Here is a 56,877-nt window from a genome sequence, read left to right as displayed (position 1 = left end):
CCATCATCCGACCATAAGCCGCCCATTGGGTGCCACGAGGCCTTGCGCTCAGACGCTCGAACGACTCTCGCGCCTCTGCGATCTCAAGCGCACCTCGACGCCGATGCATCCAGTCGGTCACCATGACCGACAGCGGCCGAATGGCTGGGTGGAATCATCGCTGATCTGTGGTTGGGGACCATTCGTCAGCGAAGGCCTCCAGCTGCTGTATGACCTTGTCAATAGCCTCCTTCTCCTCTTCCGGCGGATAGCCGTGCTTGGCGAGTAGCCGCTTGATGATGGAGCGGAGCTTGGCCTGAACATCGTCTCGAGCGGCCCAGTCCGTCGAGAGATTCTTCCTGACAGCCACGACGAGGTCGCGTGCGATCGCTGCGAGCTTCTGCTCCCCGATGGAGGCATCGCCGTCGCCCATGAGCGCCTTCACCGTGTCCTTGGCCGCTACCGCGTCGAAGAAGGCAAGTTCGTCGCTGTTCAGCGCCGGGTTGAACTGCTCACCCCTCCTGGCGTCGGCGGAGACTTCCTTGGCCATCTCGATCAACTTTGCGATGATCTCGGCGGCGCTCAGGTTCTGGTTGGTGTACTTGCGCATCAGGTCGATGAGGCGGTCCGAGAAGGACTGCTGTCGGACGATGTTGTGCTTGGTGACCTTGCGCATTTCCTGCTGGACCAGCCGGCGCAGGGCCTCGATGGCCAGCACGGGCTGGTGGGCCACCTGCATCCGCTTGAGGTACTCCTCATCCAGGTCGGACAAGTCTGGACGGGTCAGTCCGGCCTCGGCGAACAGGTCGGTGACCGCGTCGGCCTCGATTGCCCCGGCCGTGATTTGCTTGAGGAACAATTCTACTTCAGCGGGGATCGGGCGGCCCTCGGCGACCCGCTCGGCGGCGTCGAACTTGGCCATCACGGTCCGAACTTCCTTGAAGAAGACGATGTCGTCCTTTACGTCGTTGAGCAGCCCTGTATTGCCGCACAGGCCATAGAACCTGGAGAGCCGGGCGCTCTCAGCGGCGAACCGCTCCTTCAATGTGGGTTCTGGCTTCTCGGCCTCAAGGTCGACCTGGTTACCGGGGTGCTTGGGGTCGCGTAGGAAAGCCGCCGCACCTCGCACGGTGTCACGCCAGGCTTTCGGCGAGTTCGCCGCGAGACCCTCGCGCCAAGCGTAGCCATGCAGATGTGTGTTGCCGAGCACATCGAGGATGTCACGGACCTTGGCGATCGCGCCATGCTGTTCGTCCAGCAGGTCCTGGCCCATCGGCTTGCTCTTGGCATCGCTCTGATCGTCGGCGCTGTATTCGGCGAGTGCCTCAAGCAGGTTGTCGTGGAGGGGGGCGTACCCCACCATCAGTCCGTCCTGCTTGTTGAGGTATGTGCGGTTCACCCGGGCGAGGGTCTGCATGAGCTGCGCGCCGCGCATCGAACGGTCGAGGTAGAGGGTGTGCAGCGGAGGGGCGTCGAACCCGGTGAGCAGCATGTCCTTCACAATGATGATCTCGAGGTCGTCATCGGCGTTCTTCATCCGCCTCTGGATGGCCTTGTGCTCCGACGGACGGAGCCGGTGCGCGGTCAGCTCCGGCGGGTCAGAAGGGCTGCTGCTGTAGATGACCTTGATCTTGCCTTCGGTCACGCTATCTGAGTGCCACTCAGGCTTTATAGCGATAATTTGCCTGTACAGAGCGGTGCAGATCTCCCGAGTGCCGCACACGATCATCGCTTTGCCCTTGGCGTCGATGAACTGCTTCATCGACTCGGACCGGGCTTCCCAGTGGCCAACGATATCGGCGGCCAGCTTCTCCAGACGCGCTGGCGCTCCGTACACGCTGGTCATCACTGCCGTTGCCTGCTCGACTTGCTTGCGCTCGTTGTCGTCAAGCCCCTCGGTCGCCTGGTCGACCTTCTCGTCCAGTTCCTCAGCGGTGAGGCCATCGGGCAGGTGTACGGGGATCAGGCGGCTTTCATAGAAAACCGGGACGGTTGCGCCGTCCTCGACCGCACGGGTCAGATCGTAGGTGTCGATGAGCTCGCCGAACACCGCTGTGGTGTCCTTCTCTGCGGTACGGATCGGGGTTCCCGTGAAGGCGATCATCGTCGCGTACGGGAGCGCGTCCCGGAGGTGCCGCGCGTAGCCGTTGAGGTCGTCGTAGTGGCTGCGGTGTGCCTCATCGACGATCACGATGATGTTGCGCCGGTCCGACAGCAGCGGGTGCGCGGTGCCGGAGTCCCTCTCGGCTTTGGTCCGGCCGAACTTCTGCAGGGTCGTGAAGTAGATCCCGCCCGTGCGCCGATTGGTGAGCTCGGTCCGCAGATGGCTCCGGCTGGTCACCGGTACCGGCTTCTCTGGCAGCAGCTCGCTGGCGTTGAAGCCTTGGAAAAGCTGATCATCCAGGTCGGTCCGGTCGGTGATCACCACGATCGTCGGGTTGCCAAGCGACTTGTGCCGCAGCACCTGCCCGGAGTACAGCTCCATTTCCAGCGACTTACCGGATCCCTGGGTGTGCCACACCACGCCGGCTTTGCCGTTGCTGCGGACCGCCTCGATCGTCTTGCTGACTGCTCGCTTCACCGCGAAGTACTGGTGTGGCTTAGCAACCAGCTTCATCAGACCGTTGTCCGAGCGGAAAAAGCCCACGTAGCCGTCGAGCAGCTCGATGAACCGAGCGGGGTCGAAGAGGCCAAAGAGAGCGAGGACCAGCTCGGAGTTCTCCCAGCCGGAATTCACGTCCTCGACAAGCCGGCCGCTGTCATTGACTTTCCAGGGCGCATAGTGGTTCCACGGGGTGAAGGCAGTGCCGTAGCGCGCCTCGATCCCGTCAGATGCCAAGCAGACCACGTTGCTGCGGAACGCACGCCATGCATCCTTGGTATAGGAATCCAGCTGGTTCTTGGCGATCTCCGGCATGGCGTGCGGGTCACCGGGCTTCTTCAACTCGACCACGCCGACCGGCAGACCGTTGAGGTAGAGCACCACGTCGAACCGGGACTTGATGTCCTTGTTCGATGGGTTGACCACGGTGACCTGCCGCACCGCGAGGAAATCGTTTTTGTACGGGTCCGCTCGATTGATGAGGTGCACCGTTGGGTTCTGCTCGGCACCGTACTCGTCGGTATAGGCGATATCCCGGATCCCCTTGGTCAGGAACTCGTGCAACCGGAAGTTCTCGTTCCGGAGATCCTGCGACTCGGCCGTCAACACCAGCTGCACGACCTCGTTCACGGCCTTGGCTGGCAACCCCGGATTGATCCGCGCCACTGCTTCTCGCAGCCGCCCTGGAATGATCGCCTCATCCCAAGACTCCCGCTCACCTGATCCGGGAGCAATCTGCGGCCCGTTCTTCGGCTCCCATCCGAGCTCCCCGAGAATCTCGAGAACGTCGTACTCCAGATCCGCTTCGCTATACCCGCTCATACGGCCCCCTCCACCACCTTCTCCGCATCCCGAACCCTGATTTCACCCGACATCAACGGGGGCAACAACGCATCTCGAAGCTCTGCCAATACATGCGATTCTGCCAACACCGCGTCACTCTTGGCCTCAAGAGCGTCGAGTTGTGGACGAAGCGCGATCGCCACCTCGCGTGAAGGCACCCGGATCTTCAGTCCTCCGAGCTGCGCCCGGCTCAATTCGGTCTGGCCGGTGCTTCCTTCTCCGAGCGCCTCAATCTCCGCCTGGGCTGCCAGCATCGCGAAACCCCCGCACACCGGATCGATTCGCTCTGGATTGAAGCGAACAATCGTCACATGTGAATCGACCGTTGCCCTCTCCGCGAAGGTCCAGCGAGCAACGCGGCCGAGCGTGCCGACACCAGTAGAGTTCACCAGCACATCGTCGCGGTGCAGCAACTTTGGCTCACGAACCTTCTCCGCTAGGGTCTTGCGTGCGGGCTCTAGACTTACTCTTCCGCCACGCACACACTTCTGATTGATCACGATCAGTTCATCTGGATCGTCGGTGTACTTGGGTGCGACACCGCGCGTGAGGGCGACGCACATGTCAGACAGCCGAACGTCCACCGCATCCGACAGTTGAGCCGCCTCTACGAATTTTGTGGTTCCCAGGGCTCTGGCTGTAGCGGCAATACGGTCGTTTACTGCGATCTTTTCGTCAAGCGCCCCCAAAAGGTCCGCGATAGAAGCTTGATCTGCAGCCGGAGGGATCGTTACTGGAAGACTACTTAGAATCGTCGTGTTCAGATTCGGCATGGTAGCCCCAACGGCGTGACGCATGATCCATTCGCGCACTTCCGGGTGGCCAAGGTAGTACGAGATGAACTTCGCGTTCGCTGCTGCGCCGACACGAACTCGAAGGCATCCGGTTCCACAGAGCCAGCCTGACTGCTGAGGACTTACCAGCGCACGTCGAGTGACGTCCCCCCTGCGCGAATAGACGATGTCTTCGGGGCGAAGTAGGTAACGCGAAAGTCGCTTCGCGTCCTCAGGAGTGATTCGAGCAATTCCCTCTTCGACGATCTTGTTGTCTCCGATGTTCTGCGGCATCACGCTTGGGACTCCGACGGGGACGTAGTCCGCGGCATGTAGCTGGCTTCCGAATGGTCCCGTTTGAATGTCGCCTCCGCCGGTCGAGCAGATCTCGCCGAGTGACACGGTCGGCCATTGGATGGTTGATTTGACGATCGGCTCAGCCATCGAGGCGCTCCATCTGCTGGCGGATGACCTGTTCAAGACGGGTAGATTCGTCGAAGTGGGTGAGAAGTTCTTTGGTGATCCGGTCAATCTTCTCTGTGAGAGGTTCATCGTTAGTGGTGTCGGTTTCGGTGGCGCCGACGTAGCGGCCGGGGGTGAGGATGTCCTCGTGGGTGGCAAGTTCATCGCGGGTGGCGGAGTAGCAGAAGCCGGGCTCATCTGTGTATATGAGGTCGGCGTCGCGGGCGCTCATAGTTCCGCGCCAGGCGTGGTATGTCCCCGCAATCTTGTTGAGGTCGTCGTCGGTGAGGACTCGCTCGGTGCGGTCGAGCATGGTCCCCATGTTGCGGGCGTCGATGAACAGGACCTGCCCCTGCCTATCGGTGTGGCCGCCGCGTGAGGTCTTGTCTTTAGCGAAGAACCAGAGGCATGCAGGAATTCCTGTGGTGCGGAACAGCTGTGGAGGCAAGGCCACCATGCAGGCGACCAGATCCGCGTTGATGAGTTCGGTGCGGATTTCGCCTTCGCCGGACTGCTTGGAGGACATGGAGCCGTTGGCCATGACGACGCCTGCGGTGCCCTGGACGCTGAGCTTGGAGACGATGTGCTGCATCCAGGCGAAGTTGGCGTTACCGGCGGGCGGGGTGCCGAAGCGCCAGCGGGGGTCTTCGGTGTTGCGGTGCCAGTCCGACATGTTGAACGGCGGGTTGGCGAGGATGAAGTCGGCCTTCAGGTCGGGGTGCTTGTCCTCATAAAATGTGTCAGCCCAACTGTTGCCGAGGTCGGCAGATAGGCCATGGATCGCGGTGTTCATCTTGCCGAGCCGCCAGGTGCGTTGGTTGGACTCCTGGCCGTAGACGGCGATGTCGTCGCGGCGGCCGCGGTGGTTGAGGATGAACTTCTCGGCCTGGACGAACATGCCTCCGGAGCCGCAGCACGGGTCGTACACCCGGCCCTTATAGGGCTCGAGGATCTCGACCATGAGGCGAACGATGCTGGAGGGTGTATAGAACTCGCCACCTCGCTTGCCCTCGGCCCGGGCGAACTTCTCCAGGAAGTACTCATACACCTCGCCGAGCACGTCGGCGGCGGTCCTGCCTTCGTGGCCAGTGAACCGGGCGTCGCTGATCAGGTCGACGAGCTCACCAAGCCTCCGCTGGTCCACCTCCTTGCGGTTGAAGATCTTCGGGAGGACGCCGGTGAGCGCCGGGTTCTCCTTCATGACCGCGTCCATCGCGTTATCGATGCGCTCACCGATGGTGATCTCACCCGGGTTGGGCTTCGCGTTAGCCTTGAGCTCGACCCACTGTGCATCGGCTGGCACCCAGAAGACGCCCTCCCGTGCGTACTCATCCTTATCGTCCAGGAATGATTCAATCCGGGACTCTGGGACACCATCAGCGATGAGGTCGGCGTACAGAACGCGACGGCGTTCTTCCCAGGCGTCGAAGGTGTACTTGAGAAAGACGAGGCTGAGGACGAAGTCCTTGTATTCAGCGGCGTCCATGGAGCCGCGCAGCTTGTCGGCGGCCTTCCAGAGGAGTTCCTTCAGGTCCGCCATAGTGGTGGTGCCGGGCAGGGCTTCTTGGCCAGCAATGGACTTCTTGCGGGGCGGCATCTTGCTCCTCAATGTCAGGTGCTGTGGTCGGCAAGGGTTAGGGTTCCGTCGGTGAGTCCGGTCGCGGCGATCTGGCCGAGTTCGGCGAGGGCGTCGAGTTCGATACGGGCCAGCCGACGACGTTCGTCGAGCTCGACGAGCAGCCGGTCGAGCCGATGCAGGTCGGCTGGGGACAGCAGCGGCAGCCATAGTTCTTCCAGCCGCTGTACGGGCCGGATCGCGCCGGCGGTCCGGCTGGAGCGAGACAGTAGTGCAGCGAGGACCCGCGAAGTGAAATGCTCCCGGCCGAGTTCGCTGATCCGGAGCACCCGGGCGGGGAACTCGATCACGGAGTAGCCGTCATGGTCGACGATCACGCCTGGTTCGGGGACGGTGGTGATTACCACGTCGCCGGGGAGGCTGCGCCGCGCGTTGGGGTAATGCCGCTCGAACTCCAGCCGGTCCACAACTCGGGATCCGAGACGCGACCGGCCGCAGGCCTCCTGCGGGCCGATCAGCGAATAGGCGTCCGCGCGGCCCGGCTGCTGGCGGATCAGCGCGGCATCGACCCGGGTCCCTCTACGCATCGACAGAAGATTGCCCTTGTCCCGCGCGCCCTTGGTCAGCTGGCCGAGGGTTTCGGTGCGAGGCCGGGATCGGGTTCCGCTGACCTCGATGTGCAGGTTCATAGCCCGGCCGGGCCGTGCTTCCTGGAGCATTCGCTCAAGGTCGAGGGAGCGGGCGACCTGTTCGTACGGGTCGGCTGGGTCTTCGGTCAGGTTCAGGTAGCGCGGGGTGAGGGTCCTGGAGGACCGCACGACTGCCGCGATCGGTAGCTGCACCGCGTAGGACAGGCGGTGCGCATCGGGGTCGTAGCCCGGCTCGCGCCAGGTGAGGATGTCGATGGCGAGGGCATCGACTATGCCGTCGGTGAGCGGCTGATCAGAGATGTCGGCGACGAGCAGATTGCCCTTGAGATCATCCCCGTAGTAGGAATTCAGCACCCAAAGTGCGACCTCGTAGCCGGGCCGGAACGGGACGAGCCCGCCGGGCAGCCGGATGATCGCTTTAGTCGCGTCCTTAATGAGGTCGCTACGGAGCCGACCGGCCGGGCTGCTCGGGTCCAACGCGGCGGTGGTGTCGGCCGACGCCACGATGATGGCAGTCGCCCCCTGCCGCAGGTCCGCCGACAGGTCGCTCATCAGCGCGAAGGTGTCATTGACACTGCGCTCCTCACCGGCACGGTAGGGAAGCTGGGCGACGATGACATCGGCTTGTTGCAGGCTCAATCCCGGCGTCGTCCCTACTGAGAAGTCTCCTTCGTGCAGGTCGTGAACGGAGAGACGACGCCGAGTGAGCCGTGCCAGGTAGGGGTCGGTGCAGCAGGCGGTTAGGTGCATCGGCTGGTCATCGCGGAGCCGAGAGACTTCGAGTAACAGGTCACCGGTGCCCGCATACGGATCTGCGATCTTTGCGGTGCCATGCCGATCGGCGCGAGCCGCAGCAGCGGCGAGCTTGGCGATGAGGCGGACCAGGAGCGGGTCGAGACGGTCGGCGGCCAGGTCGGCCGCGCCGAGGCGCTCCCTGATGTCCATGACTTTCTCGTATGCCCCCGCCGTGCCGTAGGCGGCTTCGACCAGTTCGTCGACCACCCTCGGCAACCAAGCCGCGCGGATCGCCTCGATCTCCGACCGCAGCAGCTCATCGGCGGGGTCGTGCTCGGCGGCCTGCTCCTGGAGTCTGCCCAGAGCGCCCGGCTCACCGTCGTCGAGTTTGTCATCGGTGCAGTGTCTCAGCGCGATCAACGAGGTCAGGGCTGCCATGAGAGATCGTGGCGGTAGCTGGCCGGAGAGCTGGCCGAGGGTGTGCAGGCGAAGATCTCCATCGATGTCCCGACGCTTGGCTCGGCCGGTTTTCACCAGCCAGTTGGCGATCTCGGCAGCGTCGAAGAGCGGATGCGTGTGGTCGCCAGAGGCAGGTTTGGGGAATTCGGGGTATCTGCGACGCCAGGTGCTGACGACGGGGCGCTGGACCTTGGCCAGCTCCGCAATCTCGGGCATCGAGATCAGCGTTGCGCCCTTCCCGGGGCTTCGCATCGTCAGCGCCTCCTCTCAATTGTCTACGCGCAGCCTAGGCGAGCAGATCGCGATCGACCATCGGTTCGCTTGATAACCCCTGCTATCAGCTGTTTTGTCCAAGACTCTACTTCTTGGCGATCGGCCGGATTCCCAGCAGCTCGTGGCGGTCAAGGGCCGCGCGGTGGCGATCAGATCCTGAGCGCTTGACGGTCAGCCTCGACGACCTTCAGTTCCTTACGTCAGCCATCTCCCAGCCTCTGTCATTGACATCACCGAGCCTGCAGCACCCACTCGATCGCCCCTGCCTCTTCTTGCCCGGACTGTACTCCAAGATCGTCCTTATACTCCACATTCTCGCGATAACCCCCATTATCAGCACTACGACTGCTATTTTGCCATCGCTGGTCGTTATCGGATCGCATCGTTGTTCACAGCACTCCCTTGGTGCCGCGGCCCACCGTCCGGCACCTTCCGCGAGAAGGAGCACCTCCATGACCCACACCACCACCAAGCGCACCCTGTACCGCCTCAAGGGCGTAGCCCCCACCGCAGAGGCGATGTGCGACGCACTCGACATGGCCCAGCTGATTTCGATCAGTGCCGATCTCGAAATCCTGACCGACGAGCTCGGCGTGCCCGCGATCATGATCGACGGCGTGTTCGCCAAGGCCGAGGCGAGCTGGTACGCCGACCTCCGGCGCACCAGCCGCCGCCAGGTCTCCCGCCCCAGCATCAATCCCGCGTCGCTGCTCATGTTCGCCCTGGACGACGAGGTGTACGCCATCGGCTACGGACTCGGCCACCACCTCATCGCCGACCGCCTGAAGGACAAGCGTTTCGGGCTGCTCTTCGCCATCCGGCAGGTCAACCCCGCCGAGGTCAACGACCTGGTCCGGCAGACGCCCGGCAGCGGGAAGACCGACATCACCTTGGTTCCCGGCGGGGCGCCCGTGCGGACCTTCGGGATCGAGGAGCACGCGCAGATCGTCCGTACGATCGGCGGCCGTCTCGGCGGTGTGAAGCTCACCATCTCTTCGCGAAGTCGAGCGCGTGTTTCCAGCGCTCACGGTGGGGTTGGACTCCGGCTGCACCTCGGAGTCGAGGGCCCGGACCTTCTTTCTGACGTTCGGGAGATCTCCCGGGTCTGCCGCGAGGAACGCCCGCATCCGGACCTGGAGTTCGTCGAGTACATCATCGAGATCACCGATGTGAAGCTCATCGCCCGGCTGGAGGCGGTCCTCGACGACCTCCTGGGCCAGCCCAACGAGGGCCGGGTGGCGGGAGCCGTGCCGAAGGGCCATTGGGACCACTATCTGGCCGCTCGAGCCTTCCAGACCCGGATCAACAGCCGGCAGGGGAAGGTGAGCGACACCTTTGACCTCCCCTACCTTCTCGAGCGGGTACGCGTACAGCGCGCTGGCAGCAGGGTGGAGTCGCTGCGCGAGGGCAAGATCGTTCTCTACGAGGACAGCCGTGCCCGTAGCGACGAAGTGGTCTGGTGCTCCAGCGCCCTGCGGTGGGTGGAGGCTGATGTGGCGCTGGGTGACCGGCGGTTTTTCTTGCTGGATGAGGACTGGTACGAGATCGGTCCGGCTTACCTCGCCACGGTCCGCGACCAGGTGAAGAAGCTGATCATCTCCCCGGCCACGGACGACCTGCCCGCATGGGACCTCGCCCACGATGAGCACCGCTTCTGCGAGGACATCGAGAACTCGGGTCGCGGCTACCTCTGCATGGACAAGAAGCTCGTGAAGACCCGTCTGCATCGGGGCAACGGTGTGGAGATCTGCGACGTGCTCTACCCCGACGGAACGCTGATGATGGCCAAGCGCGCCCACCGGGCCGGCGCGCTCAGCCACCTGCTCAAGCAGGTGCTCGTAGCGGTCCAGGCTCTTCAGCATGACCCTGAGGCCGTGACCGGGTTCCGGGAGAAAGTGGCTCAGGCCCCGGGCGGCTGGAACCTGCCCGAAGGCTTTCAGCCCAAGAAGGTCGTGCTGGCGATCCTCCTGAAGGACGGCACTGAGCTCACCGCCGACACGCTTTTTCCCTTCGCGCAGGTAGCCCTCCTGCACACCGCTACTGTCCTCCGGGCTTGGGGGGTCACGATCGAAGTCGTCGGTGTCCGTGGCCGTCCATGCACCTGCGGCACGCAGAGCCTGTGAGGCCCGGCTCCCGTTCGCGCGACAATCTCCAAACGGCGTGCTGTGCTTTTGCCACGGACACCTCTCTAGCTTGGGTCGCGCCCCACCTGGCGCTACGTGTGTTCTTCCTCCACGGCTTGGGGAAGCAGCGGGAGGCGGAGCCAGCACCGTCCTGACCGCCGCGCGCATGCTCGTCGGGGCCAACTCCGTCGCCACGCGCGCCACCCCCGACGGCTTCTACGTCGCCGCCGAGGGCGCCTGCGGCGTGCCGCTCGCCTTCGCCCAGGGCTGACCCGCCCCTCTGGTCATGCCCATGGCCCGGTCAGTGACGGACGAATGCCGTATGTGGTCTCGATCGCCTAGCCTGGCTTCGTGGATGATGTCCTGGCGGGCCAGGGTTGCGCTTGGGTGTTCGAGGCGGATGCGCTGCGGATAAGGCCCGAAGGCGCCAAGGTCCCCAAGCTCGTTTCCGAGCTCGGCGAACGCGTCATCCCCCATGCGGCGATCGCCGAGGTGACGGTGGCGGCCGGTAAGAGGGGCACCGTGGTGCTGCGCGTGGTGCCGAGGCGGGGTGCCGATCCGGTCATGAGCGCGGCGGCCGGGCAGCTCAAGGAGGCGGCCGATCCCTACCGGCTCGTGCTGCCCGCCGGGCGGGAGACGCTCGCCGACTACTACGCGGATGAGTTGCGGGCGGCCATCGGGGAGTCCGGGCCGGTGACGCGGTTCATGGTGGAGGCGCCTTCGGTGCCCCGTTCGTTCAAGGGGTGGGACGGGGCGGCGACGTTCGACGGTGAGGCCATCACGTTCACGTGGTTCTGGTCGGGGGCGTCGACCGCCAAATACTCCGCGGGTGACCAGCGGTTCTCGGTCTCGGATCTGGAGAGCGTCGAGTGGCACGCGCCGGAGGGGGCGAGCGGCTGTCTTCGGTTGAGGGTTCGCGGGGGGCGGCCGGATCCCGATCCGAACAAGGATCCGGCCTCTGTCGTCTTCGGGCTCGGGTGGGGGGCGACGCACAAGTCCCTTCCCTTCGCGGCCGCCGTCCTCGCGTCGATCCCGGCCCCGGCGGTCCCGGAGGTGCGCCGGGCTCCGTCGGGTGCTGAGGTGGCCGAGCTGATCGCCAAGCTGGGCGACCTGCGGGACGCCGGGCTGCTCTCCGAGGAGGAGTTCCAGGCGAAGAAGGCTGAGCTGTTGTCCCGCATGTGAGTCCGAGTGCGGCCCGGCCCGCACGTGAGTCCGGGTGCGGCCCGGCCCCCATGTGAGCCCGGGTGGGGACGCGCGGGGGCGGGCGACGGGTCAGAGGGTGGTCAGGTGGATGGTTGAGCCGCCGTGGCCGAGCTTCAGCGACACCTGTCCCGCTGGGGCGTCGGAGTCGATCTCCGGGTAGTCGTCGCTGGACACCGTGACGCTGATGCTGTGCCCGGCCGCGACACGATAGTGCGTGGGCCAGGTGCGGATGTCCAGGTCGTACGTCTTGCCGGGGCGTACCGGGACCGCGCGCTCGTGGCCGGAGCGGTGGCTCGCCTTCAGCCAGCCCTGGGTCATGCGGGTGGACGTGCCGTCGGGGGCGACGTCCTGCACCACGACCGCGAGGTTGCCGCCGGCCGCCGTGAACGAGGCCCGTACCTTGGCCTGGACCTCCCCCGCGAGGACCAGGTCGCGCTGGAGCGGCCCGGTCGCGAACGACAGCCGCTGACCCGGCCCGCCCGCGACCGGCTCGGTGTTGACCTCGAAGGTGCGGGTGGCGGGCCTGCCGGGGTCGGAGGCGAGGGTTCCGTCGGCTCCGAGGCCGAGCCGCACCGGCCGCGTTCCCGCCGGCGGCCAGCTGTCGAACTGCCGCCAGCCCGTGCCGGGCACCTCGTACGAGGTCACCCTGGCGGCGGGCAGCGGGGTGCCGGGGCGGCGGGCCAGCCAGCGGTCCCACCAGGCGAGATAAGCGCCGTTGCCGATGTCGGCGGGCTGCCCGGCCGGCCAGCCGTGCACCCAGGGGCCGGACACCAGCCAGACGTTGCGCCCGCGCGCCTGGAGGTTCTCCACCATGCCCTGGCGGTAGCGGTCGTACCAGCCGGCGATCTCCAGGACGGGGACGTCGAGGTTCTTCCAGCGGGACTTGACGCTGCGTTCGCGCCAGAAGTCGTCGTAGAGGGGGTGCTGGGCGTACGTGACGAGGGTGTCGGGGGCTACGGAGCGCTGCCAGTCGCGGATCCTGGCCGAGTAGATGCCGCCCCGGTAGATGGTGTTCTCGTACCAGTCGCTGATGCCGTCCACGGGGATGATGGCGGCCAGGTGGGGTGGCTTGTTGACGGCGACGAGCAGGGACGAGTGCCCTCCGTAGCTGACGCCCGTCTGCCCGATCCGGCCCGTCGACCAGGGCTGGGCGGCCAGCCACTCGATGAGGTCGTAGTTGTCGCGCTGCTCCTGGCCGCTGAAGGGGTCGAGGTAACCGGGCGAGTCGCCTGAGCCCCGGACGTTGCACACGGCCGCGACGTAGCCCCGGGTGACGAAGTACGCGGCGGCCTGGCCCTGGGGGCCGAGCTGGTTGTAGGCGTTGTAGTCGTAGACGATGCCGGGGAAGCGGCCGGGGGCGGGGGTGCCGTCGGCGGTGGCGGGACGGTGCAGGTCGCAGGCCAGGTGGCTGCCGTCGCGCAGGGGTACGGTGACGCGTTCCCGGTGGACGCCGTACTCGGCGGGGCGGTCGTAGGCGAAGAACGGGTCGGGAGGGAGGGACGGGGCGGCGGCGGTCACGGGCTCCGGGGACGGTTCGGCTGCTGCAGGGAGGGTGGGGGCGCAGGTCAGGCCCAGGGCGGCGGCGGACATTGCGGCCATGATCTTGAGGGGTTTCATCTTCGGTCCTCTGAGGCGGCGGGCGAGAGGGCTGAGGCGGGGTCGGAGGCGGGGGTTGGGACAAGGGCCGGGGCAAGGGATGCGGGGCGGTGGAGGGGAGGCTGGGGGGAAGAGCGAGGGGTGGGTTAGAGGGGGTGGGAGGACGGAGGGGGGCCGAGGGGGGTGCCGCCGGGGCCGGTGGTGAAGGTGAGCCAGGGCTGTGGCGGCCGGAGGCGGCCCGTGGCCGGGTCCGTCTGGCCGACTCCGGGACGGGAGTAGTCGCACACGCCCGCAGGGAAGGCCGAGCGCAGCCGCGCCCACTGCTCCCCCGTGAACGCGACGCCGTCGTAGTCCCCCCGTCGCAGCGGCTTGAGGCGGCATTTCAGCAGGTCGCTGGTCGGCCCCTCGCCGGCCGCGACCCGGGTGTCGGCCTTGTGCGGGTACGCCTGGTCGCAGGCGGCCTGGTCGGTGACCTTGGCGCCGGAGATCCAGCAGGCGTCCACGGCCTCGGCGGGCCGGTGGCGTACGACCTTGGCGGGCAGCGGGATCGGCCGGCGGTCGGCCTCGACGGCGGCGAGCCAGCGGTCCATGACGTCCAGGGGCGAGCCGTCGCTGCCGTTCGTCCAGAGCACCTGGTTGCGGTGGTGGCCGTTGGCCCGGTCGAGCCGGTTGCGGAGCACGAGGCTGCGCCAGGGGTAGTGGTAGTCGTTGTTGTCGGTGCCGCGGACCACGAGGATCGGCACCTGGACCAGCCCCCGGCCGAAGACGACGCGTCCCGTGCTGTGCGCGATCTCGACGGCCGCGGCGTCGGCCTCGCTCCGCGACGGGGTCCAGGTCATGTCGATGTCGAACCCGCCGACCCGCTGGTTGAGGTCGACGAACTGCTCGGCGCTGATGCGGCCGTCGCGCAGCGCGGTCAGGCCGTACTGGACGCCGACGTTGTCCCACGGCCGCCGGGCGCACGGCACCCCGGCGCACCCCTGCGGACGGGTGCCGTAAATGGAGATCATGAAGTCCTGGAGGGTGCAGCGGACGCCGCCGGGGTTACGTGCCGGGTCGTAGCTCGCCTCGCCCGCGCAGGACGTGCCGTCGTCGGGCTTCATGTAGTCGGGGGCGCGGCCCGCGGAGGTGGCGCAGACTCCGGTACCGCCGTGCCCGAAGACGGCGGTCCTGTCGTCGGGGTCGCTCCACAGCGGCGAGGCGTCCATGGCGCGGACCAGCGCGGCGCAGTCGCCGAACTCGCGGTAGGCCCCGACGATCTGGTCCGGCCAGTCCTGGGTCGGCAGGAGGCCGTCCAGCAGGCCCGGGTAGGCGTCGGCGACGAGGTACTGCTGGAGCGCCCCGCCCGAGCCGCCGCGGCCGATGGTGTAGCGGATCTCGCCGTACGTCTCGACGACGTGCTCCTTGACCATCATGACGGTCTCGGCGGAGGTGACGTCGTTGCTGTGCAGGGAGTTGTCGGTCATCGTGGACGACGCCACCGCGAACCCCTTGGCGGCCGCCTCCTGCGCCTCTGGCATGCTCAGCCCGCGGGAGACGCCCTGCCGGTACTGCTGGCCCGTGCCCGCCCCGAACACCCACACCAGCTTGTGGTTCCAGTTCGCCGGCACGAGCACGTCGTAGATCCCGCGGTTGACGGTGCCGCGTTCGAGGGTGGCCTTGACGCCGTTGCCGAGGGTGATCTCGTTGCGGACCGGGGCGGCGTCGCACCGGTCGTTCAGCGCGGGGCCGAGGCCGTTCTCGACCGTCTGGCACTGCCACGGCCGCACCTGCGGGCCCGAGAACACCGGGCCGCCCGGCGGGTGGTCGGTGATGGTCAGCCGCTCGGCCCGTCCTCGCGGCGGCCGGACGGTCAGGACGTTCGCGCCGGGCGAGAGGCCGTCGACCAGCCCGGTCAGGGTGCCGTCCGGCCCGGGCGCGAAGCGGGAGGTGACGTCGGCGCCGTTGAGCTCGACCCGTACCCGTGCGGAGCCGGTGACCCTGATCAGCGCGTCACCTCCCGAGACCAGGTCGGCCCGGTTCGAGAGCACGTGGATGTCGAGATCCGGCTGGGGCGGGGACAGCGGCAGCGCCACCAGCGCCGGTATGAGGGCAAGCTCGCGCCAGGTCATGTCACTCTCCGGGGGTCAGAGGGAGAACGCGCCCGTGAGCAGCGCGACCACGGTCATCACGAGCGTGGTGGCGAAGGCCCACTTGAAGATGAAGCGCTGGTGCTCGCCCAGTTGCACGCCGCTCATCCCGACCAGGATGAACGTGGACGCGGTGAGCGGGCTCAGCGGGAACCCGGTGGTCATCTGGCCGAGGATGGCCGCCCTGGCCACCTCGGCCGGAGCGCCGCCGAAGCCGCTGACGGTCTCGGCGAGCACGGGCAGGACGCCGAAGTAGTAGGCGTCGGGGGTGAAGACCAGGCTGAGCGGCATGCCGGTGAGGGCCACCAGCACGGGCAGGTGCCCGCCGAGGGAGTCGGGGATGACGCTCACGAACGCCGACGCCATGCTGCTGATCATCTTGGTGCCGGTGAGGACGCCGGTGAACACGCCGGCCGCGAAGATCATCGTGGTGACCAGGACGACGCTCTTGCCGTGCTTCTCCAGGAGCTCCTGCTGGCGTTCCCAGGTCGGGTGGTTGACCAGCAGCGCGATCGCGAACCCGACCACGAACAGCACCGGCAGCGGCATCACCTGCAGCACGAGCCCGACCAGCAGGGCGACCGTGAGGACCAGGTTGAAGGCGGTCAGAGCCGGGTGGACGGGCGCCCGCTGGGTGCCGGGGCCCTCGCCGACCAGCCGCTCTTCAGGCATCTCGGGGGTGGAGATCGTGCCGAGGCGGCGGCGCTCCTTGAGCCCGATCAGGTACGACGCCACCAGCACCCACGCGATGCCCGCCGCCATCGCGGGCAGGACCGGCGTGAACACCTGGGAGCTGTCGAGCTTCAGCGCCGCCATCGCGCGGGCGGTGGGCCCGCCCCAGGGGATGAGGTTCATGACTCCGGCGCCCAGGCAGACGACGCCCGACAGGACGAGCGGGCTCATGCCGAGCCGCCGGTAGACCGGCAGCAGCGCCGAGACCGTGATGAGAAACGTCGAGGCGCCGTCTCCGTCGAGGGCCACGCACATGGTCAGTACGGCGGTGCCGACGGCGATGCGGAGCGGATCGCCCTTGGCCACGCGCAGGATGCCGCGGATGAGCGGATCGAAGAGACCGGCGTCGATCATCAGGCTGAAGTACAGGACCGCGAACGCGATCATGATGCCGGTCGGCGCGACCTTGGTCAGCCCGTCGAGGACCATCTTCCCCAGCTCGCCGCCGAAACCCCCGGCCAGCGCCGCCAGGACCGGGATCAGCACCAGCGCGATCAGGACCGACACGCGCTTGGTCATGGTGAGCAGCAGGAACAGAACGATCGTGGTGAATCCCAGGGCCGCTAGCATCGGTGTTCGCCTTCTTCCTCGCCCGGCTCGCGGGGGGTGACGTGCCGGAGTGTTACGGAAGAGTTTCCGAGCGAGGAAATCTCAGGTCCAGCATCAAAGCAACATTTATCCATGCGTTCTGCGCAAAAGTTCGGGTCTATGCTCGCGCCATGGAGGCGAACCTGCGGCTGCTGGCCGCGTACGCCGCCGTGGCCAGAGCGGCGAGCTTCACGGCGGCGGCGGCCGAGATGCACGTGTCGCAGTCGTCGCTCAGCCGCGCGGTGGCCGAGCTGGAACGGCTGCTCGGCGCGCAGTTGCTGGAGCGCGACACCCGCAACGTGCAGCTGACGGCGGCCGGGGTGGAGACGCTGCGGGTCGCCGAGCAGATCGTGTCCGCGCACCGGTCGGGCATGAAGGAGCTCGAGCGCTACCTGCTCGGCGAGTCGGGCGTGGTGGCCGTGGCCACGCTGCCGTCGGTCGCCGCGGTACTGCTGCCCCGGGTGATCTCCGAGTTCCGGCTGCGGCGGCCGATGGCCGGGTTGCGGATCATGGACGGCCTGGAGCAGGTGGTGCTCGGCCGGGTGCTCTCGGGGGACGCCGACTTCGCGATCTCCACCGTCGGCGCCGCCCCCGAGCAGCTCGAACACCGCCCGCTGATCAAGGACCGCTTCCACGCCGTGCTGCCCGAGGACCACCCGCTCACCGAGCTCCCGGAGATCACCTGGGAGGAGCTGGCCCGGGAGCCGTTCCTCGCGATCGGGCCGGAGTCGAGCGTGCGGCGGCTCACGGACGCGGCGTTCGCGCAGGCCGGGGCGGCCCCGACGCTGGCGGCCGAGGCGGGGAGCGTGGCGACGGTGGGCGGGCTGGTGACGGCCGGGCTGGGGGTCTCGGCGATGCCCGCGCTGGTGCTGCCGCTGATGGGGGCGGGGCGGCTGGTCTACCGTCCGCTCGCCGAACCCGTCGTGGACCGCCGGCTGGACGTCGTGGTCAGGGCCCGCCGCACGCTGCCGGTGGCGACGAGCGCGTTCCTGGACCTGCTGGACGGGTTCCGCCGCGAGCTGCGGGACCTGCCCGCGGGCGTCTCCTGGAACCGCGACTGAGGCCACCCCGGGATTCATGCCCAAAGCGCATTGAATGATGGGGTTCTTGTGCTGGACACGCATTTCACCGCCTCGGCAGGATGAAACGGATCGGGAGGCGAAGGAGCGCGGGTGACAGGCACGGGTCAGGAAACGGGCGGAAGCGGCCAGGGGCAGCTGCGCGGGCTGAAGGTGGTGGAGTTCGCGCACGTGGTGGCCGGGCCGATGGCCGGCTCCATGCTCGCCGACCAGGGTGCGGACGTGGTGCACGTGGAGGCCCCCGGCGCCGGCGACGCCGCCCGCGCGATGGGCCCGGTACGGGACGGCGTGCCCCTGTGGTTCAAGGTCGCCGGTCGCAACAAACGTTCGGTCACCCTCGACCTGCACCACGCCGCCGGACGCGAGATCGCCCACCGGCTGGTCGCCTGGGCGGACGTCGTGATCGTCACCCTGCGGGCCGGGCGGCTGCGCGACTGGGAGCTGGACTGGGAGGCCGTGCACCGGCTCAACCCGAAGGCGATCCTGCTCCAGATCTCCGGGTTCGGGGCGACCTCCTCGCGGGCGAACGAGCCGGGCTTCGGCAAGATGGGCGAGGCCAGGAGCGGGGTGGTGCACCTGACCGGGTTCCCCGAGGGGCCGCCCGTGCACACGGGGTTCTCGCACGGGGACGCGGTCACCGGGCTGATGGGCGCGTACGCCGTGCTCGCCGCCCTCCACCGCCGCGCGGGCGACCCCGGCTTCGACGGCGAGTGGATCGACCTGGCCCTCTTCGAGCCCCTCTACCGGCTGATCGAGTGGCAGATCATCGCCTACGACCAGCTCGGCGTCGTACCCGAACGGGCGGGCAACCAGCTCGCCGTCGCGCCCGCCGCGGTGATCAACACCTACCGCTCGGGCGACGGCGAGTGGATCACCGTGACGTCCGCGACCCTCCGCTCGGTACGCAACGTGGCCCGCCTGCTCGGCCTGCCCGACGAGGACTTCGCCACGTCCGCGCAGCAGCACGAGGGCCGGGAGACCCTGGACAAGGGCCTGCGGGAGTGGGTGGCCGCGCGGACCACGGACGAGTGCCTGGCGGAGTTCGCCCGGGCGGAGGTGGTGGCCTCGCGGGTGTTCACCGCCGCCGACATCGCCGCCGACCCGGTCTACGCCGAGCGCGGCGACATCATCACCGTCGACGACGCCGACCTCGGCCCCGTGCGCATGCAGGGCGTGATCCCCCACTTCCACCGGCGGCCAGGGAAGGTCTGGCGCACCGGCCCCGCGCTCGGGCAGGACAACCACCTCGTCTACCACGAGTGGCTGGGGCTCGCCGAGGAGGAGCTGGCGGAGCTGGAGCAGCACGGTGTCATCTGAGCGTCCCCTGCTCCGTTCCCTGCTCTTCGTCCCGGGCACCAGGACGGAGTGGCTGGCCAAGGCGGAGGCGGCCGGGGCCGACGCGGTCATCCTCGACCTCGAGGACGCGGTCCCCGCCGACGGCAAGTCGCAGGCCCGCCGCGCGGTGGCCGCGGCGGTGGCCGGCTACGCGGGGCACCTGGCCCTGTTCGTCCGCGTCAACCCGGTGGACGGCTGGGCGGGGGCCGAGGAGCTGCGGGCCGTCGCGCACGAGCGGCTCACCGGGGTCGTGCTGCCCAAGGTGAGCGGCCCGGAGGACGTGCGCCTCGCCGACCGGCTGCTCACCTGGTGCGAACGCGAGCGCGGCCTGCCTCGGGGGCACATCGCCCTGGTGCCGCTGCTGGAGACGGCCTCCGCGCTGCGGGCGGCGTACGACGTCGCCATGGCGGCCCCGTCCCGGATCGCCTACCTCGGCGCCGTCACCGCGCCGGGCGGGGACGTCGCCCGCGCCGTCGGCTACCGCTGGACCCCGGAGAGCACGCTCGGCCTGCGCTCCCGCGTGCTCCTCGACGTGCGCGCCGCCGGGATCCCCAACCCCGTCGCGGGCCTGTGGACGAGCATCGGCGACCTGGACGGGCTGCGCTCCTTCGCCGAGCAGAACCGCTCGCTCGGCTACGAGGGCATGATGGCCATCCACCCCTCCCACGTCCCCGTCATCAACGCGGCCTTCTCCCCCTCCCCCGACGAGCTGGCCCGCTACGCCCGGCTGATCGCGACGGTGGAGGCGGCCCAGGCCGGCGGGTCGGGCGCGGTGACGTTCGAGGGCGAGATGGTGGACGAGGCCATGGCCGCCACGGCACGGGCCGTCCTCGACCGGTACGGCCCATAAACCGGTTGCGGGCGCCGCGAGACTGAACGGCATGGAACGAACGCTGATCAGCTCCATCGCCCACCGTGACCATCCGATCGCCGCTCCCATCACGCCCGGCAACCTCGACCGCCTGCTGCTCCGGGCCGCGCTGCCGGAGGGGGCCCGCGTCCTCGACCTGGGATGCGGCGAGGGCGAATGGTCGCTCCGCGCGCTCGAACTCGTCCCCACGGCCACGGCCGACGGCGTGGACCTCTCCGCGGAGGCCGTGTCCTCGGCGAGCCGGGCGGCGGCCGCGCGTGGCCTGTCCGACCGGCTGAGGCTGCACGAGATGTCCGCGGCCGAGTTCTCCTCGGAGCAGCCGTACGACCTGGTGCTCTGCGTGGGCTCGACCCACGCGTTCCAGGGGTTGAAGGGCACGATGGACGCGGTCGCCAGGTTCGTCCGGCCGGGCGGGCTGGCGCTGATCGGGGAGGGCTTCTGGGAGCGGACCCCTGCTCCCGAGGTCGTGGAAGCCATCGGCGCGTACCCCGGCCTGGCGGGCACGGTGGCCGCCGCCGAGTCCGAGGGCTGGCTGGCCGTCTACGGCCACGTGAGCACCCTCGCCGAGTGGGACGAGTACGAATGGTCGTGGACCGGCACCCTGGCCCGATGGGCCGCCGCCAACCCGGGCCCCGACGGCGACCAGGCCCTCGCCGTCGCGCGGGAGCACCGCGAGCTGTGGCTCAACGGCTACCGGGAGGCGCTCGGCTTCGTCACCCTCCTGCTCCAGCGGGTATGAGAGAGCGGCCGGGCCCCTCGCCGAGAGGCCCGGCCATCAGGGACTAGCCGTTGATCAGGGCCACCGCCAGGTCGGGGTCGAACTGCCCGGCCGGCTTGGTGGAGGCGTTGCACACGCCGTCGGAGTCACCGGGCACCTTGACCCAGAAGATGTACTCGGCGCCGCTCAACTGCCTGACCGGCGAGGCGCCGAGCTTGCGCCCGGGCGGGTTGCACCAGTTGTCCTCGGGCGTGCTGTCCGAGTAGGGGCCGTTGCCGTTGCGGCTGGTGTCGATCACGTACTTCTTGGCGCCCACGGTGCCCGACAGCTGACCATTGACCCCGACGGCGTACGTCTCGGAGTCGGTGGTCCAGAAGTAGTTCGACACGTTCACGGAGAAGCCGCGGGTGTTGGCGATGCCCGACTTGACCAGCAGCGGCGCGATGACGTCGGGCGCGAGCCAGGTGGCGTTGGCCGCGTCCAGGTAGACCCACGCGTTGGGGGCCTGGGCCTTCAGCACCTGCGTGGCGTCCAGCAGCATCGCGTACTGGTCCTCGGGGTTCTTGCCGATCTTGGTCACGCACCCGGCGGCGGCGACCGCGTCGGGCTCCAGCACGACGATCGCGTGCCTGGTGCCGATGGCCTTGGCGAACTCGGTGATCCACGCGTGATAGCCGGCCGCGTCGCCCGCGCCGCCGCCCGACTGGTCGGCGCACGCGTCCCGGTTGGGGATGTTGTACGCGACCAGCATCGGCAGCTTGTCCTGGGCCTGCGCCGCGCCGACGTAGGTGTCCACGGCCTGGGTGATGTCGCTGAACCAGCCGCCGAACCACTCGAAGATCGGCTTGTTGGCGATGTTCGCGGAGATGGCCGCGGTCTGGCTCGCGTTCGGATTGGCCGTGACCCACTTGGCCGGGTTGGACTGGTTCCACACGAACAGGGAGGTCGGGCGCGTCGTCTGCGTCTCCATCAGCGACACGTTGTCGAACCGGATCACGGGCGTCCCGCCGGACCCGCCGAGCTGGAACGTCACCTCTGCCGCCGTGTCCGTGCCGGTCGCGGCCGTGAACGGGATGCTGTAGCGCTTGCTCGACGTGGTGAGCTGCACCCCCGTGGCCAGCGACTGGTTGGTGCTGGGCGTGGCCTTGTACTGCACCGTGGCGGTGGCCTTGAAGGCGACGGTGGAGTAGGCGTCGAAGGAGAGGGTGTAGCTCTTGCCCGGGTTCAGGGCGGCGGTGGTGGGGGCGGCCACCATGGCGTCCCAGGGGTTGGCGACGACGGCCTTCACGTCCACCCGCAGCCGCTGGGCGTCGAGCGCGACCGTCGTCTGGCCGATCGCGGCCCAGGGGGCGGTGGAGCTGTCGAAGGTGCCGTTCCCGATGAGCTGGGCGGCGGCTGAGGCGGGCTGGGGGACGACGAGAACTGCTGTCAGGACGGCGGCTAAAGCCGCGGTCTTGCCTGCGATGAATCGCACGTGTGCACCTTTCGGCGGGAGTCGCGGTTGATCATTACCGACCCCGTCTGACAAGGTCAAGAGGCGAAGTATGAACGTACGCACCGGCACCGGCGGTGACGGAGCGTACGTGCCACGGCTCCGCTATGATCGGCCGCATGGTTCCTGGCACCTTGTTTCTCTGATCCGCGTCCGTAAGCGGACATCGCAGCGCCTCGGGCGACCCGTCGGCACGGGTCCGGCCGAGCGCTCTGTTCCGCGTTCTTCGACGCGTTGACCGCCGGCTTCCGGCATCCACCGAGAAACGAGTGCATTTCCATGACTTCCCGTTCCCTGTCAGGGCACACGACTGTCCTCAACACCCTCGACCCGGCCGACCCCGTCCTCGACGACCTCGAGCCGCTGCGCGGCGTGGTCGGTGACGCCCAGGTCGTGGCCGTCGGCGAGGGCGCCCATTTCGTCCGCGAGTTCAACCTCGCCCGTGCGCGGCTGCTGCGCTTCCTCCTCGAACGCTGCGGGTTCACCGACGTGGCGTTCGAGCTCGGATCCGCGGACGCCGCCGCCGTCAACGCCTGGCTCGCCGGCGAGGGCGACGAGGCCGGCCTCCTCCGGCTTGCCGGGCCCCTGACCCGCGGTGTGTTCGGAGAGCTGCTGCTCTGGCTGCGCCACTACAACCGGAGCAGGTCCCAGCCTGTCCGGATCGTGGGGATCGACCTGCCCAACACCCTCACCCTGCGGCCGGACCTCGACCCGGTCGCCGAATACCTGCGGCTGGTCGACCCGGACCTCGACGACTTCGTGGCCGGCGTCCTGCGCGCGGCCGACGAGATCACCGGCGGCTCGGCCGCCGTGTCCGCGCCCGCGTGGGGCGCTCTCGACCCGGCGTTCCGGGACTCCCTCACGGCGAGCCTGTCCCGGCTGTCGCTGCGGCTGCGGGCGCTCGAACCGCTCTACGTCTCCCGCGCCGGCCGGCACCGTTACGACACGGCCCGCCGCCACCTGGATGCCGCCTGCCACACCGACTACATGCTCCGGGCGATGAACGACCTGTTCTCCGGCGCGGGCCTGCCGGGCGACACGTCGGCTCGCGACCACTACATGGCCGCGGCCGTACGGTGGCATCTGGACAGGGCCGGCAACGGCGCGCGAGTCGTGCTGGTGGCCCACAACAACCACATACAGAAGACCCCCGTCACCTTCGGCGGCCACCTGGCCGGCCTGCCGATGGGCCACTACCTGGCACGCGACCTCGGCCCGCGCTACCGCGCCGTGGCGCTGACCCACACCGCCGGCCAGGTGCCGGAGATGATCGTCCCCGCCGAGGGCTCCCCTGTCGGGTTCACGCTCGACGTCGTCAGCCTCGACGCCCCGGCTCCCGGGAGCGTGGAAGGGGCCCTCGTCGACGCCGGGCTCGGCGGGGCCGTCACCCTGACCGACCTGCGTACGGGGCCGCCGCTGGACCGCATCCGGTCGCAGAGCGCGACCGTGGACACGCCGCTGCGCCAGGCCTTCGACGCGGTCGTGTGCACTCCCACCGCGACGGCGGACTTGTTTGGAGCATCTTCATGAACATCACCAACGCCGTCGTCACCGGCGCCGCCGGCGGGATCGGCAGGGCGCTGGCCGCCCGGCTCCGCTCGGACGGGGCACGGGTCGTGCTCGCCGACGTCGACGAGACGGCGCTCGGCGAAGCCGCGGCCGAGCTGGGGGCCGAGGCCGTCCGGACCGACGTCTCCGACGTCGCGCAGATGGAGGCGCTGGCCGCCGCCGCCCCGGACGTCGATCTGGTCTGCCTGAACGCGGGCATCGTCGGCCGGGACCTGGGCGCGCCGTGGGAGGTGAGCCCGCAGGACTGGGACCGGGTGTTCGCGGTGAACGTGGGTGGCGTGGTCAACGGACTGCGCGCGTTCGTCCCGCGGCTGCTCGCGTCCGGCCGGCCGGCGCACATCCTGATCACGGCTTCGCTGGCGGGGCTCGTCACGTTCCCGGCCGGTGGCGCGTACGCGGCCTCCAAGCACGCCGTCGTCGCCCTCGCCGAACAGGCGGCGCTGTCGCTGGCCGGCACGCCGATCGGCGTGACGATGCTGTGCCCGGCCCTGGTGCGCACCGGCATGTCGCCCGACGGCGAGGACCCCGCGGACATCGCCGACCAGGCCCTTGCGGCGGTGCGGGCGGGCGCCTTCACCGTGGTGCCGGACGGCTGGCCGGCCGCGATCACGCGGCGCGCCCACTGGCTGGCGACCGGAGCACCTCCGGAGATGCCGACCGCCGGGTGATTTTGACCTCCGAGTCCAGAAACTGTTAGCGTCGTAGCCATGGGGAGGCCGAAGCAGTTCGATCCGGACGCGGCCGTCGGGCACGCCATGGACGTGTTCTGGCGCAAGGGCTACGCGGCCACCACGCCGCAGGACCTGGTGGACGCGCTCGGCATCGGCAAGGGCAGCCTCTACAACACGTTCGGCAGCAAGCACGCGCTGTTCGAGGCGGCGTTGAGCCGCTACCGCGACAGCCAGGCGGCGGCGCTGATCGAGATGCTGAAGGAGCCGGGCCCCGTCAAGGACAGGTTGCGCAGGACACTGCGCCTCCTGTCCGAGATGGACCTGGCCGACCCCGACCGGCGCGGCTGCATGGCCGTGAACACCGCGGCCGAGCTCGGCCAGTCGGACGAGAGCGCGGCGCAGCTCGTGCGGCGGATGTTCGACCGCACCGAGGACGCCTTCCGCGCGCTGGTCGAGGAGGGCCGCCGCACGGGCGAGATCGCCGCCGACCGGGACGCCCGGGCGGTCGGGAGCCTGCTGCTGAACACCGTCGTCGGCATGCGCCTGCTGGCGCGCGTCGCCGACGGCCCGGACCGCCTCGCCAGAGTGGTCAACGCGGTCGTCGACTCCCTCTGACCCCACCCCCTGCCGGGATTTGTCGCACCTTCATTCTGTACCTTGAGTTCAAGAAAATCGGAGAGATCATGAAGCTCGGACTCGACTCCAAGACCGCCGTCGTCACCGGCGCCAGCCGGGGCATCGGCCTGGCCACCGTGCGGACCCTGATCGACGAGGGGGTACGCGTGGTCGGCGCCGCCCGCACCATCACGCCCGAACTGGAGAAGTCGGGCGCCCTGGCGGTGCCGGCCGACCTGAGCACCCCCGGTGGGGTCTCCACCCTCGTCGACACCGCCCTCGCCGAACTCGGCGGCATCGACCTGCTGGTCAACAACGTGGGCGGCGGGGACGCCGTGGAGCCGGTCGGCTTCCTCGACACCGGCGACGCGGAGTGGGCCGCCATCTTCGACGTCAACCTGCTCAGCGCCGTCCGCGTCACCAGGGCCGCCCTGCCCAGCCTGATCGAGCGGCGCGGCGCAGTGGTGAACGTCTCGTCCATCAACTCCCGGCTCCCAGCCGCCGGCCCCGTCGCCTACAGCGCCGCCAAGGCCGCCCTGACCGCGCTCGGCAAGTCCCTCGCCGAGGAGTTCGGGCCGCGGGGCGTCCGGGTCAACACCGTCTCGCCCGGCGTCGTCCGTACCGCACTCTGGGACGACCCGGACGGCTTCGGCGGCAAGATGGCCGCCCTGGCGGGCGCGGACCATGCCGCGTTCCTGGAGGGGATCCCGGCGGCGTTCGGCATCACCACGGGCCGCATCACCGAGCCGCGGGAGGTGGCGGCGCTGATCGCGTTCCTGCTGTCGGACGTGGCGGGCAACATCACGGGCGCGGACCACGTCATCGACGGCGGCACCGTGAAGACCCTCTGACGCCCAGGGCCTCCTTGGGCGTCACAGTGTTGACCCGGCACTCACCCGGCGGGCTCCCGTTGCCGTAGGCCCGAACCGATGTGGGCCGTGGGTGGACCCGCGTCCCACGCGAGCCGTTGTCGTCTTGGGGCGCACCGCGTGCTGGACTGGCCTGCGATCGGCCCCACAAATAAGATGCCTCCTCCTGGGGACGGTCAGCCCGCTCTCAATATTGATGAGGTCGCCCAAGGAGACGGGCCGACGCCCACTGGGATCAGGGTGCCCGGTCACCGTAGCTCACCCTCCAAAAGGCCCATCAGGACCATGTCATGCCACGCGCCGTCCCGGCGGAAGGCTTCTCGTTCACGGCCCTCCACGACGAAGCCGACCTTTTCATAGACGCGGAGGGCGGCGGCGTTCTCCGCGACCACCGAGAGCCGAATTCTGTGGAGTCGCATCTCCGCGAAGCCGTATCGGCAGATCACTCTCACGGTGTCGGTGGCATAGCCGCGACCCCAATACTCCTTGTCCCCGATCCGAAGGTCGAGTTCGGCGGCGCCGGTCTCGGGTTCGGCATCGCGGAGCCGTACTGAGCCGATCAACCGCTTTTCGTTGAGCGACTCGACGGCGAAGAAGGCGCTGGCATAGGAGTTGCGGGGCAGTTCCTCGAAGCGCCTGGTGATCTGTGCGAGCGACTCGGGATAGCTGCCGAACATCCAGCGCCCGACCTCGGGGTCATTGTTCCAACGCCACATCGGCTCGGCGTCGGAGGGTTCAAGGGAGCGTAGCCGTATGAGATCGCCGGTCAGCAAGAGCCTCTCCATTCACAATGGATCATCTGGTCAACCGATCGACCCTTCCTCGATCTTCGACAGGAGCGGATCGATCGACTTGCGGCATGGCGCTCGCTCAGCGGAGTAGAGCGGACCGGGACACGCCTGCAAGATCGAGAGAGTACATGGCCATCGAGCAGGATTTCCGATGACCGACCGCCTGGACTCTTATGTCCGCGTACGTGGAACCTGGTGACGACCAACCCGGAGATCCTGATGGCCCCCACCCAGGCATACAGCCCTGCAGCCTCGGGCGGAGGAGCTCCGATTGGGGAATGCAAGGGAATCCGCCAATCGGGGCGTGGAGTGGTTGCCCCTGAGCCACGCCCTCTTCTCTAGAAGCGGTCTGTGGCAGCGGCGCCCAGGGAAGCGGAGGCCCGTATTTCTCCTGCGCGGACTTCAGGCAGGAGATGCCTCCGATGGATCTGTGATGTCTCAGCCAACTGACCTTGGCATAGTGACGCCACTGACGAACAAGCACGACAGTTCGTGATCACGAGGCCCGTCACGGGCTTCGAGGGCTGCTGATGACCCTTCCGAACAGCCGACGACGGGCCCCGCTTCCGGCTATCGCCCGGGGCGGGGCCTCGGCATACGCCACGCCTAGGTGTGCCAGAGCGAGGAGTGACATTCGCCTACCGGCGAAGACCGGAACCGCACTACTCCCTTGCCCACTCCGCACCGTAGCCATACGATCACGACACGGTACTCGTCTAGACGTATGAGGCCATCATGGGAAAGCACAAGGGCGAGGAGCCCAGCCTGAAGCCGTTCACTCCCCCAAAGGAGAAGAAGAAGAGCCAGGGCGACGGAGACGGCAGCGCGGGTAAACGCGGCAGCGGTGACGGGGACAAGAAGGACGGCAAGTGACCCTCGACTTGGGCGCCCGCATTGACGGCCTGATCGACGCCATCAGCGAGCGCCGCCGGGTCAGCGGCGCCATCGACAAGGCGCTGCGGGCCGTGCCCCGGCATCGGTTCGTGCCCCCCACCGGGGTCGTTCTCACCGGAGGCGGCCCCCGCCTCATCGACCGGCACGCCGACCCGGACACCTGGTGGGCCATGGTGTACGGACCGGACGCCATCGTGACTCAGCTCGATGCCGGCGCAACCGACATCCGCGAGGTGGACGGGCGCTACACCTCCTCCAACTCCGCCCCGGGGACCGTCGTCGATCTGCTCACCCTGCTCGATCCGGAGCCGGGCGATCGGGTGCTGGAGATCGGCACGGGGACGGGCTGGACCGCCGCGCTGCTGTCGCACCTGGTCGGGGAGCACGGCATCGTGACCTCCATCGAGGTCGACCAGGCCGTCGCCGAGCAAGCGGGAAAGACGCTGGCCGCGGCCGGCGTGCACCCGCGCCTGATCGTCGGTGACGGGGCGGACGGGTGGGCCGAGGGAGCGCCGTACGACCGGGTCCACGTCACCTGCGCCGTCCACACGGTGCCGTATGCATGGGTCGAGCAGACTCGGCCGGGCGGCGTGATCGTGGCGCCGTTCTCGCCAGGCTTCGACGTCGACCTCTCCGTGCGGCTCGTGGTCATGCCGGACGGGGTCGCCGCCGGCCGGTTCCCCGGCTGCACGTCGTACATGCTGATGCGCTCGCAGGACGGATCCCCTGTCTCCGACGACGACGGCAGCGGCCGACGGTCCACGACCCAGGTAGACCCGCGCACGATCGCGCACGCGCCGGCGGGGGCGGGGCTGGCCATGTCGGCTCTCACCGGCCTGCATATCCGCGAGGTCGATGAGGGGGACCGTTTCGTGCTGTACGTGGTCGACCCGGCCGACCCTTCCCACTGGGCGGCGGCGGTTCACGACCCGGACGGCGATCACCTCTCATACCAGCTCGGCGATCGGTCCCTGTGGGATGAGATCACCGACGCTTACGCACGGTGGGTGTCCTGGGGTGAGCCGGACCGGGAGCGGTTCGGCATGACCATCACGCGGGAGGGCCAACGGATCTGGCTGGACGCTCCGGAGCGTACGCTGGGCGGCGCCGGGGCCTGAGCAGGCGGAGAGCGGCCACCTCTGGCCAGGTGTCAGGACCTCAACCAGGGAGATCGTGCCCCGGGCGCACGCGCCGTTGTCGCGGAACCGCCGACGACCGCCAACCGGGTTCCGCAGGGCTTTCAACCGCGATCGCCCAACGAGGCTTGCCCGATCCAGTTGGCAGGCTGGGCAGAAGTCGGCCCACCGTCTCGTCGGTCAAGGGGTGGGCCACCAGTCGCCGAAGGCGCCCAGACAAGAACGTCTGAGCGCCTTCGGCACGAAGCGCCCCATTGCGAAGGCCTCGGGGCGGGTCCAGCAGGTTGAACCCGGACGGGCCGCGGTCCGCCTACACCGGGGTGTGCATGTGGCGGGTCAGGGCGTGTTCCACCAGGGTGATCAAGGTGGATTTCACCGACTCCCGCTGCCTGGCGTCCAGGCGCACGATCGGGATGTGGCCGCCGATCGACAGGGCCTCGCGGAGTTCGTCCTCCGCGTGCGCGAACTGCCCGTCCCAGCCGTTGATGCCGATCACGAACGGCAGCTTCGCCTCTTCGAAATAGTCGATCGCGGGGAAGCTGTCCGCCAGGCGGCGCGTGTCCACGAGGACGACCGCGCCGATCGCGCCGCGCACCAGGTCGTCCCACATGAACCAGAAGCGGTGCTGTCCGGGCGTGCCGAACAGGTAAAGGATCAAGTCGCGATCGAGCGAGACCCGGCCGAAGTCCATGGCCACGGTCGTGGTGGTCTTGTTCGGTGTGAGGGAGACGTCGTCCACGTGCGCGGAGGCGTCCGTCATGACCGCTTCGGTGGTGAGCGGCAGGATCTCCGATACCGCACCCACGAACGTCGTCTTCCCCACGCCGAAGCCCCCGGCCACGACGATCTTCGTCGAGGTTAGGCCGGGGCTAGAGCCTGCGAAGTCCACTGAGCACCCTTTCGAGCAAGTTGAGGTCCGGCTTTCCGGCGTCCAGCGCAGGCTGGTGCACGCGGATCAGGCCCTCGGACGCCATGTCGGCGATCAGCACCCGGACCACGCCAAGGGGCTGGCGTAAAAGGGCGGAGATCTCGGCAACCGACCGGACGTTCCGGGTCAGTTGAATAATCGCCTGATACTCCGGACTAAGTAGGGAAATGTCTTGGTATTCCGACGTCACGGAGGACACCAATGCCTCCATGGCGAACTTCATCCGCGGAGCGGTGCGCCCCCCGGTCACGGCATAGGGCCGTACCAGGGAGCTCTGCTTCTGCGGACGGGGAGCCGCCGGATGCGGCGGAGTGCTATCACCAGCCCAACCCTGACCTGACACCATGATCTCCTGTCACCGCCCCACTAGCGGGGGCGGGCCGCTTGCAGCTCGGCGCGTACGGCCGGCGTCAGCACCTGGCCCGCTCGCTCGACCAGCAGGGTCATCTGGTAAGCCACCAGGCCCATGTCACAGTCGGGAGCAGCCAGGACCGCCAAACAGGACCCATCACTGATGGACATGATCATCAAGAGCCCACGCTGCATCTCGATAACGGTCTGGGTCACCATACCGCCCTCGAAGACCCGCGCGGCGCCCTGGGTCAGGCTGATCACGCCGGACGCCACAGCGGCGAGCTGGTCGGCCCGATCCTTGGGAAAACCCTCGGAGAAGGCCAGCGGCAAACCGTCGGACGACACCACGACCGTGTGGGCGACGCCCGGCACGTTGTTCACGAAGTCCGTGATCAACCAACTGATGCCGCGCGCTCCCTGGCTCATTTCTCTCATTTGTCCTCCTCATTCTCTTCGCCCCGGGTGAACGCTCGGCCCTGGCGGACGCCCTGCTGGAAGCTGGAGAGCCGGCTGCGCAGCCGCTCGGGTGAGATCTGCGGTGCCGGTGACGAAGCCTGGGGTTCGGCGAGGCTGGCCGTACCGGGCACCAGGTTGGCCTTGGGCACGCGACGAGGCAGGCCCGAGGACGTCGTGCCGCCCTGCGCGGGCTGCGCGGCGGCCTGCGCGGCCTGGAAGCCGGAGTCCGCGGGCGAGGACCACGTCGCGCCCGCCCCGGACGCGCCGGGCGTGCGCCGCGGCAGCCCCGACGGGGACTGCGCGGGAGCGACCGGGGCCGGGTCGGCGGGCACGGCCGGATGCACGGCCGTGGTCTCCGGCTCGGGCTCGTAGGAAGCGGCCTCGTAGGAAGCGGGCTCGTAGGGAGCGGGCTCGCTGTGCGGCTGCAGCACCTCGGGCTCCGGCCGCCGGAACCAGTCGGACCCGACCGACGAGAAGATCGGCAGGAACTCGTCGCCCTGCTCCTCCATGGGCGAGTTGCGCACCACGGGGAGCGGGCCGGTCATGTCCTGCGAGGAGTAGTCGCCGGGCCCGAACCTGTCGTAGTTGGACTGCCCGTTCTGCTGGAACTGGTCGGCGGGCTTGAGGTCATCGGCGAACGGCGAGCGGTACGACTCCCCGAACTGCGGCTGCGGACGATCCTCGGACTCGAACAGCGACCTGCGCGGCACCGGGTCGGCGAACGACGACCACCGCGGCTCCTCCTGCGGCTGCTTGGGCGGCTCGGTGGCGAAGGACGGCCAGCGCGGCTCCTCCTCCTGCAGGGGCGGCGGCTGCTCCGCGAAGGACGGCCACCGGTTCTCCGCGAACGAGTTGGGCTGCGGCGCGGGAGGCGGCGTCTCCTCGGCGAACGACGGCCAGCGCTGCTCCCCGAACGGCTGCTCACCGAACGGCTGCTGCGCGGACGCAGGGGGCTCCTCGGCGAAGGACGGCCAGCGCGGCTGGTCGCCGTTCTGCGAGCTCTGCGGCTGCTCGGCGTAGGGCGACTGCCGCTCCCCAAAAGGCTGCTCACCAAAAGGCTGCTCACCGAACGGCTGCTCGCCGAAAGGCTGCGGCTCACTGAACGGCTGGTCCCCGAAGGGCTGCTCGCCGAACGGGCGATCCGCGGCGGGCCGGTCGTTGAACGCGGCGGGCTGCTCGTTGAACGGCGCCTGCTGGTCGCCGCCGAAAGGAGCCCAGTTGCCGCTCCCCGGCACCGGCAGCGACCCCGGCCACTGCGTGTCCACCACGTGCTCGGAACCGTCGCCGGAGGGCGCCGCGCCGTAGGAGGCGGACCCGTTCCGCGACGGCTCCGCGAACATGCTCGGGTCGAAGTCCGTGAACGCCTCGTACTGCCCGCCCTGCTGCGGCCCGCCCAGGCCGTTGCTGATCAGCATGTCCGGCATGAAGACCAGCGCGCTCAGGCCGCCCGTCTCCCGGGGGCTGAGCTGCACGCGGACGCCGTGGCGCAGGGCCAGGCGGCCGACCACGAACAGGCCCATGCGCCGCGACACCGACACGTCCACGACGGGCGGGTTCGCCAGGCGCCAGTTGGCCTCGGAGAGCTCCTCCTGGTTCATCCCGATGCCCAGGTCGTTGATCGACACGAGCACGCCGCCCTCGGCGGGGGTGCTGGTGACCTGGACCTTGCTCTCGCGAGGGGAGAACGAGATCGCGTTCTCGATGAGCTCGGCGAGCAGGTGGACGGCGTCGGTGACGGCCGGGCCGACGATCAGCGTGCCGGACGGGATCTGGATCTGGACCCGCTCGTAGTTCTCGACCTCGGACAGCGAGGCGCGGGCGATGTCGACCAGCGGCACCGGCTCGCTCCACTTGCGCGCGGCCTCCTGGCCGGCGAGGACCAGGAGGTTCTCGCTGTTGCGGCGCATGCGGGTGGCCAGGTGGTCGAGGCGGAACAGGTTCGCGAGTCGCTGCTCGTCCTCCTCACCTTGCTCCAGACCCTCGATGAGCTGCAGCTGCCGCTCGACCAGCGTCTGGCTGCGGCGGGAGAGGTTGACGAACATGGCGTTGACGTTCGCCCGCAGTTTGGCCTCGTCACCGGCCAGCCGGATCGCCTCGCGGTGGACCTCGTCGAAGGCCTGCGCGACCTCACCGATCTCGTCACGGGTGTTGATGCCGACCGAGGGCGTCTCGGGCACCTGCGCGCCCTCGCCGGACTCGCGCAGCACGCGGACGGTCTCGGGCAGCCGGGTCGTGGCGACCTGGAGCGCCTCGGCACGCAGCCGGCGCAGCGGGCGGACCAGCGAACCGGCCACGCGGGTGGTGAAGACCAGGACGAGGAGCAGCAGGACCAGGATCACCGCACCGGAGATGATCGCGTTGCGCTGCTCGGTGTCGCTCAGCTCCCGGGTCCTGGCCACGATCCTGGTGGCCAGGCCGTCCTCGACCTTGCGCATGGCGTTGCCGGACAGCGTGGTCGACTCGTACCAGTTGCCGAGGTCGCGGCGGGTGGTGACGTCGAGATCCCGGATCTCGTTGTACTCGCGCATCTGGGCGAGCGCGCGCTGGCGCATGGCGTCGGCGAGGTCGATCTGCAGGCCCTTGACGCCCTTCTGGTACGCGTCCAGGTCCTTGGAGTCGGCCTCCTGCTCGAAGGCGGCCAGCTCGGCCTGCTGCTTGTTCCAGGAGCCCAGGAAGTCCGACAGGTCGTCGTTGTCCAGCTTCCGCTGGACGAGCGCCACGATCAGGATGATCTGCTGGCGCGAGATCTCCTCCTTGACCCGCTGCAGCGAGCCGAGCGCGGCCACGTCACCCTGGAGGGTGTCGTCGTTGACGCCGGAGCCCAGGTCGCCCTCGATCGCGGAGAAGACGCCGATCATGGTGGTGTACGTGCTGATGGCGGCACGCGGCGGCACGTTCGAGACCATGGACTCGCGGAGGCTGTCGAGACCGGCGAGCCACCGGCGCATGTTGTCGACGCCCTCGATGACCCGGGCGGAGTGCGCGGCGTCGATGGCGTTGGCCGCGCTCAGCACCTGCTTCTTGGCCGTGTCCGTCGCCTGCCGCTGCGTCTTGAGCTGGACGAGGCGCTGGCCTCTGCTGCGGTCCGAGACGTACCACGCGGTGAGCGTTCGCTCCTTGCCGAGCTCGTGGTTGAGCGCACCGATGCGCTGCACCAGCTCGGCGACCTGGGTGAGCCGGCGGTACTCGGCGTTGGTGCCGATGGCGTTGGCCAGCTGCACGCCGGCGAGCAGCACGCCCACCACCGTGGGGATGAGGATCAGCGCGACCAGCCTGGAGCGCACACGCCAGTTCCCCAGCCGGAAACGTCCGCCTGTGTACTCCCCTGACCTCGTGTGCCTGGGGTCTTTCGTCCTCACTGACTCTCGCAACCTCTCGCCGGTACGTGCTCGAAAGAAATCAGACACGCGTGTGGCGCATGGGATTCGTTCCGGCTGGGTAATTGGAACACAACCCGTACCAGATCGGCCAACCGAACATATCCCATCACACGTGCCCAAAGGGTCACTTTGGGCAACATATCGCCGTACACGTCTTCAGGCGGGCCGGAACGAATCCCGCTCGACCGGCGCCGCGTGCTTCACCATCAGATGCCGCGTCACCGAATACTCCTGCACCGCCTCCTGGCTCATGTCCTTGCCGAACCCGCTGCCCTTCACCCCGCCGTGCGGCGCCTCGCTGGCGATGGGCAGGTGGTCGTTCACCCAGGTCACGCCCACATCGAGCCGGTGTGAGACGCGCATGGCCCTGGAGACGTCGCGCGACCACACCGACGAGGCCAGACCGTACCGCGTGTCGTTGGCCAGTCTGACCGCCTCGTCCTCGCCGTCGAACGGTAGCGCCACGAGCACGGGTCCGAAAAGTTCACCTTGGACGATCTCGCTGTCCTGGGCGACGTCGGTCACGAGCGTGGGCGGGTAGAAGAATCCGGGGCCTTCGATCGGGGCGCCTCCGTGGAGCACGCGCCCGCCGGCCCTGGAGACGAACCCGTGCACCCGGTCCCGGTGCGCGGCCGAGATCAGCGGGCCGATGTCCGTGGCCGGGTCCCAGGGGTCGCCGACGGTTATTTTGGCAAGAGTTGCCCGCAGTGCCTCGATCGCGTCCGCGTACACCTCGCGGGCGACGTAGACGCGGGTGGCGGCCGTGCAGTCCTGCCCCGTGTTGTACGTCGCCCCCATCGCCACCCCGCGGGCCATCTCCGCGAGGTCGGCGTCCTCGAAGACCAGCGCGGGCGCCTTGCCGCCGAGCTCGAGGTGCACCCGCTTGAGCGTGGCCGCGGCCCCGGTCATGACCGCCCGGCCCGTCTCCGTGGAGCCGGTGACGCTGACCATGTCCACGCCCGGGTGGGTGACCAGCGCCTGGCCGGCCTCGGCGTCCCCGGTGATCGCCTGGACGAGCCCGTCGGGCGCGCCCGCCTTGGCGAACAGTTCGGCCAGCCGCAACGTCGTACGCGGCGTCTGAGGGGCCGGCTTGATCACCACGGCGTTGCCCGCGGCCACCGCCGGCCCGACCTTCCAGACGGCCATGACGAACGGGAAGTTCCACGGCGCGATCGACCCCACCACCCCGACGGGGCGGCGCAGCAGGACCGAGGTGTAGCCGGGGCTGAAGACACCGGCGCCCGAGCCTTCGAGGGAACGGGCGGCCCCGGCGAAGAAGCGCAGGTTGTCGGCGGCGAACGGCAGCTCGCCGTCCCGGAACACCGACGCGGGCTTGCCCGTCTCCTCCACCTCGAGCCTGGTCAGCTCCTCTGCGTCGGCCTCCACCAGGTCGGCCACCCGCAGCAGCAGCCGCGCCCGGTCGGCCGGGGTGGTCTGCGACCACTCCTCGAAGGCCGCGCGGGCCCGGTCGACGGCGGCCGCGACGCCCTCCACCGGCGTGTCGGGAATCTCGGCGCACGGCAGCCCGGTGGCGGGGTTGATCAGTTCACGCATGGAAATTCATGTCCTCACTGGCCGAGCTGCTCGATCAGGTCGGCGGCCTTGCGCAGGCCGTCCCGACCCCTGATCTCCTCGCCCGCGGCGGCGAGCCGGGCACGCAGCTCGGTGTCCCCGAGCAGCCGCTCGACCGCGCCCTTCAGTTCTTCGTCGGTGAAGGTGTAGGTGGAGAGCCTGACACCATAGCCCAGCTCGTCGGCCCGCTGGGCGTTGTCGTACTGGTCCCAGAAGAGCGGCAGCAGGATCATCGGCTTGCCGAAGTGCAGCGCCTCCGTGGTCGTGTTGTTGCCGCCGTGCGTGATGACCAGGTCACACAGTGGGATGATCTTGGTCTGCGGGAGGAACTCCGCGCCCCACATGTTGTCGGCGAGCTTGATCTCCTCGTGCAGCGGGCCCTTGGAGACGATGTACTGGTGCGGCGTGGTGGCCAGCACGTCGATGACGCGCTGCATCAGCTCCACGTCGGAGGAGCCCAGCGAGCCGAGCGAGAAGTAGACCAGCGAGCCCTCATTGCGGCGCTCGAAGGGCAGCGTGAACGCCTCGTCCGTCTCACGCACCGAGGAGTCGAGGCGGTGCCAGGAGTCGCCGAGCGGGCGGGCGTCGGCGTAGTCGAGGATCTCGGGGTAGACGTAGAGGTTCAGGTCGCCCTCGTGGATGAAGTCGAGGTCGGGCAGCGGCTCGGTGCCCTGCTCGACGCACCACTCGTTGAAGGCGGTCCACAGCTCGCGGTGGGTGCGGTCGTACTCGGCGCGGAAGGCCTCCCACTCCGAGCGGTCGTCGGCCGGCAGGCCGGAGAAGACCGGCGCGATGTTCTCGCCGCGCACCTCCAGCGGGTTGCAGGAGACGATGCGGACGAACTTCTTGCCCGCGGTGAGCAGCGCCGGGAACGTGATCACGTTGTCCTCGACGATCACGTCGGGGTTGACGCGCTCGATGATCGCCTTGAGCTGCGGCTCGCAGTACTTCACGCCGTCGATCAGCGAGTCCCAGATCGGCTTGGTGACGGTGTCGAGCTGCTCCAGAGTGCTCTTGCGGTACTCGGGGGCGGTCTCGCGGATGAAGTCCTTCCAGAACTGCCCCGGGTCCTGCTCCTCCGCGGCGTCCTCGGGCGGCGGGGCGAGGTCGACGAGGTCCTCCTCGAAGCCGAGCGCTTCGAGCTTGCCCTTCCACGACGCCTCCGCGGCGAAGACGACGCGGTGGCCGCGGCGGCGGAGGATGTCGCCGATGCCGATCGAGTTGTTGGTCGGCCCGTAGGCGCTTTCAGGCATGAACAGGATGGTGAGAGACATCGAGGCTCCGGGGAAACTCATCAATTTGAAGAGGAATTCAAGAACTGATCTAGCGTGAAGGTCAAGTAACGGGCACTATGGTCACGGCTAACTGAACAGCAGCCAAACGAGTGAAGGCGGTGGGGGTGGCTCAGCGTAAGAGCCGTAGTGACCGGCGCATCGACTTGATCGAGGCCGCGCGCAGGGCCATCATCCGTCACGGCATCGACGGCGTACAGCTCTCGCACGTCGCCGAGGAGGCCGGTCTGACCTCCGGCGCGGTGCTCTACCACTATCCCGACCTCAGCGAGCTGCTGGTCGAGGCGCAGCACGCGGGCATGGAACGTTTCTACGAGCAGCGCGTGCGGCAGCTCAACACCCTCACCGACCCGGTCGAGAAACTGGTGCTCACGATCAAGTCCGGGCTGCCGACCGGGTCGCTCGACCCCGATGTCCGCCTGCTCAACGAGCTGGGCGGGGCCGCGGGCCGCAACCGGGTCTACGGCGTGCTGCTCACCTCCCTCTACGACCGCCAGGTCTCGATGTACCAGGCGGTCCTGGACACCGGCGCCGCGCTGGGGGTGTTCAGGCTGAGCGCCGACTCGCTGACGATCGCCCGCAACCTGGTGGCGCTGGAGGACGCGTACGGCTACCGCATCACGGCCAGGCACCCGGTGATCGGCCCGGCCGAGGCGGCCGAGCTGATCCTCTCGTACGCCCGCGCTGCCACGGGCAACGACCTGGCCCGCTGAGCTCACCGGTCGACCGCCATGATGACCGCGTCCTCGGCCTTCCAGCGCACCTTGACCTTCGCGCCCGCCTTCACCGTGCTCGCGCCCTGCACGGCGACCAGCACCGGCTTGACGTGGCCCGGCACGTCCACGGAGATGTGCGACACGCCTCCGTAGAAGCTGACGTCCAGGACGCTGCCCTTGAGGCCGCGGGTGGCGCTCTCGCCGGCCAGCTCGACCTTCTCCGGCCGGATCGCCAGCAGCGCCTTGGCGCCCGCCTCGAGCTCTTCGAGCGGGGCGCCGGCCAGCATGCCGAAGTCCTCGGTCTTGATGCCGTCGAGGCCGCTGGCCGTGCCGTGGAAGAGGTTGTTGGCGCCGACGAAGTCGGCCACGAACGCCGTGCGGGGCCGCTCGTAGAGCGCGATCGGCTCGTCCACCTGCCGCACCTTGCCGCTGTCGAAGACCGCGATGCGGTCGGCCAGCGACATGGCCTCCTCCTGGTCGTGCGTGACCACCACGAAGGTGATGCCCACCTCGTGCTGCAGCCGCTTGAGCTCCAGCTGCATGTCGGCGCGGACCTTCTTGTCCAGGGCCGACAGCGGCTCGTCGAGCAGCAGCAGGCGGGGCCGCTTGACGATGGAACGCGCCAGAGCGACCCGCTGCCGCTGGCCGCCGGAGAGCTGGGCGGGCTTGCGGTCCGCGTGCGCCGACAGCCCGACGGTCTCCAGCACCTCGCCGACGCGCTGCTTCACCTCCTGGCGGGGCAGCCGCTCGCGCTCCAGGCCGTAGGCCACGTTCTTGGCCACGGTCATGTGGGGGAACAGCGCGTACGACTGGAACATGAGGCTGATCGGCCGCCGGTTCGGCTGCTTGGACAGCAGGTCCTCGCCGTCCAGCGTCACCGTGCCCCGGTCGGGCGTCTCGAACCCGGCGATGATGCGCAGCAGCGTGGTCTTGCCGCAGCCCGAAGGGCCGAGCAGAGCGAAGAACTCGCCCTGGCCGATCTCCAGCGACACCTCGTCGAGCGCCGTGACCTCCCCGAACCTGCGGGTGATCCCGTCAATCCTGAGCACGTCTCTCCCCGATCTTCGTCATGCGCTGCCCGGCGATCACCGCCGTGAAGCTCACGAGGAGCAGGATCGCGGCCAGCGCGTTGATCTTCGGGGTGACCCCGAAACGGATCATCGAATAGATCACGATCGGCAGCGTCTGGTCGCTGTTGCCGATCGTGAAGAAAGCGATCACGAACTCGTCCAGCGACAGCGTGAACGCCAGCAGCGCGCCGGCGACGATGCCCGGCGTCAGCTGCGGAAGCGTGATCTTCAAGAACGTCGTGACCGGCCCCGCGCCCAGATCCCGCGAGGCCTCCTCCAGCGAGGTGTCGGAGTTGGTCAGCCTGGTGCGCACCACCGCGGCCACGAACGCCATCGCGAACAGGCCGTGGGCGAGGATCACCGAGTACAGGCCGAGCGTGAGCTGGATCAGGCCGTAGAACAGCAGCAGGCCGATCGCGATCACCAGGTCGGGCAGGACCGCCGGCATGAGCGCGATGGCGTCCAGCGTCTTGGACCTGGTGTGCCGGGCCAGCCCGACGGCCAGCAGCGTGCCGAGCACGGTGGCGATCACCGTGGAGCCGGTGGCCACGATCAGCGTGTTGACCAGGCCGTCCCTGACCAGCTTGTCGTTGACCAGCTCGCCGTACCACTTGAGGCTGAAGCCCTCGTACGTGTACGCCGACTTGCCGGAATTGAACGACATGACGACGAGCACGACGATCGGCAGGTACAGGAAGACGTACGTGGCCCAGAACGGGACGTACAGGAGCTTTGACCTACGCACGGCGCGCCACCCTGGCCTGCACGATGAGCAGCACAATCAGCACCGCGATGAGCGCCAGCGCGAGCGTCGAGCCGAACGGCCAGTCGCGGGCCTTCAGGAACTGGTCGCGGATCAGATTGCCCACCATGATCGACTTGCTGCCGCCGAGGATCTCGGGGATGACGAAGTTGCCGAAGCTCGGCACGAACACGAACAGGCACCCGGTCATCACGCCCGGGACCGTCATCGGCAGCGTGACCTTCCTGAAGGTGGTGAACGCCGAGGCGCCCAGGTTGGCCGAGGCCTCCCTGAGCTGCGGGTCGAGCCGCTCGATGGCGGAGTACAGCGGCAGCACCATCAGCGGCAGGTACGAGTAGAGCAGCCCGGTGACGATCGTGCCCTGCTTGTAGAGCAGCTCCAGGTCCGTGCCCAGCAGCGAGTTGACCACGCCGGGGCCGCTCAGCAGGATGATCCAGGCGTACACGCGGATGATGAAGTTCGTCCAGAACGGCAGGACGATGGCGACCAGCGCCACCGTCTTCCACTTCGGCGGCAGCTGGGCGATCAGGTAGGCCGTCGGATAGCCGATCAGCAGCGCGATCAGCGTCGTCAGGGTCGCGATCTTCAGCGAGGTGCCCACCACGCCGAGGTAGAGCGGATCGACCAGGCGCTCGAAGTTCTCGGTGGTGAACTCGTAGACGACGCCGCCGAAGCGGCCGCGCTGGAACACCGTGTTGCTGAGCACCAGCGCGAGCGGCACCAGCAGCAGCACGATCAGATAGGTGACGCCGGGTGACAGGAAAACGAACGCGCCCAGCCGGCGTCCCTTGGACGCCGGCCGGGCCTTGACCTCAGACTTCACCGCTTTACTGCTGCGCCGTGATTTCGGTCGACAGGCGCGTGAACTTGGTCGACGCCTGGCCCAGGTCGATGATCGACTCACCGTTGAGCAGCTCGGCGGGCTTGATGTCCAGCAGCGAGCCCTTGGCGACCTGCACCCGCTCCATGGCGGCCTTGTTCGGGACCTTGTAGTTGATGTTCTCGGCGGCCCAGCTGTGGATCTCGGGGTCGAGGATGTAGTTGATCAAGGCGTGCGCGGCCTCCTTGTTCTTGGAGGACTTCATGATCACCATGGTGTCCACCCAGAGGTCGCTGCCCTCCTTCGGCACCTTGAACTTGATGTTGCCCTTCGGGTCCGTGGTCGGGCACCAGCCGTCCCACGCCTCGACCATGAGGGCCTCGCCGGACTTCAGCTTGTCGCCGAACGTGGTGTCGTCGTAGGTGAGCAGGTGGGGCTTCTGCGCGACGAGGAGGTCCTTGGCCTTGGCGATCTCGTCGTCCTTGTCGGTGTTGACCGAGTAGCCGAGCGCCTTGAGCGCGGGCAGCGCGAGCCAGCGCTCGGTGGTCATCATGGTGACCTTCTTGTCGGCCCAAGCCGGGGGCTTGAGCAGATCGTTCCAACTCGTCGGCTCGGACTTCACCAGGTCGGAGCGGTAGCAGATGCCGGTCGTACCCCAGGTGTAGGGCACCGAGTACTTGTTGCCCTTGTCGTAGGAGAGCTGGGTGGCCTCCGGGTAGAGGTTGGCCAGGTTGGGGATCAGCTCGGGGTGGATCGGCTCCAGCAGGCCCGCCGCGTTGAGCGCCTGGGCGTACTGGCCGGACACGAACGCCACGTCGATGCCGCTGTCACCGGGGGCGGTGAGCTTGGTCATCGCGATCTCGTTGGTGTCGTGCAGAGCGACCTTGATGTCCTTGACCTTGAGCTTCGCCTTGACCTTCGCCGGCAGCTCCTCGGGCGTGTAACCCGGCCAGACGGTGATCTGGAGCGACTGCTGCGACAGGTCCGCGTTGGGCTTGAGCTGGTCCGCCGCCGCCGGCGTCGTGCCTTCTGAGCTGGTCGACGACTCACCGCCGCACGCCGCGACGGCGAGCGCGAGGCCGGCCGCTGTGACAGCGACCGGGAGACGACGGGTGAACCGGATACGGGACACGGCCGCTACTCCTTCTGGATTTTGTGCAGTTTTGAGGGGTCGCGCGACCTTACCGGACACAGCAGACCAGAGCAGGAGTGTTGCAGGGGAAATCAACATGAGCAAGACTTTTGCTGACATTGCTACCTGGAAGTTTGGTCTACGAGTTGAATTGGGATTCAATAGCAGATCGGCTGCTCTCTCTCGGTGAGAGGCCCCTCACGGCCCGAGACCGGGGTGTCAGCGCCACACTTCTCCCGCTGCTGGAGGGCGAGGTGCCGCCGCCGTTCGCCGTGCGGCGCTTCCTCCCGCTGCCCACCCTCTCGTACAGCCTTGGAGATCTCCACACTGGGGCCCCAGGTGAGCGGGAGTTCGGCGCGCACGTGGACCAGACGAACTACTCGGTGATCGTCGACGAGAAGGTCGTCGTCAAGTGGATCACCCCACCGGTCCCCCTGCCCCACCCCACCCCAGAGGTCTTCGCTCACCTCGTTGAGGCGGGGTTCAACGACACAGCACCCCCTTACGCGGCCCTGACCCGCGATGTGGACGGGAACGAGCAGCTCCTGGCCCTGGTCACGGGCTACCTTCCGGAGGCCCGCGACGGCTGGGAGTGGTGCGTCGACGAGGCCGAGGCCGGCGCCACGGACTTCGCCCCCGTCCTCGGCCGCCTCGCCGCCGACCTGCACCTCGCCCTTGCCACGCTCCCCACCCCCGCGCAGGAGCCCGGCGCCGCGGGTACGGCGGCCAGGGCGGAGGCCGCGCTCGCGGAGGCGCTCGCGCTCACGGACGGCGAGGACGGCGTGTGGCTGGCCACGCGGACCCCGGCGATCCGGCGCGAGCTGGCCGCCCTCCAGGAGCCGATCACCGGCCCCCGCATCAGGATCCACGGCGACCTGCACGTGGGCCAGATCCTCAAATGGCGGGACGGCTACGCGGTGATCGACTTCGACGGCAACCCCACCGTCACCGACGCCGTCCCGCGCCAGCCGGCCGCCAGGGACGTGGCCCAGCTCACCACGAGCATCGAGCACGTGGCCCAGGTGGCGATCAAGCGGAGGGGCACCGACCCCGGCGCGGCGGCGGCCTGGGCAGCCGAGGCCCGCGCCGGGCTGCTGGCCGCGTACAGGGCCCGCCTGGCCGAGAAGGACCGGCCGGACCTGCTCGACGAGAGACTGGTCCGGCCGTTCGAGGTGGAGCAGGAGTGCCGCGAGCTCATCTACGCCGCCCGCCACCTGCCCCGCTGGCGCTACGCCCCCATGGGCGTCCTGCGCACCTGGTACCAAGAGGAGAACATCACGTGAATTCCGAGCTCTACCTGTCCGACCTGGAGGCCAAGCCGGCGGCGCTCAGGAGCCTGGCCGCCGCCCTGAGGGAGGAGAACCCGTTCGCGGCGCTCCCCTCGGGCCTGACCCGGGTGCTCTTCCTGGGCATGGGCAGCTCCCGGTACGCCGCGGGCGTGGCCGCGCTGCGCCTGCGCCGGGCGGGCGTGGACGCGTACGCCGACTACGCCTCCGCGGAGGCCACCTACCCGGCCGCCGCGGACACCCTGGTCGTCCCGATCTCGGCCAGCGGTTCGAGCAGGGAGACCCTCGACGCCGTGGAACGGTACACGGGCGGCCCGTCCTACCTGGCGGCGCTGACCAACATCCAGGGCTCCCCTCTCGCCGAGCGGGCCGACCTGGTGGTCGACATGCGCGCGGGCGAGGAGCGCGGCGGCGTCGCCTGCCGTACGTTCCAGCACACCCTGGCCCTCCTCCTGGCTTTGGAGGCCCACCTCACCGGGACGGGCCGCGACCTGCCGAAGCTGCTGGAGCGGGCCGCCGAGGCCACGACGGATCTCCTGGACAGGAGGGACGAGTGGCTCCCCATGACCATGGAGCTGCTGGACGGCGACCGCGGCGTCTACACCGTCGCCCCCGCCGAGCGGCTGTCGTCGGCCGAGCAGTCGGCGCTGATGTTCCGCGAGGGCCCGCGCCGTCCCGCCGACGCGTGCGAGACGGGCGACTGGGCACACGTGGACGTCTACCTCACCAAGACGCTCGACTACCGCGCGCTGCTCTACCCCGGCTCCCGCTACACCGAGCAGGCCATGGACTGGGTGCGCGAGCGCGGCTCCACGGTGGTCACGGTGGGCGGCGAGGTGAAGGACGCCAGAGCCGCCGTCAGGTACGCGCACGACGACGACCCGGACGTCGCTCTGCTCACCGAGACGCTGGTGGCCGAGCTGGTCGCCGGGAATTGGTGGGCGGCCCCGTAATCAGTCGCGGTAGTCAGTGGGCCCGCGCGGCGAGCGCGTGCTCGACGAGCGCGATGAGGGTGTTCCTGACCGCAGGCCGCGCCCGCGCGTCGGTGCGGATGACCGGTATGTGCGGGGAGAGCGTGAGCGCCTCCCGCACCTCGCTCTCGCTGTGCGGGAACACCCCGTCCCAGCCGTTCACCCCGATGACGAACGGGATGCCGGACTCCTCGAAGTAGTCGATGGCCGGGAAGCTGTCGGCCAGCCGCCGCGAGTCCACCAGCACCACGGCCCCGATGGCGCCGCGTACGAGGTCGTCCCACATGAACCAGAACCGGTGCTGCCCCGGCGTGCCGAACAGATAGAGGATCAGGTCCTGGTCCAGCGAGAGCCGCCCGAAGTCCATGGCCACGGTGGTGGTGGTCTTGCCCGGCGTGAGCCCGATGTCGTCGATGCCCTCGGACGCGTCCGTCATCACCGCCTCCGTGGTCAGCGGCATGATCTCGGACACGGAGCCCACGAACGTGGTCTTCCCCACACCGAACCCGCCCGCCACGACGATCTTCGTGGAGGTGAGCCGGCTAGAGCCTGCGAAGTCCACTCAATACCCTTTCGAGCAGGCCCCTGTCGGGAAGGCCCGCGTCCAGCTGGGGCTGGTACACCCTCACCAGCCCATCCGCCTCCATATCGGCCACCAGCACCCTCGCCACCCCGAGAGGAACGCCCAGCAGCGCGGAGATCTCCGCCACGGAGCGCACCTGCCGGCACAGCTCGCTGATCGCGCGATATTCACGGGTGTACGTCATGCCGAGTCGTACCGAGGTGGCCGACGATACCAGGGCCTCCATGGCGAGCTCCGTACGAGGAGTCGTCCTGCCACCGGTGACGGCGTACATCCGGACGAGCGAGCTGCGCTCCGGCTCCGGTTCATCGTTGTGCCACGATGCCAACGTCTACTCCCATCACCCTGTCTGTCCGGCCGCAGCGGGATCCCATTACGGACGCGCCGCCGACAGTTCCGCCCGCACGGCAGGCGTGAGCACCTGCCCGGCGCGCTCGACCAGGATCGTCATCTGATAGGCCACCAGGCCCATGTCGCAGTCGGGCGCGGCCAGCACCGCCAGGCAGGATCCGTCGCTGATCGACATGACCAGCAGCAGGCCGCGGTCCATCTCGACGAGCGTCTGGGTGACCCCGCCGCCTTCGAACACGCGCGCCGACCCCTGCGTGAGGCTGACGAGCCCGGCCGCGATCGCGGCCAGCTGGTCGGCGCGGTCTTTGGGGAAGCCCCTGGAGTACGCCATCGGCAGCCCGTCGGCGGACACCACCACCGCGTGCGCCACGCCGGGGACCTCGTCGACGAAGCTGCTGACCAGCCAGTTCATGTCCCTGGCCGCCTGGCTGAGCTCCTTCATGAGTCCTCCTCGAGCTCGGCGCGACCCTTGCGCACACCCTGCTGGTAGCTGGCCAGCCTGTTGCGCAACCGGTCAGGCGACACCGGAGGAGCGGAAGCGGTCGGGGGTTTCGGACTCGCGGTGCCCGGTACCAGATTCGCTTTCGGGGTCCGCTTGGGCAAGCCGGAGTTGGTCATGCCGTTCTGCGCCGGTTCGGCGGCCGCGCCGGCCGCCTGCCAGCCCTCATCGGCGGGTGAGGACCAGGCCGGGTCGCGATGGTCGGCCGTGGGCGTCGTCTTGGTGAACCAGCCGCTCCCCTCGACGGCGGAGTAGATGGGCAGGAACTCCTCGTCCTTGGACGGCGCCGGCGGGGTGGCGAACGACGGGTAGGATTCCGCCGGCCCGCCCAGGTCCGGCGGTAGCTGCTCGACCGAGTGCGCCTGCGACGAGCTGAACCAGGACGACGGCTCGGGCGCCGCGGGCACGATGTCCATCGACGGATGCCCGTACGGGGGCCCGGGGAAAGGGTCGGCGGGCGGCAGGGTCCCGAAGGACGGATGTCCCGGGAAGGGCGCGGCCGGTGTCGGCGGGTGGGCCTGCCTGGGCACCGGGATGCGCGCCGGCACGGGCACCGCACCCGGCATCGTGCCCGACACCGCCGTGAGCAGCGCGGGCGGGATCAGCACCATGGCGGTCAGCCCGCCGATGTCCTGCATGCGCAACTGCACGCGGATGCTGTGCCGCAGCGCCAGCCGGCCGACCACGAACAGCCCCATGCGCCGCGACACCGACACGTCCACGACGGGCGGGTTCGCCAGCCGCCAGTTGGCCTCGGCCAGCTCCTCGGCGCTCATGCCGATCCCGTGGTCGGTGACCGACAGCATCAGCGAGCCGGTGTCGATGCGGCTGCTGGAGATGATGACCTTGGTGTCCCGCGAGGAGAACGAGACCGCGTTCTCGACCAGCTCGGCCAGCAGGTGCACCACGTCGGTGACGGCCTGGCCGGCGATGGCGACGTCCGACTGGACCTGGATGCTGACCCGGTCGTAGCTCTCGACCTCGCCGAGCGCGGCCCGGACGATGTCCATCAGCTCGACCGGCTCGCTCCACTTGCGGGCCGCCTCCTGGCCGGCCAGGACCAGGAGGTTCTCGCTGTTGCGGCGCATGCGGGTGGCCAGGTGGTCGAGCTTGAACAGGTCGCCGAGCCGGGTGTCGTCGCGCTCGCCGCGCTCCAGCCGCTCGATCAGCGTGAGCTGCCGCTCGACCAGCGTCTGGCTGCGCCTGGACAGGTTGACGAACATGGCGTTGACGTTCGCCCGTAGCTTGGCCTCGTCGCCCGCCAGCCGTACGGCCTCGCGGTGCACCTCGTCGAACGCGCGGGCGACCTCGCCGACCTCGTCCCTGGAGAAGATCCCGATGGGCGGGACCTCGGCCTGGACGGCGCCGTCGCGGGACTCGCGCAGGTGCTGGACGAAGTCCGGCAGCCGCCTGCCCGCGATCTCCAGCGCCTCGCCGCGCAGGCGGCGCAGCGGCCGCACGAGCGACCTGGCCACCCCGGTGGTGATGAGCAGGACCGCCACGAGCAGCGCGAGCACGGCGCCCGCGGTCACAAACGCCTGCTGCCGCTCGTCCGCGCTGAGCGCCTCGCTGCGTGCCACGATGCCCTGGGCCTGGCGCTCCTCGACCTCGCGCATGGAGTCGACGACCACGTTGGCCGCGTCGAACCACTCCTTGGCGTCGTCGCGCTTGCTCAGGTCGAGGCCGCGCAGCGGCAGCCCCTTCGTGCTCCTGATCAGCACCAGCTCGCGCAGGAACAACATGCGGTCGGCGGACCTGCCGTTGACGGTCTCGTCGAAGAAGCGGCGCTCGTCGGCGGTGGCCTCGGTCGAGTACGCCTTGCGCTCGTTCAGCTCCTTGGACTGCTCGCCGAGGAAGCGCTTGAGCTGGTCCTGGTCGAACGCGCCCTCGACGAGCACCGCGGTGACCAGCGCCTGCTGGTAGGAGACGCTCTCCTTCGCCCTGGCCAGGGCGTTCAGCATGCGGGTCTGGCGGAACAGCTCGTCGTCCACGCTGTCCTTGATCAGCTCGTTGTGGACGGAGAGCAGGTCGCCGATCACGGTCGTGTAGAGCTCGACGGCGGGGCCCGGCAGCAGGTTGGCCTCCAGCGCCTGCTTGCGCAGGGCGGTCAGGTCGTCCAGGCGGCTGAGCAGGTTCTCGAGCTGGTCGGCGCTACGGCCGCTGACCTCGGTCAGCAGTTGCCCGGCGGTGCCGCGTACCTGCCTGACGGCCAGGTCGGCCTGGTCCATCTGGGCCTGCACCGTGGAGAGCATGCCCGCCGGCCGGTTGCGCGCGATGTACCAGGCGGTCGTGGCCCGCTCGGCCGCGACCTGATGGGTGAGCGCGCCCAGCTCGGCGGAGAGCTGGGCGAACTGGTTGGTACGCGCGTAGTCACCGGCGGCGGACGTCCTGGCGAGCACCTGGATGCCGCCGAGCAGGACGGCGGCGGCCGTCGGGATCAGGATGAGGGCGACAAGGCGCGCGCGGACGCGCCAATTGCTCAGCCGCCAGTTGCCCTTACTGGCCTGCCTCTCACCCAACGCTGTAGTCACCGAACGCACCTCGCCCGAATCGGCGTATTTGAGGGGGCTGTGTCCCATGGGAAATCAGCTAAGTGCCGGCCAATTAGAACACATCCCACAGCAGTGTGGCCCACCCGAACATAACGCTACAAAAAGCGACTCGTGTGACTCAAGTGCCAAAACCTGGAGCTCCATGATTCATGATCGGAAAGCGGGAAATAACCCTTTAAAGAGTTGAATGTCCCTATGTGGGGCTTTAGTACGTTCCAATCCCATAACACCACAGGAGCATGGAGGTCTCTGGAGTGTCACGGCGTTGAGATTTCCGTTAATCGCGCCATATGTTGTGGCGGTCAAAGAAGGAGGCGAGGGTGGGGGATTCTCCCGACAGCGCGGCCATCACTGTTGAGGGCCTTTGGAAGATCTTCGGATCCAGGGCGCAGAAAGTCCTGGACAGCGAGGACAGGCATCTCGACCAGGCCGCACTGAGAGAGAAGACCGGCTGCACCGCCGCCGTCAGGGACGTGAGCTTCGAGGTGCGACCGGGCGAGGTCTTCGTGGTCATGGGCCTGTCCGGCAGCGGCAAGTCCACCCTCGTACGCTGCCTCACCCGGCTGATCGAGCCCAGCGCGGGCGAGATCAGGATCGGCGGCGAGGACATCGGCCGCGCCTCCCCCGCCCGGCTCCGCGAGATCCGCCGCCACCAGGTCAGCATGGTCTTCCAGCATTTCGGCCTGCTGCCGCACCGCAAGGTGATCGACAACGTGGCGTACGGGCTGGAGATCCAGGGCACCGCCAAGGCGGCCAGGCACGCGCGGGCGGCGGAGATCCTCTCCCTCGTCGGCCTCGACGGCTACGCCGACGCCTACCCCGACCAGCTCTCCGGCGGCATGCAGCAGCGCGTCGGCCTGGCCCGCGCGCTGGCCGTGGACCCGCAGGTGATGCTGTTCGACGAGCCGTTCAGCGCGCTCGACCCGCTGATCAGGCGCGACATGCAGGCCGAGGTGATCCGCCTGCACCGGGAAGTCGGCAAGACGATGGTGTTCATCACGCACGACCTGTCCGAGGCGCTGAAGCTGGGCGAGCGGATCGCGATCATGCGGGCGGGCTCGATCGTGCAGCTCGGCACCGCGGAGGAGCTGGTGGGCGCGCCCGCCGACGACTACGTGGCCGACTTCGTCCGCGACGTGCCCAGGAGCCACGTGCTGACGCTGCGCTGGATCTGCCGCGAGCCCGAGCCCGGCGAGCCGCTGGACGGGCCCGTCCTCCCGGCCACCACGCTCATCATGGACGCCATCAGCGCCTCGTCCGCCTCCTCCCGCCCCATCAGGGTGGTGGACGGCGACGACCTCATGGGCGTCGTGGACCGCGTTGACCTGCTGACCTTCCTGTCCGGCGCGGACGTCACGGTGAAGGCATGAGCTCCACCGTGGTCACCACGCCCTCCTCCCGGCTGAAGCTGCCGAGGTGGGCGCTCCCCGCCGGGGTGGCGGTCCTCTTCGTGGTGGCGTACCTGGTCTTCCGCGGCACGGCGACGCTGCCGCACGACAAGGAGGCGCCGCAGTTCCTGGCCGTCACCGACCTGCGCGAGTGGATCGACGACCACCGCAACGACAACCCGCTCTTCCTGTATTTCCTGAACTACATCCGGCTCTTCGTGGGCTGGCTGTACGGCCTCTTCCAGTCCGTCCTGTACGCGCTCGGCTGGCCCGGCATCACCGGCGTCATGGGCGCGCTGGCCTGGCTGGCGGGCGGCTGGCGGATCGGGCTGGCCGCGGTGGCGGGGGTGAGCGCGTTCGGCTTCCTGGGGCTCTGGCAGTCGAGCGTCGACACGCTGGCCCTGGTCGCGGTCTCGGTGCTGCTGTCGCTGGCGATCGGGATCCCGCTGGGTGTCTGGGCCGGGCTCTCGGGCCGCGTCCGGCGGGTGATCACGCCGGTGCTGGACGTCATGCAGATCATGCCGACGTTCGCGTACCTGGCCCCGCTCGCGCTGTTCTTCCACATCGGCGCCCCGGCCGGGGCCATCGCGACGATGATCTACTCGATCCCCCCGGCCATCCGGATCACCGCGCTGGCCATCTCCGAGGTCTCGCCCACGGCCGTCGAGGCGTCCGGCTCGCTGGGCGCGACGGGCCGGCAGACGCTGTTCAAGGTCTACCTGCCGCTGGCCAGGTCGACGATGGCGCTGGCGGTCAACCAGACGATCATGATGGCCCTGTCCATGGTCGTCATCGCCAACCTCATCTCCGCGCCCGGCCTGGGCGGCGACATCATCCGCGGCCTGTCGCGGGCGCAGGTCGGCATCATGCTCCCGGCGGGCGTGGCCATCGTCATCATGGCGGTGCTGCTCGACCGGACCATGATGGCGATCGCCCACCGTGAGCCGCACACGAAGCTGAGCCCGGTCGATCTCGTCGCCGCCGGCGTGCTGGCGGTGGCCGGGGTCGCGCTCATCCCCGTGCTGCCCAGGACGTGGCCGGACGGCCTCACGGTCAACTTCGTGGCCGAGGTGAACGACGCCGTCCGCTGGGCCGAGACCAGCTGGTACGGGGTGACCACGTTCATCAAGGACCTCACGACCGGCGTCCTGCTCAACCCGCTGGAGACGCTGCTCACCTCGTCCCCGTGGTGGCTGGTCGCCCTGGCGATGCTGGCCGTGGCCTGGCGGGTGAGCGGGGTAGGCGCGGCGCTGACGGCGCTCGTCTGCCTGCTGGCCATCGCGCTGCTCGGCGTCTGGGAGCACACCATGCAGACGCTGACCACGGTCGTCGTCGCGGTGTTCGTCACGCTGGTCGCCGGCCTGCTGCTCGGCGTGGCCGCGGCCCGCTCGCCGCGATATTCGGCCGTGCAGCGGCCCATACTCGACGCCGCGCAGACCATGCCGGCGTTCGTCTACCTGCTGCCGGCGCTGGCGCTGTTCGAGACCACCCGGTTCACGGCGATCTTCGCCTCCGTCATCTACGCGGTGCCGCCGGTGGTGCGGCTGGTCGAGGACGGCATCAAGGGCGTGCCCGCCACGGTCGTCGAGGCGGCCACCTCGGCGGGCTCGACCTCGGGCCAGCTCCTGTGGAAGGTGCAGCTGCCCATGGCCAGGCGGGCGATCCTGCTCGCGGCCAACCAGGGCATCGTGATGACGCTGGCCATGGTGGTCGTCGGCGGTCTGGTCGGGGCGGGGGCCCTCGGCTACGACGTGGTCGTCGGATTCTCCCAGCGACCCGACTTCGGCATGGGCTTCGTGGCCGGCATCGCGACCGTGCTGCTCGGCGTCATGCTCGACCGCATCACGCAGGGCGCCGACAGGCGCCCCTCCCCCCGAAAAAGGAAATCCACATGAAGATTCGCCTGCTCGCAGGCCTCCTCGCCCTTGGACTCGCCGCTGTCGGTTGCGGCGGGGCCAAGGTCGAGACCTCTCCCAGCTCCTCCGCCGCCCCGGCGGCCTCCGGATCGAGCGCCGCCACCGGGACCGTGAAGATCGCGATCAACCCGTGGGTGGGCTACGAGGCCAGCGCGAACGTCGTCGCGTACCTGCTGAAGAACGAGCTCCACTACAACGTCGAGCTGCCCGAGATCAAGGAGCAGCTCGCCTGGGAGGGCTTCGAGACCGGCGACGTCGACGTCATCATCGAGAACTGGGGCCATCCGGACCTGAAGAAGAAGTTCATCGAGGAGAAGAAGGTCGCGGCCGAGGCCGGCTCCACCGGCAACAAGGGCATCATCGGCTGGTACGTACCGAAGTGGATGGCCGACAAGTACCCGGACATCACCGACTACAAGAACCTCAACAAGTACGCCTCCCTGTTCAAGACCTCGGAGTCCAGCGGCAAGGGCCAGCTCCTCGACGGTGACCCCAGCTACGTCACCAACGACGAGGCCCTGGTCAAGAACCTGAAGCTGAACTACAAGGTCGTCACCGGCGGCAGCGAGGCGGCCCTGCTCAAGTCCGCCACGCAGGCGCAGGAGCAGCAGAAGGCGCTGCTGTTCTACTTCTGGACGCCGCACTGGCTCTTCGACAAGGTGGACCTGGTCCGCGTGAACCTGCCGGCCTGGACCGACGGCTGCGACGCCGACCCCAAGAAGGTCGCCTGCGACTACCCGGAGATGGACCTCGACAAGATCGTCAGCAAGAAGTTCGCGGACACCGGCGGCAAGGCGTACGAGCTGGTCAAGAACTTCAGCTGGACCAACGAGGACCAGAACGCGGTCGCCAACGACATGACCAACAACGGCCTGACCGGCGAGCAGGCCGCCAAGAAGTGGATCGAGGCCAACACCGCCAAGTGGCAGGCCTGGATCCCCAAGTGACGCCCTCTTGACCGCGGCCCCGGGCGGGGCCGCGGTCACCGGGAGACCCTCATGTTGCGAACGAACAAGCTCGTCGGGCCGCTGGTCGCGGCCCTGCTGCTGACGACCGCCTGCTCCGGCGAGGAGCCCGGCTCCGCCAAGGTGTCGAAGGGCGTCGTCAACATCGACATCCACGGCTGGGTCGGGTACGAGGCCCAGGCCGCCGTGCTGGCGTACCTGCTCGAACACGAGCTGGGTTACTCGGTGCACAAGCGGCCCATGAAGGAGAGCGATTCCTGGGAGGATTTCGAGGACGGCAAGGTCGATGTGATCGTCGAGAACTGGGGCCACAACGACCTGAAAAAGAAGTTCATCGAGCAGAAGAGGGTCGCTCTGTCGGCCGGGCTCACGGGGAACCAGGGCATCATCGGGTGGTACGTCCCCGAGTGGATGGTGAAGAAATACCCCGACATTACGGACTACCGAAACCTCAATAAGTACGCGCACCTTTTCCGGACCGACAAAACCGGAAATGCCGGACAGGTTCTGGACGGAGATCCGACGTTCGTGACGAATGACGAGGTGCTCATCAAGAACCTCGGGCTCAATTACAAGGTCGTCTACTCGGGCAGCGAGGCGGCGCTGATCAAAGCGGCCGAGTTCGCCACCAAGAACCGGACACCGCTGCTGCTGTATTTCTACGAGCCGCAATGGCTGTTCACCAAGGTCAAACTGGTCAAGGTGGCGCTGCCGCCCTACGCTCTCGGCTGCGACGACGACGCCAAGCGGGTCGCGTGCGACTACCCGCCGTACCTGCTGGACAAGATCGTCAGCAAGAAGTTCGCGCAGACCGGCGGCAAGGCGTACGAGCTGGTCCGCAACTTCACCTGGACCAACGACGACCAGAACTCCGTGGCCAGCGACATGATCAACGAGAAGATGACCGCCGAGCAGGCCGCCGAGCGGTGGGTGCGGGACAACAAGATCGTGTGGAAGGACTGGATCCCGCGCTGAGGCCCGGCGATCGAGGTGGCATGGGTGACAGTTGTTTCAGCCTAAACTGAACCCATGGCTCCTTCCGACGACCGCGAGCGGACGCTCGAGTGGGTCGAGCGCGTGGCGACCTTCTGCGGCGACGCCTGGGGCCTGGCGCCCATCACCGGGCGCGTGCTGGGCTGGCTGCTGATCTGCACCCCCGCCGAGCAGTCCGCCGGCGAGATCGCCGACGCGATCGGGGCCAGCCGGGCGTCCATGACGTCCAACCTGCGCCTGCTGACCTCCATCGGCCTCGTCCGGCGGCGCACCCGGCCGGGCGAGCGCACCACGTACTACCGCATCGAGGACGACGCCTTCGAGAAGGTCGTGCGGCAGCGGCTGGCCTCGTTCGCCGCGTTCGGGGAGATCGCGGAGGAGGGGCTGGAGCTGGGCGGGGAGGACGAGGAGCGGATCCGGCGCATCCGCTCGGCCCAGCGCTCCATCGCCCTCCTCACCGACCGGGTGACGTGACGCCCTACCGGTCGAGCCGCTGGTAGAGGCGTACCGACAGGACGAAGAAGACGGCGGTGATCACCACCGGCCAGATCACCGCCATCAGGACGGCGTGCTGGGCCACCCAGGAATCGCCGCCCCAGCCGGGGTTCCCGAAGAGCTCCCTGGCCGCCGCCACCGTGGACGACAGCGGGTTCCACTCCGAGATCGCGCCCAGCCAGCCCGGCATCGTGTCAGGGGCGACGAAGGCGTTCGACAGGAAGCCGACCGGGAACTCCAGCACCTGGATCGCCACCACGCCGCCCGGATCCCTGAGCAGCAGCCCCAGGTACATGCCGACCCAGAGCAGCGAGAAGCGCAGCAGGAGCAGCAGGCCCACGGCGGCCAGCGCGCCCGGGAACGAGGACGGCCGCCAGCCCACCGCCAGGCCGCAGACCAGCAGTCCGCCCAGGATCAGGACCGAGTTGAGCAGGTCGGCCACGGCCCGGCCGATCAGCACGGCCGAAGGCGCCATGGGCATCGAGCGGAAGCGGTCGGTGACCCCCTTGGAGACGTCGGTGGCGACGGCCATCATGGTGGCGCTGAGACCGAAGAGCATCGTCATGCCGTACATGCCGGGCATGAGGAAGGCGAAGTAGTCGGCCCCCGAGGGCACCTTGACCGCGCCGCCGAACAGATAGCCGAAGGCCAGCGTGATCACCACGGGGAAGAGGATCCCGAACACCACCGTCATCGGCTGGTTCGCCCAGTGGATCAGGTCGCGGCGGGCGACGGTCCAGCCGTCTGCCAGAGCCCATCTCATACGGTGCCCCCTCGGCGGTCGGTGAGGTTCAGGAAGACTTCGTCGAGCGTGGGGCGGCGCACCGCCACGTCCTCGGCCTCGATCCCGGCGGTCGCCAGGCCCGCGAGCGCCTCCGTGAGCGCCCGCACCCGGTCGCCCACCGGCGCGCTCACGTGCCTGGTGTCCCGATCGACCTCGGCCGGCCCCGAGGCCGCCCCGCGGACGATCCCGGCGGCCTCGTCGAGCCGTGCCGGGTCGTGGATCACCACGTCGAGCCGGTCGCCGCCGAGCTTGGACTTGAGCTCGTCCGGCGTGCCCTCGGCCACCACCCGGCCGGCGTCGATCACCGCGATCCGGTCCGCGAGCTGGTCGGCCTCCTCCAGGTACTGCGTGGTCAGCAGCACGGTGGTGCCGCCGGCGACGAGGTCGCGCACCGCGCGCCAGATCTCCGTGCGGCTGCGCGGGTCCAGCCCCGTCGTCGGCTCGTCGAGGAACAGCACGGGCGGCGCCAGGATCAGGCTGGCCGCGAGGTCGAGCCTGCGCCGCATGCCGCCCGAATACTCCTTGGCCGGCCCCTTGTGGTCCAGCCCGAACCGCTCCAGCAGCTCCTCCGCCCTGGCCCGCGCCCGCGACGGGCCGAGGTGGTGGAGGCGGCCGAACAGCTCCAGGTTCTGCCGCCCGGTCAGGATCTCGTCCACGGCGGCGTGCTGGCCGACGAGGCCGATGCTGCGGCGTACCTGCCGGGGCTGGGTCGCCACATCGAACCCCGCCACCTCCGCGCGGCCGCCCGAGGCGCGCAGGAGGGTGGTGAGGATGCGGACGGTCGTGGTCTTGCCCGCGCCGTTGGGGCCGAGCAGGCCGTAGACCGTGCCCCGGCCCACGTCGAGGTCGATCCCGTCGAGCGCCGCCTTCTCGCCGTACTTCTTGCGCAGGTCCTGCGCGAGCACCGCCGGCATGCGTGTCCCCTCCCTTGATTCCGTACGCTGTACCGTACAGCATACGGTTCAGGACGGCAACCGTACGGTGTACCGTACGGATGTGACCGTTGAGTACCCGGGAAAGGGCGACCCCGCGCGCAGCCTGGCGCTGCTCTGGCGCACCAGCGAGCGCGTCAGCCGCAAGGGCAAGCCCGAGCTGAGCGTCGACCGCATCGTGCGCGCGGCCATCGAGGTGGCCGATGCCGAGGGGCTGGCGGCGCTGTCCATGCGCCGTGTGGCCGAGCGGCTGGGCGTCGGGACGATGTCGCTCTACACGTACGTGCCGGGCAAGCCCGAGCTGTTCGACGTCATGCTCGACACCGTCTACGGCGAGACGGCCAAGCCGCAGGACGTGCCCGGGGGCTGGCGGGGCCGGCTGGAGCAGATCGCCAGGGAGAACTGGGCCCTCTACCTACGCCATCCGTGGCTGCTGCAGGTGGCGTCGAGCCGCCCGGTGCTCGGGCCCAACGTCACCGCCAAGTACGACTACGACCTGCGCGCCGTGGACGGCATCGGGCTGACGGACCTGGAGATGGACTCGGTGATCACGCTGGTCGCCGGGTTCGTGCACGGGGCGGCGCGCGGCGCGGTCGAGGCGGCGCAGGCCGAGAGCCTGACGGGCATGACCGACGAGCAGTGGTGGGCCGCGCACGCGCCCTTCCTCAGCCGGATCGCCGACGCCGCCCGCTACCCCACGGCCGCGCGCGTCGGCCAGGCGGCGGGCGAGGCGCTCAACGCCGCCTACAGCCCGGGGCACGCCTTCGAGTTCGGCCTGCAGCGCGTCCTCGACGGCGTCGAGGCCCTGATAAACCGCCGATCAGCCTGATAGGGCCTTTTCGTAGGCCATCAGGGTGTCCACGAACATCCGCCGCTGCTCCGGCGTGAGCGGCTCCAGGGCCTCGCGCCAGGCTTTGGCGCCGTAGCCGAGCCACTCGTTGATCGACTCCTGGTGCCGGTCCGCGATGCTCACGATCGTACGGCGCCGGTCCGCGTCGTCCTCGCGCCGGTCCAGGACGCCCTTCCTGCTCAGGTCCCCCACCATCAGGCTGACCGTCGCGGGCGCCACCTCCAGCCGGGCCGCCAGCTCGTTCACCGTCGTCGGCCCGTCGAACAGCAGGTAGGCCAGCAGCGACAGGTGCCGGGGCGCCAGGGACAACGACTGCAGCTCAGGGGGCACCCCCAGCCGCTTGGCCCGCCCGACCATCCGCGGCATCAGCAGCAGCAGCGTCCTGATCCCGTCGTCCACGCTCAAGCCGTCTGTTGACATGTCGAACACCTTGATGTCTAAATTAGCTTTGCTTGCAAAGCAAATACGAAGCCTCGTCCAAGGATATGACGTGACCGATTTCAATCAGCAGGTGATCGAGGAGTTCCGGGCGAACGGCGGCAAGGTGGGCGGCATGTTCGAGGGCGCGCCTCTCGTGCTGCTCACCACCACGGGCGCCAAGACGGGCCGGCGGCGCACCAACCCTGCCGTCTACCTGCGGGACGGCGAGCGGGTCCTGGTGTTCGCCTCCAACGCGGGCGGCGCCGCCCACCCGGCCTGGTACCACAACGTGCTCGCCAACCCGCGGGTCATCGTCGAGCTGGGAGAGGACCGGTTCGCGGCCCGGGCGGTGCCGCTCGGAGGCGAGGAGCGCGACCGCCTGTACGCCCGCCAGGCCGCGATCAACCCGGCCTTCGCCACGTACCAGCAGAACACCGAGCGCGTCATCCCGGTCATCGCGCTGTACCCCGAGCGCGAGCGGCTGGAGGCGTTCGGGGACGAGCTGGCCAGGATCCACGACTACCTCAGGGGCGAGCTGGCCAAGGTCCGCCAAGGGGCGCCCGCCGACGACCTGCGGGCGCACTGTCTGGCCTTCTGCGACGCGATGACGTTCCACCACAACGGCGAGGACCGGGTGGCGTTCCCG

The 56,877-nt window shown here is 68.8% G+C and carries 48 protein-coding genes (1 of these 48 only partly in view); 22 read left to right on the top strand and 26 right to left on the bottom strand.

Annotated elements, in window-relative coordinates:
- Nucleotides 1-154: 154 nt before the first annotated feature.
- From AB0J87_RS06660 to AB0J87_RS06645, 4 genes are read right to left on the bottom strand one after another with little or no spacing between them, the layout of a single operon-like run.
- On the bottom strand, nucleotides 155-3,403 hold the full coding sequence (locus tag AB0J87_RS06660; RefSeq protein WP_363962904.1) for a type I restriction endonuclease subunit R: 3,249 nt from the start codon (nucleotides 3,401-3,403) through the stop codon (nucleotides 155-157).
- Nucleotides 3,400-4,641, bottom strand: coding sequence for a restriction endonuclease subunit S (locus tag AB0J87_RS06655; RefSeq protein WP_363962903.1), 1,242 nt, complete (start codon nucleotides 4,639-4,641; stop codon nucleotides 3,400-3,402). The genes AB0J87_RS06660 and AB0J87_RS06655 overlap by 4 nt, the downstream gene beginning before the upstream one ends.
- A complete protein-coding gene (locus AB0J87_RS06650; protein ID WP_363962902.1) occupies nucleotides 4,634-6,256 on the bottom strand; it encodes a class I SAM-dependent DNA methyltransferase in 1,623 nt (540 codons plus the stop codon). Before AB0J87_RS06650 ends, AB0J87_RS06655 begins: the two co-directional genes overlap by 8 nt.
- A 14-nt stretch (nucleotides 6,257-6,270) precedes the next feature.
- Nucleotides 6,271-8,295, bottom strand: a complete 2,025-nt coding sequence (locus tag AB0J87_RS06645) for a hypothetical protein (protein WP_363962901.1) — start codon at nucleotides 8,293-8,295, stop codon at nucleotides 6,271-6,273.
- A gap of 509 nt (nucleotides 8,296-8,804) precedes the next feature.
- Between AB0J87_RS06645 and AB0J87_RS06640 the strand changes: the two genes are divergently transcribed.
- Together AB0J87_RS06640 and AB0J87_RS06635 are read left to right on the top strand one after the other, a co-directional pair.
- Nucleotides 8,805-10,475, top strand: a complete 1,671-nt coding sequence (locus AB0J87_RS06640) for a DUF6119 family protein (RefSeq protein WP_363962900.1) — start codon at nucleotides 8,805-8,807, stop codon at nucleotides 10,473-10,475.
- A 351-nt stretch (nucleotides 10,476-10,826) separates the two neighbouring features.
- On the top strand, nucleotides 10,827-11,657 hold the full coding sequence (locus tag AB0J87_RS06635) for a DUF4429 domain-containing protein (protein WP_363962899.1): 831 nt from the start codon (nucleotides 10,827-10,829) through the stop codon (nucleotides 11,655-11,657).
- Between the two features lie 90 nt (nucleotides 11,658-11,747).
- Here the strand turns inward: AB0J87_RS06635 and AB0J87_RS06630 are convergent, their stop codons facing one another.
- The 3 genes from AB0J87_RS06630 to AB0J87_RS06620 all read right to left on the bottom strand — a co-directional run bounded on the left by AB0J87_RS06630 (nucleotide 11,748) and on the right by AB0J87_RS06620 (nucleotide 16,705).
- Nucleotides 11,748-13,295, bottom strand: coding sequence for a CocE/NonD family hydrolase (locus AB0J87_RS06630; RefSeq protein ID WP_363962898.1), 1,548 nt, complete (start codon nucleotides 13,293-13,295; stop codon nucleotides 11,748-11,750).
- 125 nt (nucleotides 13,296-13,420) lie between these two features.
- Nucleotides 13,421-15,385 carry a DUF6351 family protein gene (locus AB0J87_RS06625; RefSeq protein WP_363962897.1) on the bottom strand — a complete coding sequence of 655 codons (1,965 nt, stop codon included), beginning with the start codon at nucleotides 15,383-15,385 and terminating at the stop codon, nucleotides 13,421-13,423.
- Nucleotides 15,386-15,400: 15 nt separating this feature from the next.
- Nucleotides 15,401-16,705: a citrate:proton symporter gene (locus tag AB0J87_RS06620; RefSeq protein WP_350730266.1), complete on the bottom strand. Its 1,305-nt coding sequence runs from the start codon at nucleotides 16,703-16,705 to the stop codon at nucleotides 15,401-15,403.
- A 149-nt stretch (nucleotides 16,706-16,854) separates the two neighbouring features.
- Here AB0J87_RS06620 and AB0J87_RS06615 point away from each other — a divergent pair, with 149 nt between their 5' ends.
- The 4 genes from AB0J87_RS06615 to AB0J87_RS06600 all read left to right on the top strand — a co-directional run bounded on the left by AB0J87_RS06615 (nucleotide 16,855) and on the right by AB0J87_RS06600 (nucleotide 20,747).
- Nucleotides 16,855-17,784, top strand: a complete 930-nt coding sequence (locus AB0J87_RS06615; protein ID WP_350730264.1) for a LysR family transcriptional regulator — start codon at nucleotides 16,855-16,857, stop codon at nucleotides 17,782-17,784.
- A gap of 111 nt (nucleotides 17,785-17,895) precedes the next feature.
- The gene (locus AB0J87_RS06610; RefSeq protein ID WP_363962896.1) at nucleotides 17,896-19,119 is read left to right on the top strand and encodes a CoA transferase; all 1,224 of its coding nucleotides are present in this window, start codon (nucleotides 17,896-17,898) and stop codon (nucleotides 19,117-19,119) included.
- The gene (locus AB0J87_RS06605) at nucleotides 19,109-19,987 is read left to right on the top strand and encodes a CoA ester lyase (protein WP_363962895.1); all 879 of its coding nucleotides are present in this window, start codon (nucleotides 19,109-19,111) and stop codon (nucleotides 19,985-19,987) included. Before AB0J87_RS06610 ends, AB0J87_RS06605 begins: the two co-directional genes overlap by 11 nt.
- Before the next feature lie 31 nt (nucleotides 19,988-20,018).
- Nucleotides 20,019-20,747 carry a class I SAM-dependent methyltransferase gene (locus AB0J87_RS06600; protein WP_363962894.1) on the top strand — a complete coding sequence of 243 codons (729 nt, stop codon included), beginning with the start codon at nucleotides 20,019-20,021 and terminating at the stop codon, nucleotides 20,745-20,747.
- Between the two features lie 43 nt (nucleotides 20,748-20,790).
- Here the strand turns inward: AB0J87_RS06600 and AB0J87_RS06595 are convergent, their stop codons facing one another.
- A complete protein-coding gene (locus AB0J87_RS06595) occupies nucleotides 20,791-22,200 on the bottom strand; it encodes a glycoside hydrolase family 6 protein (protein ID WP_363962893.1) in 1,410 nt (469 codons plus the stop codon).
- A gap of 297 nt (nucleotides 22,201-22,497) precedes the next feature.
- On the opposite strand from AB0J87_RS06595, the gene AB0J87_RS06590 reads away from it, so the two are divergent.
- From AB0J87_RS06590 to AB0J87_RS06575, 4 genes are all read left to right on the top strand, one after another.
- Nucleotides 22,498-23,748: an erythromycin esterase family protein gene (locus AB0J87_RS06590; protein ID WP_363962892.1), complete on the top strand. Its 1,251-nt coding sequence runs from the start codon at nucleotides 22,498-22,500 to the stop codon at nucleotides 23,746-23,748.
- The gene (locus tag AB0J87_RS06585; protein WP_363962891.1) at nucleotides 23,745-24,455 is read left to right on the top strand and encodes an SDR family NAD(P)-dependent oxidoreductase; all 711 of its coding nucleotides are present in this window, start codon (nucleotides 23,745-23,747) and stop codon (nucleotides 24,453-24,455) included. The genes AB0J87_RS06590 and AB0J87_RS06585 overlap by 4 nt, the downstream gene beginning before the upstream one ends.
- A gap of 39 nt (nucleotides 24,456-24,494) precedes the next feature.
- On the top strand, nucleotides 24,495-25,073 hold the full coding sequence (locus tag AB0J87_RS06580; RefSeq protein ID WP_363962890.1) for a TetR/AcrR family transcriptional regulator: 579 nt from the start codon (nucleotides 24,495-24,497) through the stop codon (nucleotides 25,071-25,073).
- A 68-nt stretch (nucleotides 25,074-25,141) separates the two neighbouring features.
- The gene (locus tag AB0J87_RS06575) at nucleotides 25,142-25,924 is read left to right on the top strand and encodes an oxidoreductase (protein WP_363962889.1); all 783 of its coding nucleotides are present in this window, start codon (nucleotides 25,142-25,144) and stop codon (nucleotides 25,922-25,924) included.
- 266 nt (nucleotides 25,925-26,190) lie between these two features.
- Here AB0J87_RS06575 and AB0J87_RS06570 read toward each other — a convergent pair whose 3' ends face one another.
- Nucleotides 26,191-26,715: a GNAT family N-acetyltransferase gene (locus AB0J87_RS06570; protein WP_363962888.1), complete on the bottom strand. Its 525-nt coding sequence runs from the start codon at nucleotides 26,713-26,715 to the stop codon at nucleotides 26,191-26,193.
- Between the two features lie 753 nt (nucleotides 26,716-27,468).
- Here AB0J87_RS06570 and AB0J87_RS06565 point away from each other — a divergent pair.
- Nucleotides 27,469-27,606, top strand: coding sequence for a hypothetical protein (locus AB0J87_RS06565; RefSeq protein ID WP_363962887.1), 138 nt, complete (start codon nucleotides 27,469-27,471; stop codon nucleotides 27,604-27,606).
- Complete coding sequence (locus AB0J87_RS06560) at nucleotides 27,603-28,745, top strand: methyltransferase domain-containing protein (RefSeq protein WP_363962886.1); 1,143 nt, start codon at nucleotides 27,603-27,605, stop codon at nucleotides 28,743-28,745. Before AB0J87_RS06565 ends, AB0J87_RS06560 begins: the two co-directional genes overlap by 4 nt.
- 328 nt (nucleotides 28,746-29,073) lie before the next feature.
- Here AB0J87_RS06560 and AB0J87_RS06555 read toward each other — a convergent pair whose 3' ends face one another.
- From AB0J87_RS06555 to AB0J87_RS06530, 6 genes are all read right to left on the bottom strand, one after another.
- The gene (locus AB0J87_RS06555; RefSeq protein WP_192790701.1) at nucleotides 29,074-29,652 is read right to left on the bottom strand and encodes an ATP/GTP-binding protein; all 579 of its coding nucleotides are present in this window, start codon (nucleotides 29,650-29,652) and stop codon (nucleotides 29,074-29,076) included.
- Nucleotides 29,633-30,037: a DUF742 domain-containing protein gene (locus tag AB0J87_RS06550; protein ID WP_225964010.1), complete on the bottom strand. Its 405-nt coding sequence runs from the start codon at nucleotides 30,035-30,037 to the stop codon at nucleotides 29,633-29,635. The genes AB0J87_RS06555 and AB0J87_RS06550 overlap by 20 nt, the downstream gene beginning before the upstream one ends.
- Nucleotides 30,038-30,057: 20 nt before the next feature.
- Nucleotides 30,058-30,471: a roadblock/LC7 domain-containing protein gene (locus tag AB0J87_RS06545; RefSeq protein ID WP_201760494.1), complete on the bottom strand. Its 414-nt coding sequence runs from the start codon at nucleotides 30,469-30,471 to the stop codon at nucleotides 30,058-30,060.
- A 5-nt stretch (nucleotides 30,472-30,476) separates the two neighbouring features.
- Nucleotides 30,477-33,785, bottom strand: coding sequence for a nitrate- and nitrite sensing domain-containing protein (locus AB0J87_RS06540; protein ID WP_363962885.1), 3,309 nt, complete (start codon nucleotides 33,783-33,785; stop codon nucleotides 30,477-30,479).
- A gap of 252 nt (nucleotides 33,786-34,037) precedes the next feature.
- On the bottom strand, nucleotides 34,038-35,435 hold the full coding sequence (locus AB0J87_RS06535; RefSeq protein WP_350730243.1) for an aminobutyraldehyde dehydrogenase: 1,398 nt from the start codon (nucleotides 35,433-35,435) through the stop codon (nucleotides 34,038-34,040).
- A 14-nt stretch (nucleotides 35,436-35,449) separates the two neighbouring features.
- Nucleotides 35,450-36,706, bottom strand: coding sequence for a glycosyltransferase (locus AB0J87_RS06530; RefSeq protein ID WP_363962884.1), 1,257 nt, complete (start codon nucleotides 36,704-36,706; stop codon nucleotides 35,450-35,452).
- A gap of 146 nt (nucleotides 36,707-36,852) precedes the next feature.
- Between AB0J87_RS06530 and AB0J87_RS06525 the strand changes: the two genes are divergently transcribed.
- Nucleotides 36,853-37,458 (top strand): TetR family transcriptional regulator, encoded by a 606-nt coding sequence (locus tag AB0J87_RS06525; RefSeq protein WP_363962883.1) that lies wholly within the window; start codon nucleotides 36,853-36,855, stop codon nucleotides 37,456-37,458.
- A 2-nt stretch (nucleotides 37,459-37,460) separates the two neighbouring features.
- Here AB0J87_RS06525 and AB0J87_RS06520 read toward each other — a convergent pair whose 3' ends face one another.
- From AB0J87_RS06520 to AB0J87_RS06505, 4 genes are read right to left on the bottom strand one after another with little or no spacing between them, the layout of a single operon-like run.
- Nucleotides 37,461-38,510 (bottom strand): ABC transporter ATP-binding protein, encoded by a 1,050-nt coding sequence (locus tag AB0J87_RS06520; RefSeq protein WP_350730237.1) that lies wholly within the window; start codon nucleotides 38,508-38,510, stop codon nucleotides 37,461-37,463.
- The gene (locus AB0J87_RS06515) at nucleotides 38,497-39,276 is read right to left on the bottom strand and encodes an ABC transporter permease (protein WP_355207130.1); all 780 of its coding nucleotides are present in this window, start codon (nucleotides 39,274-39,276) and stop codon (nucleotides 38,497-38,499) included. The genes AB0J87_RS06520 and AB0J87_RS06515 overlap by 14 nt, the downstream gene beginning before the upstream one ends.
- On the bottom strand, nucleotides 39,269-40,117 hold the full coding sequence (locus AB0J87_RS06510; protein ID WP_350730233.1) for an ABC transporter permease: 849 nt from the start codon (nucleotides 40,115-40,117) through the stop codon (nucleotides 39,269-39,271). Before AB0J87_RS06510 ends, AB0J87_RS06515 begins: the two co-directional genes overlap by 8 nt.
- Before the next feature lie 4 nt (nucleotides 40,118-40,121).
- Complete coding sequence (locus tag AB0J87_RS06505) at nucleotides 40,122-41,246, bottom strand: spermidine/putrescine ABC transporter substrate-binding protein (RefSeq protein ID WP_363962882.1); 1,125 nt, start codon at nucleotides 41,244-41,246, stop codon at nucleotides 40,122-40,124.
- Nucleotides 41,247-41,500: 254 nt separating this feature from the next.
- On the opposite strand from AB0J87_RS06505, the gene AB0J87_RS06500 reads away from it, so the two are divergent.
- Both AB0J87_RS06500 and AB0J87_RS06495 read left to right on the top strand, forming a co-directional pair.
- Nucleotides 41,501-42,529 (top strand): hypothetical protein, encoded by a 1,029-nt coding sequence (locus AB0J87_RS06500; RefSeq protein WP_363962881.1) that lies wholly within the window; start codon nucleotides 41,501-41,503, stop codon nucleotides 42,527-42,529.
- The gene (locus AB0J87_RS06495) at nucleotides 42,526-43,485 is read left to right on the top strand and encodes an SIS domain-containing protein (protein WP_363962880.1); all 960 of its coding nucleotides are present in this window, start codon (nucleotides 42,526-42,528) and stop codon (nucleotides 43,483-43,485) included. Before AB0J87_RS06500 ends, AB0J87_RS06495 begins: the two co-directional genes overlap by 4 nt.
- Before the next feature lie 13 nt (nucleotides 43,486-43,498).
- On the opposite strand, the gene AB0J87_RS06490 is transcribed toward AB0J87_RS06495, so the two are convergent.
- The 4 genes from AB0J87_RS06490 to AB0J87_RS06475 form a co-directional block, all read right to left on the bottom strand.
- Nucleotides 43,499-44,065: an ATP/GTP-binding protein gene (locus AB0J87_RS06490; RefSeq protein WP_363962879.1), complete on the bottom strand. Its 567-nt coding sequence runs from the start codon at nucleotides 44,063-44,065 to the stop codon at nucleotides 43,499-43,501.
- Nucleotides 44,046-44,360 carry a DUF742 domain-containing protein gene (locus tag AB0J87_RS06485; protein WP_355207361.1) on the bottom strand — a complete coding sequence of 105 codons (315 nt, stop codon included), beginning with the start codon at nucleotides 44,358-44,360 and terminating at the stop codon, nucleotides 44,046-44,048. Before AB0J87_RS06485 ends, AB0J87_RS06490 begins: the two co-directional genes overlap by 20 nt.
- Nucleotides 44,361-44,459: 99 nt before the next feature.
- Nucleotides 44,460-44,879, bottom strand: coding sequence for a roadblock/LC7 domain-containing protein (locus tag AB0J87_RS06480; protein ID WP_185071497.1), 420 nt, complete (start codon nucleotides 44,877-44,879; stop codon nucleotides 44,460-44,462).
- Nucleotides 44,876-47,467: a nitrate- and nitrite sensing domain-containing protein gene (locus AB0J87_RS06475; protein WP_363962878.1), complete on the bottom strand. Its 2,592-nt coding sequence runs from the start codon at nucleotides 47,465-47,467 to the stop codon at nucleotides 44,876-44,878. Before AB0J87_RS06475 ends, AB0J87_RS06480 begins: the two co-directional genes overlap by 4 nt.
- Before the next feature lie 341 nt (nucleotides 47,468-47,808).
- Between AB0J87_RS06475 and AB0J87_RS06470 the strand changes: the two genes are divergently transcribed.
- Genes AB0J87_RS06470 through AB0J87_RS06450 form a run of 5 tightly spaced genes read left to right on the top strand, consistent with a single transcriptional unit; the run spans nucleotide 47,809 to nucleotide 53,224 of the window.
- Nucleotides 47,809-48,858, top strand: coding sequence for a glycine betaine/L-proline ABC transporter ATP-binding protein (locus AB0J87_RS06470; RefSeq protein WP_363962877.1), 1,050 nt, complete (start codon nucleotides 47,809-47,811; stop codon nucleotides 48,856-48,858).
- A complete protein-coding gene (locus AB0J87_RS06465; protein WP_363962876.1) occupies nucleotides 48,855-50,771 on the top strand; it encodes an ABC transporter permease subunit in 1,917 nt (638 codons plus the stop codon). The genes AB0J87_RS06470 and AB0J87_RS06465 overlap by 4 nt, the downstream gene beginning before the upstream one ends.
- Complete coding sequence (locus tag AB0J87_RS06460; protein ID WP_350730217.1) at nucleotides 50,768-51,739, top strand: ABC transporter substrate-binding protein; 972 nt, start codon at nucleotides 50,768-50,770, stop codon at nucleotides 51,737-51,739. Before AB0J87_RS06465 ends, AB0J87_RS06460 begins: the two co-directional genes overlap by 4 nt.
- A 51-nt stretch (nucleotides 51,740-51,790) precedes the next feature.
- Entirely contained in the window at nucleotides 51,791-52,732 is a 942-nt protein-coding gene (locus AB0J87_RS06455; protein WP_363962875.1) for an ABC transporter substrate-binding protein, read from the top strand.
- Nucleotides 52,733-52,786: 54 nt separating this feature from the next.
- Nucleotides 52,787-53,224 carry a helix-turn-helix domain-containing protein gene (locus AB0J87_RS06450; protein ID WP_350730214.1) on the top strand — a complete coding sequence of 146 codons (438 nt, stop codon included), beginning with the start codon at nucleotides 52,787-52,789 and terminating at the stop codon, nucleotides 53,222-53,224.
- Between the two features lie 4 nt (nucleotides 53,225-53,228).
- On the opposite strand, the gene AB0J87_RS06445 is transcribed toward AB0J87_RS06450, so the two are convergent.
- Both AB0J87_RS06445 and AB0J87_RS06440 read right to left on the bottom strand, forming a co-directional pair.
- On the bottom strand, nucleotides 53,229-54,008 hold the full coding sequence (locus tag AB0J87_RS06445) for an ABC transporter permease (protein ID WP_363962874.1): 780 nt from the start codon (nucleotides 54,006-54,008) through the stop codon (nucleotides 53,229-53,231).
- Complete coding sequence (locus AB0J87_RS06440) at nucleotides 54,005-54,943, bottom strand: ATP-binding cassette domain-containing protein (protein WP_363962873.1); 939 nt, start codon at nucleotides 54,941-54,943, stop codon at nucleotides 54,005-54,007. Before AB0J87_RS06440 ends, AB0J87_RS06445 begins: the two co-directional genes overlap by 4 nt.
- 82 nt (nucleotides 54,944-55,025) lie before the next feature.
- Here AB0J87_RS06440 and AB0J87_RS06435 point away from each other — a divergent pair, with 82 nt between their 5' ends.
- The gene (locus tag AB0J87_RS06435; protein ID WP_363962872.1) at nucleotides 55,026-55,790 is read left to right on the top strand and encodes a TetR/AcrR family transcriptional regulator; all 765 of its coding nucleotides are present in this window, start codon (nucleotides 55,026-55,028) and stop codon (nucleotides 55,788-55,790) included.
- Here AB0J87_RS06435 and AB0J87_RS06430 read toward each other — a convergent pair.
- Nucleotides 55,782-56,231 (bottom strand): MarR family winged helix-turn-helix transcriptional regulator, encoded by a 450-nt coding sequence (locus AB0J87_RS06430; RefSeq protein ID WP_363962871.1) that lies wholly within the window; start codon nucleotides 56,229-56,231, stop codon nucleotides 55,782-55,784. The genes AB0J87_RS06435 and AB0J87_RS06430 overlap by 9 nt on opposite strands.
- A 70-nt stretch (nucleotides 56,232-56,301) precedes the next feature.
- On the opposite strand from AB0J87_RS06430, the gene AB0J87_RS06425 reads away from it, so the two are divergent.
- Nucleotides 56,302-56,877 carry the 5' portion of a nitroreductase/quinone reductase family protein gene (locus AB0J87_RS06425; protein WP_363962870.1) on the top strand. 213 nt of this gene lie beyond the right edge of the window, so only the first 576 of its 789 coding nucleotides appear in the window; the start codon lies at nucleotides 56,302-56,304; its stop codon lies off the right edge, out of view.

It is taken from the genome of Nonomuraea sp. NPDC049625, assembly GCF_040675285.1.
GTDB lineage: Bacteria > Actinomycetota > Actinomycetes > Streptosporangiales > Streptosporangiaceae > Nonomuraea > Nonomuraea angiospora_A.
Note: the sequence above shows the minus strand (reverse complement) of the source record. Positions and strands in the feature narration are given on the sequence as shown.

What these genes read in the sequence shown, in the direction of transcription:
- AB0J87_RS06660 (WP_363962904.1), bottom strand. Translation starts at nt 3,403, where the DNA reads ATGAGCGGGTATAGCGAAGCGGATCTGGAGTACGACGTTCTCGAGATT.
- AB0J87_RS06655 (WP_363962903.1), bottom strand. Translation starts at nt 4,641, where the DNA reads ATGGCTGAGCCGATCGTCAAATCAACCATCCAATGGCCGACCGTGTCA.
- AB0J87_RS06650 (WP_363962902.1), bottom strand. Translation starts at nt 6,256, where the DNA reads ATGCCGCCCCGCAAGAAGTCCATTGCTGGCCAAGAAGCCCTGCCCGGC.
- AB0J87_RS06645 (WP_363962901.1), bottom strand. Translation starts at nt 8,295, where the DNA reads ATGCCCGAGATTGCGGAGCTGGCCAAGGTCCAGCGCCCCGTCGTCAGC.
- AB0J87_RS06640 (WP_363962900.1), top strand. Translation starts at nt 8,805, where the DNA reads ATGACCCACACCACCACCAAGCGCACCCTGTACCGCCTCAAGGGCGTA.
- AB0J87_RS06630 (WP_363962898.1), bottom strand. Translation starts at nt 13,295, where the DNA reads ATGAAACCCCTCAAGATCATGGCCGCAATGTCCGCCGCCGCCCTGGGC.
- AB0J87_RS06625 (WP_363962897.1), bottom strand. Translation starts at nt 15,385, where the DNA reads ATGACCTGGCGCGAGCTTGCCCTCATACCGGCGCTGGTGGCGCTGCCG.
- AB0J87_RS06620 (WP_350730266.1), bottom strand. Translation starts at nt 16,705, where the DNA reads ATGCTAGCGGCCCTGGGATTCACCACGATCGTTCTGTTCCTGCTGCTC.
- AB0J87_RS06615 (WP_350730264.1), top strand. Translation starts at nt 16,855, where the DNA reads ATGGAGGCGAACCTGCGGCTGCTGGCCGCGTACGCCGCCGTGGCCAGA.
- AB0J87_RS06600 (WP_363962894.1), top strand. Translation starts at nt 20,019, where the DNA reads ATGGAACGAACGCTGATCAGCTCCATCGCCCACCGTGACCATCCGATC.
- AB0J87_RS06590 (WP_363962892.1), top strand. Translation starts at nt 22,498, where the DNA reads ATGACTTCCCGTTCCCTGTCAGGGCACACGACTGTCCTCAACACCCTC.
- AB0J87_RS06585 (WP_363962891.1), top strand. Translation starts at nt 23,745, where the DNA reads ATGAACATCACCAACGCCGTCGTCACCGGCGCCGCCGGCGGGATCGGC.
- AB0J87_RS06580 (WP_363962890.1), top strand. Translation starts at nt 24,495, where the DNA reads ATGGGGAGGCCGAAGCAGTTCGATCCGGACGCGGCCGTCGGGCACGCC.
- AB0J87_RS06575 (WP_363962889.1), top strand. Translation starts at nt 25,142, where the DNA reads ATGAAGCTCGGACTCGACTCCAAGACCGCCGTCGTCACCGGCGCCAGC.
- AB0J87_RS06565 (WP_363962887.1), top strand. Translation starts at nt 27,469, where the DNA reads ATGGGAAAGCACAAGGGCGAGGAGCCCAGCCTGAAGCCGTTCACTCCC.
- AB0J87_RS06550 (WP_225964010.1), bottom strand. Translation starts at nt 30,037, where the DNA reads ATGGTGTCAGGTCAGGGTTGGGCTGGTGATAGCACTCCGCCGCATCCG.
- AB0J87_RS06545 (WP_201760494.1), bottom strand. Translation starts at nt 30,471, where the DNA reads ATGAGCCAGGGAGCGCGCGGCATCAGTTGGTTGATCACGGACTTCGTG.
- AB0J87_RS06535 (WP_350730243.1), bottom strand. Translation starts at nt 35,435, where the DNA reads ATGCGTGAACTGATCAACCCCGCCACCGGGCTGCCGTGCGCCGAGATT.
- AB0J87_RS06530 (WP_363962884.1), bottom strand. Translation starts at nt 36,706, where the DNA reads ATGCCTGAAAGCGCCTACGGGCCGACCAACAACTCGATCGGCATCGGC.
- AB0J87_RS06485 (WP_355207361.1), bottom strand. Translation starts at nt 44,360, where the DNA reads ATGTACGCCGTCACCGGTGGCAGGACGACTCCTCGTACGGAGCTCGCC.
- AB0J87_RS06480 (WP_185071497.1), bottom strand. Translation starts at nt 44,879, where the DNA reads ATGAAGGAGCTCAGCCAGGCGGCCAGGGACATGAACTGGCTGGTCAGC.
- AB0J87_RS06465 (WP_363962876.1), top strand. Translation starts at nt 48,855, where the DNA reads ATGAGCTCCACCGTGGTCACCACGCCCTCCTCCCGGCTGAAGCTGCCG.
- AB0J87_RS06460 (WP_350730217.1), top strand. Translation starts at nt 50,768, where the DNA reads ATGAAGATTCGCCTGCTCGCAGGCCTCCTCGCCCTTGGACTCGCCGCT.
- AB0J87_RS06455 (WP_363962875.1), top strand. Translation starts at nt 51,791, where the DNA reads ATGTTGCGAACGAACAAGCTCGTCGGGCCGCTGGTCGCGGCCCTGCTG.
- AB0J87_RS06450 (WP_350730214.1), top strand. Translation starts at nt 52,787, where the DNA reads ATGGCTCCTTCCGACGACCGCGAGCGGACGCTCGAGTGGGTCGAGCGC.
- AB0J87_RS06445 (WP_363962874.1), bottom strand. Translation starts at nt 54,008, where the DNA reads ATGAGATGGGCTCTGGCAGACGGCTGGACCGTCGCCCGCCGCGACCTG.
- AB0J87_RS06440 (WP_363962873.1), bottom strand. Translation starts at nt 54,943, where the DNA reads ATGCCGGCGGTGCTCGCGCAGGACCTGCGCAAGAAGTACGGCGAGAAG.
- AB0J87_RS06430 (WP_363962871.1), bottom strand. Translation starts at nt 56,231, where the DNA reads ATGTCAACAGACGGCTTGAGCGTGGACGACGGGATCAGGACGCTGCTG.